Below are 54,693 nucleotides of genomic sequence, written 5' to 3'. Positions count from 1 at the left end.
ATAGAAAGTAGCCCAGAGCCTAGGGTTGTGACCAGCAACAAGGAATTGAATCGCGTCTTAGGCGGAGGTATTGTGCCTGGATCTTTGATTCTCGTAGGTGGAGATCCGGGAATCGGGAAATCAACGTTACTGCTCCAAACTTCTTTCGAGCTGACGCAAGCACATCAGAAGGTGCTTTATATATCGGGGGAAGAGTCCGTTAAACAGACGAAGCTTCGTGCGGATCGCTTGAATGCCTCATCTCCGCTGCTTTATGTTCTTTGTGAAACGAACCTTGAGCTTATTGAGGAAGCCATTCAAGAAATTGAACCCGATTTTCTGGTGATTGACTCTATTCAGACTGTCTACCACCCTGCCATCACATCGGCCCCGGGCACCGTTTCGCAAGTTCGGGAATGCACGGGTCACTTTATGAGAATAGCTAAGGGGAAAGGGATTGCAACGGTCCTTGTCGGCCATGTGACGAAGGAAGGCGCCATTGCGGGACCTAGGATGCTGGAGCACATGGTCGATTGTGTTCTTTACTTCGAAGGGGAGCGGCATCATTCCTACCGTGTACTCCGCGCAGTCAAGAATCGATTCGGGTCTACGAATGAAATCGGAATTTTTGAGATGCAGGAAGCAGGACTTGTCGAAGTGAGCAATCCCTCCGAGCTGTTCCTGTCCGAGAGACCGCTCGGTGTTGCCGGTTCTACCGTGGTTGCGAGTATGGAAGGAACACGTCCCGTATTGGTAGAGATTCAGGCGTTGGTTTCTTCGACGAATTTCCCATCTCCAAGAAGGATGGCGACTGGTGTCGATCACAACCGACTTTCTTTGATCATCGCCGTTTTAGAGAAACGCATGGGCATGTTCCTTCAGAATCAGGATGCTTATTTGAACGTGGCTGGCGGCGTCAAGCTTGATGAGCCTGCCGTTGATTTAGCCATTGCGATTAGTATCGCATCCAGCTTCCGGGATCATGCAACGAGACCTTTTGATGTCGTGTTCGGTGAGATCGGGTTGACCGGTGAAGTCCGTGGGGTGTCACGGATTGATCAAAGGGTGAAGGAAGCGGAGAAATTAGGATTCCGCAGAGTCATTATGCCAGAGAAAAGTTTGAAGGGGTGGACGCATCCGCCCGGTATGGAGATTATTGGGGTGAATACAGTGTCCGAAGCATTGAAAGCGGCACTGGATTAGCTCTGAATCATTCAACCTGCAAGCCTTCAGGAGGAAACTATGAGTAAAGAAGAGACAAAGCGAGACGTCATGAGCCAATTGCTGCAAATGGTAGCGCCTGGCACATCGTTCCGTGACGGTTTGGAGAATGTATTACGCGCCAAAACGGGCGGACTTATTGTTGTTGGATACAGCGCGGAAGTAAGGGAAATTGTCGACGGCGGCTTTTCGATCGATTGTGATTTTTCACCTAATTATTTATATGAACTTGCCAAAATGGATGGAGCGATCATCCTCAGCGAAGATATCAAACGTATTCTCTATGCAAATACGCAATTAATCCCGGATTCCTCCATTTCCTCATCGGAGACTGGAATCCGCCATCGGACTGCTGAACGTGTTGCGAAGCAAACCAATAAGCTGGTTGTTTCGATTTCGCAACGTCGCAATGTCATCACCCTTTATCAAGGAAACTTGCGCTATGCGCTCAAAGATATAGGCGTTATCTTAACGAAAGCCAATCAAGCCATCCAAACGTTGGAGCGGTACAAAGTGGTTTTGGATCAGTCGCTGACGAACCTGAGTGCGTCGGAGTTTGAAGAGCTGGTTACGCTCCACGATGTCACCAATGTCATTGCCCGATTTGAAATGGTGTTGCGCATTAAGGCGGAAATCAATCGCTATATTAACGAGTTGGGGAATGAAGGCCGTTTAATAAGCATGCAGTTGGAAGAACTTGTTGGCAATGCGGAACTTGAAGCGCGTTTGCTCGTAAAAGATTATGTAAGGGAATTATCCGAAGACCGAGTCAAAGAAATGCAAGCTGGCTTGAAGCGATTATCTTCGGATGAGTTGCTGGAACCGCACCAAATCATTCGATTACTCGGCTATCCGCATACAAATTCTATTGTTGAAGAACCGGTTTCCCCACGTGGGTTCAGGGTTCTTGGGAAAATACCGCGGCTTCCCTCGATCATTATTGCGAATCTTGTAGAGAAATTTGGCTACCTGCCGCACATGATGATGGCAACGATTGAAGAACTGGATGAAGTTGATGGTATCGGTGAAGTGAGGGCGCGCGCTATTAAAGAGGGCCTCAAAAGAATTCAAGAACAAGTGTTCATTGACAGACATATTTAAAGTGGATACAATCATAAAGTATCTAATGTTGAGGTTTTATAAAGTCAAGTTTAGGGCATAGTAAATCCAGAGGTGGACAAAAACATATGTTAACGAAATCAATTCCCAGTCTTTTTACAGTAGGGAACTTATTCCTAGGTGTTCTGTCGATTATTCTTGCTTTCAGTGGTGAGCATGGAGTCGCAGCTGTACTTGTCATCGTTGCCATGCTGCTTGATGGTCTTGACGGCCGTGTAGCAAGGGCATTGAATGCACAGAGTGAATTTGGTAAAGAGCTAGACTCGCTGTCAGACGTTATTTCTTTCGGTGTAGCACCTGCCTTTATCATGTATGTAGTGGCTTTTAATGATCCGAGTGTGATCAGTCCTGCATTTGCTTGGATCGTCACGGCGATCTTCCCCATTTGTGGAGCACTTCGTTTGGCTCGTTTCAACGTTGTTGCTGGTACACCTGGTTATTTTATCGGTTTGCCGATTCCTGCTGCTGGTGGTGTACTTTGTACATTAGCGTTGTTCGTGAACGAAATTAATGTCTACGTGCTTTTGGTAAGTACGATTATGTTGTCATACTTAATGGTAAGTACAGTGAAGTACCCGAACTTCAAGAAAGCGGGTATTCCTAAAGCGGCAATCTGGATTACACCCGTTATCGTTGCCGTAGCTGTCCTGATTGCAATCAAATGGCCTGAGTCCATTTCCAAAATGATCTTCGTACCGCTCCTGTTGTACGCGCTTTATGGCTTAAAAAAAAACGTTGATGGGTTTTTCATCCGAATCCGCAGAAAGAACAAGCGACGCGGTGTAGACGATTCAAACTCCGTTAAGTCCGACGTTTAATCGGCAAATGGCAAAAATAAAAAGCATTTATTTTCTTCTGATCATCTCAGAGAAAATAAATGCTTTTTTGTTTGTTCATCTTCATGTTCATGACATGTTGAAAAGTCCTAGTGTTGTGCATTTCTTGGATTCATTCTCAACGACTTGTTCCAGGTTAACATCAAGAATGTTGCTTAGTGCGGACATATAGAACAAATTCCTGCCCAGTTCACTACTGACAACCTCGATGCATTGTTCACACAAGTGACCGGATACATGAGTGCCCAGCACATCCTTAGCCTCATTCAAGGTCATCTCTGGATGGTATTCTTGCTTCGCTGCGTTGACCTGAATACATCCACATTCTGTAATGGATTTCACCACGGAACGGTTAGCAGCTGCACCGGACTGTTGAAATTTGGATAAGACATCAAGCAGACTTCGGTGACGGAGCAACAATTCGGATACTTGATCTTGAAACTGCTTTAAAGTCAAGGAGCTCATTCCATCCACCTCGGGTGTGTTGGTAACTTCCAATTTCATTATAATGGAAGCCCCTTAATATTTCAATTTTACATCTGAATAAGTGATTAACGATGGATAAATTGGAACATAATTGTAATGAAGCTTTATCAATATGTTGATGCAGGAGGTGAATCTATGATGAGGAAATGGGTACAGTTCATTTTGGCCATCATGGGTGCTAGTTTAGGATTTGGATGGAGTGATGCCATCCTTCGAACGACAGGTTTCATGAATGAGTCAGGAAAAGCAATAGTCATCAATAGTTTATGCGCGCTAGTTATGTTCATTCTTTCAGCATGGGTTGCAGGCAAGGGGATGAAGCTGCTTGTCAAAGGGGAAAGAAACGTTGCGGACATCCCTGTGTCCGATCTGCTCTCAGGTACATTAGGACTAGTAATTGGACTGCTTATATCGGTATTGATGTTCCCTGTGCTCGATCAGGTGAAGTGGGCAAGTCCTATTTTACCCTTCGTCGTCTCGGGGGTTCTAGCAGTTATGGGGTTTCGCATTGGTTACAGCAAGCGGGAAGAGCTGGTTCAGATTATTGCGATGAGCCGGGTGGTCGCTCCAGAGAAGCAGACACACCGTCCTTACGAGGAACATAAGATTCTCGATACAAGTGTCATTATTGACGGGCGTATTGCGGATATTTGCAAAACAGGATTCATCGAAGGGACCCTCGTTATACCTGAGTTTGTACTTGAAGAGCTGCAGCATATTGCGGACTCATCGGACTTGCTCAAGCGGAATCGCGGGCGGCGCGGACTTGATATTTTGAACAAAATTCAAAAGGAACTCGAAGTGAAAGTGCTGATTTATGAAGGCGATTTCGAAGAGATTTCCGAAGTAGACAGCAAGTTGGTTCGTCTGGCGAAGGTGCTGCAAGGCAAAGTGATTACGAACGATTTTAACCTGAATAAAGTCTGTGAATTGCAAGGTGTTTCCGTGCTAAATATCAACGATTTGGCGAATGCCGTGAAGCCTGTTGTGCTGCCGGGTGAAGAAATTATTGTTCAAGTCATTAAAGATGGCAAAGAGCATGGACAAGGTGTCGCTTATCTTGACGATGGCACGATGATTGTCGTAGAAGGCGGTCGTGAGTTCATTGGCATGACGCTCGAAGTGATGGTCACTAGTGTGCTGCAAACATCGGCGGGCCGAATGATTTTCGCGAAACCGAAATTATTGGAAAAAGCGCAATAAAACCAGTATGATAAGGAGATGTAACATAGCACTTACTAGTTGATAGGAAAGCTTTCGAATAGAAAGCGCTCAGTTGGAGTTGGAGGGCTTAGGACTTATGGGGAAGCTAGGGGTTATCCTCGTGGCGGCGGGCAAGGGCTCGCGCATGGGAACGGCGGAAAGCAAACAATATTTACAACTGGGACAGAAGCCAATTCTGGTACATACGTTGCAATTATTTCAAAACATACATGAAGTGAATGAAATCATTTTAGTTGTAGGCGGAAATGACGTAGAGCGCTGTACAGGCTATGTGCAGAGCTATGCGCTTTCCAAGGTCACTCATGTGCTAGCAGGCGGGGCGGAGCGTCAGGACTCCGTCAGACGGGGCCTAGAAGCCCTAGAGCAGGATACCGCTTGGGTACTCGTACATGACGGTGTTCGTCCTTTCGTCAAAAAAGAACATGTGTTCGATTGTCTATTAAAGGCGAAAGAACAGGACGCGGCTGTGCTGGCGGTACCCGTGAAGGATACGATCAAAATCGTAGATTCCGAAAAGCGAATACAATCTACACCGGATAGACGAAGCTTGTGGGCCATCCAAACCCCGCAAGCTTTTCGGCTTTCTCTTTTACAGGAGGCGCACCAGCGTGCACTTCAGGAAAACTTCCTGGGGACAGACGATGCTATGTTGGTAGAGCGTATAGGAACAACGGTGCATGTTGTTGAAGGGGACTATTACAATATCAAGATAACTACACCGGAAGATTTGCCATGGGCAGAATGGATACTACAAAACGTAAGGGGAGAGGAACAACAATGATTCGCGTAGGACAAGGATTTGATGTTCATCAGTTGGTGGAAGGCCGTAAATGTATTATTGGAGGCGTGACGATTCCTTATGAAAAGGGGCTGCTCGGCCACTCCGATGCGGATGTGCTCCTGCATGCGGTTAGCGATGCGATTCTAGGCGCGCTGGGCTTAGGAGATATCGGGAAGCACTTCCCGGATACGGCGGCGGAATTCAAGGATGCGGACAGCCTGGTCCTTTTGAAACACGTATGGCAGCTTGCCAAAGATAGAGGATATCGTCTGGGGAACACAGATTCCACGATTATTGCCCAGAAGCCGAAGATGGCACCATATATCCCGCGAATGGTTGAAATTATTGCCGATGCTTTAGAAGCGAAACCGGAGCAAGTCAATGTGAAAGCTACGACGACGGAGCAGCTAGGTTTCACGGGACGAGGCGAAGGGATTGCGGCGCAATCGGTTGTTTGTTTAATTCGAGATGTGCTAGAATAGCAGGTATTATTGGGGAGAGAGGGTATAGTCATGAACCAACCTTTACGTGTGCGCTATGCACCAAGTCCAACGGGACATTTACATATAGGCGGTGCTCGTACAGCACTTTTTGATTATTTATTGGCGCGTCGCCATGGCGGTGCCTTTGTTGTGCGGTTTGAAGATACGGATCAAACCCGTCACAAAGAATCCGGCATTGAGGATCAATTGAATGGTCTAAGATGGCTTGGATTAGAGTGGGATGAGAGCGTAGATATCGGGGGGCCGTATGGTCCTTATCGTCAGATGGAAAGACTTGATATTTATCAAACCCACCTCAACCAGCTTCTTCAAAGTGGTCATGCGTATCCTTGCTACTGTTCGGAAGCCGATTTAGAGCAGGAGCGAGCAGAACAGGAAGCGCGCGGCGAGATGGGCGGTTACTCCGGGAAATGCCGTCACTTGACGCCTGAGCAAATTGCCGCTTTTGAAGCGGAGGGCCGCAAGCCTTCGACTCGATTCCTTGTACCTGCGGACCGCATCATCGGCTTCGAAGACAAGGTTCGCGAGCATGTTGAGTTTGAATCCAATGGCATCGGCGATTTTATTATCGCGCGCCCTGACGGGATTCCTACGTATAACTTTGCTGTTATCGTGGATGACCACATGATGAAAATTAATTTGGTTATTCGCGGAGAAGAGCATCTGTCCAATACGCCTAGACAAATTCTGATGTATGAAGCTCTCGGCATGCCTGTTCCGGAATTCGCGCACTTGGCGCTGATTCTCAATCAGGACCGGAAGAAGATGAGCAAGCGGGATGAGTCTATTATCCAGTTCATCGAGCAGTACCGGGAGTTAGGTTATTTGCCGGAAGCCGTTGTGAACTTTATCGCTCTGTTGGGATGGTCTCCTGGTGGCGAAGAAGAGATGTTTACGAAGGAAGAATTGATCGCCCAGTTTGACCTCGACCGTGTGTCGAAGAGTCCAGCTGTGTTTGATATGGATAAATTGAACTGGATGAACAATGCCTATTTGAAAAAAGCTCCGCTCTCGCGCGTTGTTGAGCTGTGTGTACCTCATCTGCAAAAGGCCGGATACATCGAGCCGCAGTTGGATGAAGCGGGCCAGGCGTGGGTGACGGCTCTAATCGGCCTCAATCAAGAGAGAATGCGCTTCGCGGCGGAAATTGTCGAACTATCGAGCATCTTCTTCAAGGAAGAGCTTGTTATCGATGAGGAAGCGGCAGCTGTTTTGAAAGAAGAGCATGTGCCTGTCGTATTGACCAGCTTCTTGGGGCAAGTCGAGCAAGCTGAGTCTTTCACGGTAGAAGCAATCCCTGCTTTGTTGAAGCAAGTTCAGAAGGATACGGGTTATAAAGGGAAGCAATTGTTTATGTCGATCCGTTCTGCGCTGACAGGGCAAGTGCATGGACCTGATCTAAATGTGTCGCTTTACCTGCTTGGAAAAGAAAAAGTCGCTTCGCGTCTACGGAACTTGTTGTAATACAGGGTTCTTTTCGCTATACTTAATTCAATAAGGAACGCAATGATCAGGAGAGTACGTTTATTTAGGGATTTATCAGAGAGGATAATCGAAGCCGTCAGGCTTTGGCTGTGAGTTATCCATTCCCTGTAACCGGAAATGCACCTGGGAGCTGCCGCGCCGAATACTCGGATTCAGAGTAAGGTAGGCGCAGCCGAAATGCCCACGTTACGGGTTATTGAGTTGGGAGACTTCCGAGTCACCAAGCAGAGTGGAACCGCGATTAATTACGCCTCTGCAGCCATATGGCTGCGGGGGCTTTTTATTATACGCAGGAGTATGATTTCCTACAAAAGAAGGTGAGAGCATGTGGCGAACGATCAAATCTGATATTTCCGCCGTATTCGATAACGACCCGGCTGCACGCAGCTGGTTTGAGGTTGTGTTTACTTACTCTGGCCTGCACGCCATATGGGCCCATCGAGTCGGTCATTGGTTTTATAAAAGGAAGATGTTCACTATTGCCCGTATTGTTTCCCAGTGGAGCCGTTTCATGACAGGTATCGAGATTCATCCAGGTGCTACGATCGGCCAAAGATTGTTTATTGACCATGGGATGGGTGTCGTCATTGGGGAAACCTGTGAAATTGGCGACGATGTGATTTTGTATCAAGGGGTAACACTGGGGGGAACTGGGAAAGAAAAGGGTAAGAGACACCCAACTATTGGCAATAATGTAGTTATTGGATCAGGTGCCAAAATTTTGGGCTCCTTCCTTGTTGGCGAGAATTCACGAATTGGCTCCAATGCGGTCGTTATCCAAGAGGTTCCTTCGAACAGTACCGTTGTAACGATGCCTGCTAAGCTTGTGAAGCGGGATGGTGTGCGTGTGAACCGGTTGGACCATGGCAATTTGCCGGATCCGATTATTGATATATTCCAGGAAATGCAGCAGCAAATTAATGAATTACGAAGACAGTTAGAACTAGAACGGGTTAAGAATGGAGGAGCGAGAGAACATGACGCTCAGAATGTATAATACGCTAACACGCAAGAAGGAAGAGTTTGTGCCTTTAGAACCAGGTAAGGTAAAGATGTATGTGTGCGGCCCGACCGTATACAATTATATCCATATTGGCAATGGCAGACCGGTCATTTTCTTCGATGTTGTACGCCGCTTTTTAGAGTCTCAGAACTATGAAGTCACTTATATTACAAACTTTACCGATGTGGATGATAAAATGATTCGTAAAGCCGAGGAAATGGCTGTTACCGTTCCGGAGCTGGCAGAAACTTTCATTGCCGCCTTCTTGGAGGATATCCAAACGCTTGGGGTACATGACGCTACTTTGAATCCCCGCGTAACGGAAAATATTCAAGAAATCATTGAATTTATCGCTGCTTTAGTTGAGAAAGGCTTCGCTTATGAAGCACGCGGCGACGTCTATTACCGGACGACCAAATTCGCTGAATACGGCAAGCTTTCACATCAAAATCTGGAAGAACTCCAATACGGAATTCGCATTGAAGTGGATGACCGCAAAGAGAATCCGCAGGATTTTGTTCTTTGGAAAGCGGCCAAACCGGGAGAGATCTATTGGGATAGCCCTTGGGGCCAAGGTCGTCCGGGCTGGCATATCGAGTGCTCTGCGATGGTGCGCAAATATCTGGGCGAAACGATTGATATTCACGGCGGCGGTCAAGATCTGACGTTCCCGCATCATGAGTGCGAAATTGCCCAAACCGAAGCGGTGACTGGTCATCCAATGGCCAATTACTGGTTGCACAATGCGTTCCTTAACATTGATAATGAAAAAATGTCCAAATCGCTGGGGAATGGCATTCTCATCCGCGATCTTGTGAAGCAAATCAAACCGGAAGTTTTCCGTTTCTTTATGTTATCCGCTCACTACCGCAATCCGTTGAACTTCAGCGATGAGAGCCTCAAACAAGCGGCTAATGCGTTGGAGCGCATTCAAAATGCAAATGATAACCTGAAGCATCGTCTGGCCACAGCCTCAATAACAGGCGAGATCGAGGCTGCTCATACGGAGCGTGTAGCGGCGATTGCCAGTCAGTTCGTCGAGAAGATGAACGACGACTTTAATACCCCGGATGCGATCACGGCGGTGTTCGACCTCGTTGCAGAAGCGAATCTGTACCTGCAGCAGGAGCGGGTGAATGCTGCCGCTTTGCGAATGTTCCTGGATCAGCTGCAGGTATTTGATCAGACGTTGGGGATTTTATCGAAACAGGCTGACGAATTGTTGGACGAAGAAATTGAGCAGTTGATTGTCGATCGGACGGAAGCGAGGAAGTCGAAGAACTGGGCACGTGCGGACGAAATCCGCGATCTGCTCACAGAGAAAGGGATATTCCTTGAGGATACACCGCAGGGAATTCGTTGGCGCCGCAAATGAGTGAAACTTTTACTGATGCTGCGAATCTGTTCGTTTTTCCGCCGTCCAAGAGCCCTCATTTGCTGAATCCTCTTGTGCTTGCCTATATTGGCGATGCCGTCTATGAGGTCTATATTCGGCAATATGTGATTTCTGGCGGGAACCATCGGCCCAATCATTTGCACAAAGCAGCGACCGGCTATGTATCGGCTAAGGCGCAATCCAAGGTGTTGGATGCGTTGATGCCGATGCTGACGGAAGAAGAGATTGACATGGTGAAGCGCGGACGCAATGCCAAATCAGGAACGACAGCCAAAAACGCGGATGTGCTTGAATATCGGCATAGCACCGCGTTTGAGTGCTTAGTTGGATATTTGTATTACAAGCAATCTTTTGAGCGGTTGAAGGAAATATTGGATTTTGTTCTGGCACATAAGAATCAAGCTTAGTCCATTTTGGATGTAAGTTTTGTTAAACGAGGAGTTTTTAGGAGGAAGCAAGAGATGGATGAGGAATATATTGGCGGGAAGCACTCCGTAATGGAGGCGATCCGTGCCGGTCGAACAATTAACAAAATTTGGATTGCTGAGAATGCACAGAAGCAATTCGCTGGCCCGATTGTAGCGGAGGCCAAAAATTTAGGGATTCTTGTACAATTTACAGATAAACGCAAGCTTGATCAAATGGTAGAAGGGCTTCAGCACCAAGGAGTTATAGCGCAAGTAGCAGCCTATGAATACGTAGAAGTAGAAGATATTCTTGCTATAGCTAAAGCGCTTGGCCAGGATCCTTTTATCCTCATTCTTGATGAGATTGAAGATCCGCATAATCTGGGTTCGATCCTGCGAACAGCGGATTGCACGGGAGTTCACGGTGTCATTATTCCCAAAAGACGTTCCGTAGGGCTGACAGCTACGGTTTCCAAGACATCGGCGGGAGCGGTAGAGTATGTTCCTGTTGCTCGAGTAACCAATATCTCGCAGACTATCGAGCAGCTCAAAGAGCAGGGAGTTTGGGTCGCGGGAACGGATGTGACTGCAGCGCAAGATGTATATAAAGCGAATTTCAGTATGCCCATAGCTCTTGTCATTGGCAACGAGGGGAAGGGTGTTGGAAGGTTGATTAAAGAGAGATGTGACTTCTTAGTTAAACTGCCGATGGCGGGACATGTGAACTCTCTGAATGCTTCTGTTGCCGCGGGTGTTTTGATGTATGAAGTGGTTCGCCAACGAAATAAGAGTTAAAGCAGATGGAAGAGTTTCTAATCGTAGACGGCTACAATATCATAGGCGCATGGCCTGAACTGAGTAAGCTGAAGGATACCGACCTGGAAGGGGCCCGCGATAAGTTAATTCATATGCTGGCGGAATACCAATCGTACTCGGGTATGAAGGTATACCTGGTTTTTGACGCTTACATGGTACCGGGGCTTGGGAAGAAGTATGTACAGAGCAAGTTGAACGTCCTCTACACCAAAGAGAAGGAAACCGCGGATGAACGGATCGAACGATTGGTTACGAATCTGATGGGAAGACGTAAACAAATCTATGTGGCCACCTCCGATATGATTGAGCAGCATGTTATTTTCGGTAAAGGAGCTCTTCGATTGCCGGCTGGTGAACTTCTCATCAAAATCAAACAGAATCGCAAAGAAGTTCGAGACCGCATTCAACCAGAAACGACAGCGAAACGCAATCCGTTTGAAGGCAAATTGAGCAACGAGTTGAAGGCGCAGTTCGAACGATGGCGAAGAGGGGAGTAATCCTCCAAATGCTAGAAATGGTGGGGGTCCCCGTTGACGGTGTGAGATTTCATCATGTATACTTAACCTAAACTTTTAATGTGAATCTGGGTAGTCCTGCAGGCCGGAGGGATTGTTGGTGAGTGTCGACCTCAAAGAACTGAGAATGTATGATTATGACCTCAAGCCAGATGAAGACATTGTCGAGGCAGTCCGTGAAGGCAGTAGCGAAGCGTTGGAATATCTTATCAACAAATATAAGAATTTCGTGCGTGCCAAAGCACGTTCTTATTTTTTGATAGGTGCAGACCGAGAAGATATTGTGCAGGAAGGAATGATAGGTTTATATAAATCTATCCGCGACTTCCGAGGAGACAAGCTTGCTTCTTTTAAAGCCTTTGCTGAACTGTGCATTACCCGACAGATCATCACGGCGATTAAGACAGCAACACGTCAGAAGCACATTCCTCTTAATTCCTACGTGTCACTGGACAAGCCTATCTATGATGAAGATTCTGATCGTACGCTGCTTGACGTCATCAGCGGTTCCAGGGTCACAGATCCTGAGGAGCTTGTGATTAATCAAGAAGAATTTACGGGACTTGAAGATAAAATGGGAGAGATATTGAGTGAATTAGAGCGTAGGGTTCTTATGCTCTATCTCGATGGGAGATCCTACCAAGAAATTGCGGTGGACCTTGATCGTCATGTCAAGTCGATTGACAATGCTCTTCAACGTGTGAAACGCAAGCTTGAACGCTATTTGGAAGTTAGAGATTTATAGAATGTGCCCGCGCTGCCTTGCTTGGTCTTGGCTGCGCGGGCCTTTTATTTGTACGAGGTTTATTATCATACCGGAGCGTCTATACTGATATTACTCTTGCGATTGTGAGACTTCTTCCTTGACACTCTGTAACCGGTTGTGATAAAGTATTTCAGGTAGCCCTAAAAGTCGCTTTCTTTTTGACGCGCTTCGAAGGGCTTTAATTAGAACGTGTCTGTAGGAGGTGTACATCATGCGGGTCATCATCACATTAGCGTGCACAAATTGCAAACAAAGAAACTATGCATCCACTAAAAATAAGCGCAACAATCCCGACCGTATTGAGTTGAAGAAATATTGCAAATTTTGCAATGAACATACTGCTCATCGCGAGACTAGGTAGTTCTTTGGAGGTGTAGTTTGTGGGGTTCTTGGCTAGAATGAGACAAAGCTTCGGATCCACTTTTTCCTTCTTCACCGACAGTTGGACAGAACTCAAAAAGGTCAAGTGGCCAAGTCGCAAAGAGATGATCACCTATACGCTTGTTGTGTTGGGTACTGTAGCTTTTGTTGCTATTTATTTTTTTGTGCTGGATCTTGGAATTTCTGAGTTGCTGCGCCTTGTTTTTAAATAAACAGGACTATAGGTGAATTTATTCATGGAAAAAAGATGGTACGTCGTACATACCTATTCAGGGTATGAGAACAAAGTGAAAGCCAACCTGGAGAAACGTGTTGAATCCATGGAAATGACGGACAAGATCTTCCGTGTGCTTGTGCCTATGGAAGAGGAACTGGTAAATAAAGACGGCAAGAAAAAAGTCGTCATGCGTAAAGTTTATCCAGGTTATGTTCTCGTAGAAATGATTCAGACGGACGACTCTTGGTACGTAGTTCGTAATACGCCAGGAGTCACTGGATTCGTAGGCTCTACGGGATCCGGCTCTAAACCGACTGCATTATTACCTGAGGAAGTTGAATCTATTTTGAAGCATATGGGAATGGAAGAGCCGAAGGCGAAGATCGACTTCGAACTCAAAGAGACCGTACGCGTCAAGGTGGGACCTTTCGCAAACTTTGTCGGATCTGTTGAGGAAATTGTGGCTGACAAGGGTAAACTTAAGGTGCATGTCAACATGTTTGGTAGGGAAACCCCGCTTGAGCTCGATTTCGACCAAGTGGAAAAGCTATAACACAAGACAACCAAGGGTTTCTACCAGGTCTATTCCTCGGGATAGACCTTCGTTAGTGGGATCTATATTATAAACAGGAGGTGTCTAACATGGCAAAAAAGGTTATTAAAATCGTGAAGCTTCAAGTTCAAGCTGCGAAAGCAAATCCAGCACCACCGATCGGTCCAGCATTGGGTCAAGCAGGTGTGAACATTATGGCTTTCTGTAAAGAGTTTAACGCTCGTACTGCTGATCAAGTAGGCCTTATCATTCCGGTTGAGATTACAGTATTCGAGGATCGTTCCTTTACATTCATCACTAAAACGCCTCCGGCTGCAGTTCTTCTTCGCGTCGTTGCTGGTATCGAAAAAGGATCCGGTGAACCAAACAAAAAGAAAGTTGCAACTGTGAAACGTGCAAAAGTTCGCGAAATCGCAGAACAAAAAATGCCTGACCTGAATGCTGCATCCGTTGAGGCTGCAATGCGTATGGTTGAAGGTACAGCTCGCAGCATGGGAATCACTATCGAAGATTAATTCCGCAAGGAATGCGGCTGTGTAAACCGCGGTTTACGTAGAAGTTTTCTTGGAAAACTTTGAGGTCGCTCGGTGGGAGGATTATCCGCTAATACCACTAAGGAGGATATACATTATGCCTAAACACGGTAAGAAATACCGCGAAGTATCTCAGCTTGTTAATGCTGAAACTTTGTACGATCCGTCAGAAGCAATCGAGCTTGTTAAGAAAACAGCTCCTGCTAAATTTGATGAAACTGTAGATGTTGCAGTTCGTCTGGGTGTAGACCCAAGAAAACAAGACCAGGCTGTTCGTGGTGTCGTAGTACTTCCACACGGTACTGGTAAAACGAAACGTGTACTTGTATTTGCTAAAGGCGAGAAAGCGAAAGAAGCTGAAGCAGCTGGTGCAGATTTTGTTGGTGATGCTGACATGATCAACAAAATTCAACAAGGTTGGTTCGAGTTCGACGTTTGCGTAGCTACTCCAGACATGATGAGCGAAGTTGGTAAACTGGGTCGTATCCTCGGGGGTAAAGGTTTAATGCCGAACCCTAAAGCAGGAACAGTTACTTTCGACGTTACGAAAGCTGTTCAGGAGATCAAAGCTGGTAAAATCGAGTACCGTCTTGACAAAGCAGGACAAATTCATGCTCCACTTGGTAAAGTATCTTTCGATGCAGACAAGTTGAACGAAAACTTCAAAGCATTGGTTGATGCGCTTGTAAGAGCGAAACCAGCAGCTGCTAAAGGTGTTTACCTGAAAAACATTGCTGTATCCTCCACAATGGGACCAAGTGTTCGAGTGAACGTAAGCTCCTTCAGATAAGTAATAGCTTCCAGTTGACTTCGGTTGCTGGGCGTGATACTCTATCAAAGGTCATAAAAATGAATATGCAAACCGTAGACAGTAGGTGCCTCGTGCTTAATTTCCTACCGAGGTGTTATGATATATATAGCGATTTCTTTGTACATCAGGGAAAAAGTGAACACATCATGCCTTCGTAGCGTCTACGAAGGCATTTCTTATTGTTATAAGGAATGCTGATGCTCCTACAGTTTGTGATATTGAATCATAAATGCATAAGAAGTGAGGTGTACTATGGCAAACGCGAAAATTCTTGCAGAGAAACAACAAGCGGTAGCTGAAGTAACTGAAAAGTTCAAAGCTAGTGCTTCTACAATCATCGCTGACTACCGCGGTTTGAACGTAGCTCAAGTAACTCAGCTGCGTAAAACCCTGCGCGAAGCTGGTATTGAATTCGTAGTTCTCAAGAACTCGTTGGCTAGACGCGCATCGGCAAATGCTGAACTAAGTGAATTGGATGAGTACCTAACAGGTCCTACTGCCATTGCTTTCAGCAAAGACGATCTAGTTGCTCCAGCGAAAATCTTGACTGAATTTGCGAAAAAGAATGATCAATTGAGCGTAAAAGGTGGCGTGGTCGAAGGCCGCGTAGTTGGATACGATCAAATTAAAGCACTTGCTGAACTTCCATCCAGAGATGGTCTTCTCTCCATGTTGCTTAGCGTTCTTCAAGCTCCTGTTCGTAACTTTGCACTTGCTGTTAAAGCAGTTGCTGAGAAAAAAGAAGCTGAAGGTCAAGCTTAATTTCAGTTTACGAAGTGTTTTACAACAACAAACTAATTTATTAATGATAATGGAGGTTTAACCATGAGCACAAATGCAACGATCCTAGAAGCAATCAAAGGCATGACAATCTTGGAATTGAACGACCTGGTTAAAGCAATTGAAGAAGAGTTTGGCGTAACAGCAGCAGCTCCAGTAGCAGCTGGCGGTGGCGCAGCAGTAGCAGTAGAAGAAGCTCAAACTGAGTTTGATGTTATCTTGACTAGCGCTGGTGCTTCCAAAATCAACGTAATTAAAGTAGTTCGCGAAATCACAGGTCTTGGCCTGAAAGAAGCGAAAGACCTAGTTGACGGCGCTCCAAAACCAGTAAAAGAAAAAGTTAGCTCCGAAGAAGCAGAAGCTGTTAAAGCTAAGCTTACAGAAGCTGGCGCATCTGTAGAAGTTAAGTAATTTCTTTTCAGGAAACCTCTTGAAGCTTGCCTTCAAGAGGTTTTTTTACCTAAGCTTTTACCCTTAGGAAAGCCTTAGGAACGCTCGCAGTTATTTGATTTTCCTATTGGTAAAAATGAGGAGGGAATCTTAACGTGTCAGAGCATTATTATACGCAGCGTCCTACAGTTAAGCATGATGTCAATGTAGCGCAAGAGGAACTGCGTGGCAGAAAGTACACATTCCTGACGGATGCTGGCGTCTTTTCGAAAAAAGGTGTGGATTTTGGAAGCAAACACTTAATTGAAACGATGCAGTTGAAAGAGGATGCTAAGGTGCTTGATGTTGGTTGTGGTTATGGACCGATTGGCTTATCAGCAGCGGTGATGTGTCCGAAGGGGCATGTGACAATGGTCGACATTAATGAACGGGCTATTGAGCTAAGTACTGAAAATGCGCGGCGCAATGGAATTACTAATGTGTCGATCCTACAGAGCGATCTTCTGGAGCAGGTAAAAGAGCAGCGTTTTGACGTCGTGCTCACCAATCCTCCGATTCGTGCCGGCAAGGAAGTTGTGCACCGCATTTTTACAGATGCCTATGATTGTTTGGTTGATGGCGGATCGATATGGGTTGTCATTCAGAAAAAACAAGGTGCGCCTTCAGCGATGAAGAAACTTGAGTCTGTCTACAGCGAAGTTGTCGAAGTGTCCAAGGACAAAGGGTATAAAATACTCAAGGCCACAAAGTAAGGCTTCAGTATTATGTAAGCTGAAGTCTTATCTGACAATCGTGGAAATTAGTTTGACTTGATTTTTCATATGTGGTATTATTAAAAAATGTCAGTATTAAGATGGGACACATGTCTTTAGTTAACAAAAATGTCAAGTCTTTTTTTCCTCCAGGATGAATAAAATTTGAACTCGTAACGTATAATGTTTGAATTTTAGGAAACTCTAACAGGATGGGAAGAAATATTTGGAAAGTCTTATTGATTACAGGGAAAAATCTTCATCCATACAGTCGCTTAATTCGGACGGGCTCCAATAACGGAGGCGTCCTGAGTGTACGTCGGTCGAAGTTTTTCTTCTTCTTTTTATTTATTGAGTAGAGTTGAGGGGTGAATGAAAGTTGGCGGGACATCTTGTTCAATTTGGACGACGTAAACGCAGGACTTATGCACGAATTAATGAGGTGCTGGGCATTCCAAACCTGATTGAAATCCAGCAAAAATCGTATGAGTGGTTTTTGGAAGAGGGATTACGTGAGATGTTTCAGGATATCTCTCCGATTCAAGATTTCACAGGTAACCTAGTACTGGAGTTTATTGACTATAGCTTAGGCGATCCTAAGTATTCGGTTGATGAATCCAAAGAACGCGACGTAACCTATGCGGCGCCGTTAAGAGTCAAAGTCCGTTTGATTAATAAGGAAACCGGCGAGGTCAAGGAACAGGAAGTGTTCATGGGGGATTTCCCTATTATGACCGATACGGGAACGTTCATTATTAACGGTGCGGAGCGTGTAATCGTCTCCCAGCTCGTTCGTTCCCCCAGTGTTTATTATAGCACGAAAGTGGATAAAAACGGCAAAAAAACTTACACGGCAACGGTTATTCCGAACCGTGGGGCTTGGTTGGAGCTTGAGACGGATGCGAAGGATATTATCTATGTTCGTATCGATCGCACGCGCAAAATTCCAGTTACGGTATTGCTTCGTTCTTTAGGATTTGGCACAGATGCAGAGATTTTGGATTTGCTCGGTGACAACGAATATATCCGTAATACGCTCGATAAAGATAACACGGATTCTACGGAAAAAGCGTTAATCGAAATCTATGAGCGTCTTCGTCCGGGTGAGCCGCCTACGCTTGATAATGCAAGAAGCTTGATCGTTGCTCGTTTCTTTGATCCGAAGCGTTATGATTTGGCTAACGTAGGTCGTTACAAAATCAATAAAAAATTACACATCAAAAATAGATTGTTCAACCAACGTTTAGCTGAAACTTTGGTAGATTCCGAAACGGGAGAAATCATCGCCGAAGCAGGACAATTGCTGGATCGTCGTGTATTAGACGAAATCCTTCCTTTTATCGAAAAAGGAGCAGGCTACAAAGAGTTCTCCATTCCAAAAGGTGTAACTGGCGCGGATACAATCCCTGTTCAGTGCATTAATGTGTACTCACCTACAGAAGAAGGCAAGGTTGTTAAAGTAATCTCTAACGGGGTTATCGACAAACAAGTTAAAAACATCACGCCTGCCGATATCATTTCATCCATTAACTATTTCATCAACTTGCTGCATGGCATCGGGAATACGGATGATATTGACCACTTAGGTAACCGTAGACTTCGTTCCGTTGGTGAGTTGCTGCAAAACCAATTCCGTATCGGTTTATCCCGTATGGAACGTGTTGTTCGTGAACGTATGTCCATTCAAGACGCGAATGTCATTACCCCACAAGCATTGATCAACATTCGACCTGTTATTGCGTCGATTAAAGAGTTCTTTGGTAGCTCTCAGCTTTCTCAATTTATGGACCAAACGAACCCGCTTGCTGAGTTGACGCACAAAAGACGTCTATCTGCACTCGGACCGGGCGGTTTGACGAGAGAGCGCGCAGGGATGGAAGTTCGTGACGTGCATCACTCTCACTATGGCCGTATGTGTCCAATTGAGACTCCAGAGGGACCGAACATTGGTTTGATCAACTCTTTGTCTACGTTTGCCCGTATTAATGAGTATGGCTTCATTGAAGCTCCATACCGTTGGGTAGATCCGAAGACGGGAACTGTTACTGACCAAATCGCTTACCTGACTGCTGACGAAGAAGATAACTACGTTATCGCGCAAGCGAACGCGCAGTTAACGGAAGATAACAAGTTTGTTGATTCAGCGATTATCGTACGTTACAAGGATGATAACTTAACGCTGCCGGTTGAACGTGTCGACTATATGGACGTTTCTCCGAAGCAAGTTGTTTCCGTTGCGACTGCGTTAATTCCGTTCCTTGAAAACGATGACTCCAACCGTGCGTTGATGGGATCCAACATGCAGCGTCAAGCGGTACCGCTTTTGATTCCAAAAGCACCTCTTGTTGGTACAGGTATGGAGCACAAAGTCGCTAAGGACTCGGGAGTATGTATTGTCTCCAAATTTGATGGAATTATTGAGAAAGCTGCTGCAAATGAAATTTGGCTGCGCCGCCAGGAAATGGTAGACGGCAAATTGGTTAGCGGTAATATCGTCAAATATAAGCTTCACAAATTCATGCGTTCCAACCAAGGTACGTGCATTAATCAACGCCCGATCGTGAAGAAGGGTCAATTGATTAAAGCTGGAGATATTCTTGCTGATGGACCATCGACCGAGCAAGGCGAATTGGCTTTGGGTCGTAACGTTGTCGTTGCCTTCATGACTTGGGAAGGTTACAACTACGAGGATGCGATCTTGTTAAGCCAGAAGCTTGTGAAAGAAGATGTCTACACATCCATTCACATTGAGGAATATGAGTCAGAAGCACGTGACACGAAGCTGGGACCTGAAGAGATTACACGCGATATCCCGAACGTTGGGGAAGATGCGTTGAAGAATCTTGACGAGCGCGGAATTATCCGTGTCGGTGCTGAGATCGGCGCAGGCGATATCCTTGTTGGTAAAGTAACACCTAAGGGTGTAACTGAACTTACTGCGGAAGAAAGATTGCTGCATGCGATCTTCGGAGAGAAAGCTCGTGAAGTTCGTGATACGTCCCTTCGCGTACCGCATGGTACAGATGGTATCGTTGTTGATGTGAAAGTATTTACTCGTGAGAACGGCGATGAGCTGCCTCCAGGCGTGAACCAACTCGTACGTGTCTACATTGCGCAAAAACGGAAAATTTCCGAAGGCGACAAAATGGCGGGACGTCATGGTAACAAAGGGGTAGTAGCACGTATTCTCCCTGAAGAAGATATGCCTTTCCTTCCGGATGGTACGCCGGTTGAAGTTGTACTGAATCCACTAGGGGTTCCTTCTCGGATGAACATCGGTCAAGTGCTTGAAGTCCACTTAGGTATGGCTTCCAAGTACCTTGGTATCCACGCAGCTACGCCTGTATTCGACGGAGCGCGTGAGTACGACGTATTTGATGCAATGGAAGAAGCCGGCATGCAACGCAGCGGTAAAACGATTCTGTACGATGGTCGTACAGGGGAGTCGTTCGAACGTGAAGTTACGGTTGGCGTCATGTACATGATCAAATTGGCACACATGGTTGATGATAAAATCCATGCCCGTTCCACAGGACCTTACTCCCTTGTTACTCAGCAGCCGCTGGGTGGTAAAGCACAGTTTGGTGGACAACGTTTCGGGGAGATGGAGGTGTGGGCGCTTGAAGCATACGGTGCTGCCTATACGCTGCAAGAAATTCTTACTGTGAAGTCCGATGACGTCGTGGGACGTGTGAAAACATATGAGTCCATTGTCAAAGGTGAGAATGTTCCAGAACCGGGTGTTCCGGAATCATTCAAAGTTTTGATCAAAGAACTTCAAAGCTTAGGTATGGATGTCAAAATCCTTTCCGGCGACGAAGAAGAGATCGAAATGCGAGAAGCCGATGATGACGATGAAGTCACTAGCGATAAATTAAACCTAAATTTAGAGGGCTCTGAATTAGGAGTCAACGAATAAAGAACGCCACAATAGATCGAGATCGATTCACTGCATAGTGGGTTTAAATTCTTAAAGGAGGGTTGCTCCTTGATGGACGTTAACAACTTCGAGTTTATGAAAATCGGTTTGGCATCACCCGATAAAATTCGCTCTTGGTCCCGTGGGGAAGTAAAGAAGCCGGAAACCATTAACTACAGAACTTTAAAGCCTGAGAAAGAAGGTCTTTTCTGTGAAAAGATCTTCGGGCCAACCAAAGATTGGGAATGTCATTGCGGTAAATACAAACGCGTCCGTTACAAGGGCGTCGTTTGTGACCGTTGTGGTGTTGAAGTAACCCGCCAAAAAGTGCGCCGCGAGCGTATGGGTCACATCGAGCTTGCAGCTCCTGTATCCCATATCTGGTACTTTAAAGGTATCCCAAGCCGCATGGGGCTTGCGTTAGATATGTCTCCAAGATCTTTGGAGGAAATCATCTACTTCGCTTCCTACGTGGTAACTGATCCAGGGGATACACCTTTGGAGAAAAAGCAGTTGCTTTCCGAAAAAGAGTACCGTAGCTACCGTGAGAAGTATGGCTATGCGTTCCAGGCTGGTATGGGTGCTGAAGCCGTTAAAAAGCTTCTGATCGATATCGACATCGAACGTGAAGTAGATACACTCAAAGAAGAATTGAAAACAGCGCAAGGTCAACGACGTAATCGTGCGATCAAGCGCTTGGAAGTTATGGAAGCTTTCCGTAACTCGAAGAACCTTCCAGGTTGGATGATTCTAGATGTACTTCCTGTCATCCCGCCGGAGCTTCGTCCGATGGTACAGCTTGACGGAGGACGCTTCGCGACTTCCGACTTGAATGATCTCTATCGCCGAGTTATCAATCGTAACAACCGTCTCAAAAGATTGCTCGACCTAGGGGCACCGGACATCATCGTTCAAAATGAGAAGCGCATGCTGCAAGAAGCAGTAGATGCTCTTATCGACAACGGTCGTCGCGGCCGTCCGGTAACGGGTCCAGGTAACCGTCCATTGAAATCCCTCAGCCACATGCTGAAAGGTAAACAAGGGCGTTTCCGTCAAAACTTGCTCGGTAAACGTGTTGACTACTCCGGTCGTTCCGTTATCGTAGTAGGTCCTAACCTGAAGATGTACCAATGTGGTCTTCCGAAGGAAATGGCGCTTGAATTATTCAAGCCTTTCGTAATGAAGGAGCTTGTGAATAAAGGGTTGGCCCATAACATTAAGAGTGCGAAACGTAAAGTCGAGCGCGTAAGTCCAGATGTATGGGATGTTCTTGAAGAAGTCATTAAGGAGCACCCGGTTCTTCTGAACCGTGCCCCCACACTGCACAGACTCGGGATTCAGGCGTTCGAGCCGATTCTCGTTGAAGGTCGTGCCATCAAGCTGCATCCGCTCGTATGTACAGCGTATAACGCTGACTTCGACGGTGACCAAATGGCGGTCCACGTTCCATTGTCATCTGAAGCTCAAGCTGAAGCTCGTCTGCTAATGCTGGCATCAGGTAACATTTTGAACCCGAAAGACGGTAAACCGGTTGTTACGCCTTCACAGGATATGGTTCTTGGAAGCTTCTATTTAACAACGGATAACAAATTTGCTAAAGGTGCTGGTTCTATCATTAGAACTGTACATGAAGCAATCTCGTCCTACCAATCGGGCAAAATGGCGTTGCATGCACGTGTTGCGATTCCGGCTAAAGCGTTGAACAAAACTAGCTTTACCGAAAAACAACAAAATGCGATGTTGATTACGACAATCGGTAAAATCATTATGAACGAAATCTATCCAAGTGATTTCCCGTTCATCAATGAGCCTACCAAAACGAACTTGCTGAATGGTATTCCGGATTCTCACTTTGTATTTGACAAAGGTGCTAATCTAAGAGCCATCATGCTTGAGCGTCCTGAGAATAAAGCGGTTGGTAAGGAATACCTTGGCTCCATCATTGCTGAGTGTTTCCGTAAATACCACACGACGCAAACATCGATGATCCTTGATAAAATTAAAGAGCTTGGATTCACGTATTCCACTAAAGCGGGTATTACCGTAGCTGTCTCTGACGTAGTTGTTCCGACTGAAAAAGAAGGAATTCTTAAAGATTGTGAAGAGAAAGTACGCGTAGTAACGAACCAATACCGCCGCGGTTTGATTACGGATGAAGAGCGTTATGACCGTGTTATCGCGATCTGGAGTAAAGCGAAGGATGAAATCACAGATATTCTGATGAAATCCCTTGATAAATACAACTCCATTTCTATGATGGTTGAGTCCAAAGCACGGGGTAACAAATCACAGATTACACAGCTTGGCGGTATGCGTGGTTTGATGGCGAATCCATCCGGTAAAATTATGGAGTTGCCGATTAAATCGAACTTCCGTGAAGGTCTGACAATCTTGGAGTACTTTATCTCCACGCACGGTGCGCGTAAAGGTCTTGCCGATACAGCGCTTCGTACAGCTGACTCCGGTTACTTGACTCGTCGTCTCGTAGACGTAGCGCAGGACGTTATCGTTCGTGAGGACGATTGCGGTACGGATAAAGGTTTCATGGTTAGCAAAATCCAAGACGGTAAAGAGGTTATTGAGGATCTCTACGACCGTATTGAAGGTCGCTATGCATTTGAAACGGTTCGTAATCCACAAACAGGCGAAGTTATCGTTCAACGCAACGAATTGATCGAGTCTGAAATTGCGGATGCGATTATCGATGCTGGCATTGAAAGACTTCAAATTCGTTCCGTTCTTAGCTGCCGTACGAACCACGGCGTTTGTAAGAAATGTTATGGACGCAACTTGGCGACTGGCCAATTCGTTGAGATCGGTGAGGCTGTAGGTATTATTGCCGCTCAATCCATCGGTGAGCCAGGAACACAGTTGACAATGCGTACGTTCCATACCGGTGGTGTTGCCGGAGACGATATTACGCAAGGTTTGCCGCGTATTCAAGAGCTTTTCGAAGCTCGGAATCCGAAAGGTCAAGCGATCATTTCCGAGATCGACGGTGTCGTCAAAGAAATCCGCGAAGCCAAAGATCGTCGTGAAATTGAAGTCCAAGGTGAAGCGGAATCCAAGGTATATGCAGTTCCTTACGGTTCCCGCGTACGTGTATCCCTGAACCAACAAGTGGAAGCCGGAGACGAGCTGACAGACGGATCTATCGATCCGAAAGAAATGCTTCGCATCAAAGGTATCCGCGGCGTGCAGAACTACATTCTGCAAGAGGTTCAACGTGTTTACCGTAACCAAGGGGTAGAAATTAACGATAAGCATATTGAAGTTATGGTTCGTCAAATGTTGCGGAAAATCCGCATCGTTGATGCTGGAGACACAACTCTGCTTCCAGGTTCCTTCGTAGACATTCATGAATATGAAGCAGCCAACAAAGTAGCCTTGTTCGCCGGCAATGAGCCAGCCGTTGCAAGACCTATCTTGCTCGGTATCACCAAAGCGTCTCTTGAAACTGATTCCTTCTTGTCTGCGGCGTCCTTCCAAGAAACAACTCGTGTCTTGACGGATGCAGCTATCAAAGGTAAGGTCGACCAATTGCTTGGTCTGAAAGAGAACGTTATTATCGGTAAACTCATTCCTGCAGGAACGGGTATGCCTCGTTACCGGAACATCCGTATTACGGATCCTAACGAAGTGCTCGTGCAAGATGAGGATCTCGAAAAAGAAACAGTAGCCGTTGAATAACGACTATTCATCTGAGAGGGATGGCCACATGTGCTGTCCCTCTTGGTTTTTCTTGGGAATCTATGATTATGTCAAAAGATAAGAAGTTCTTCCTTGACACTGGAACACCAAAATGCTAATATATCGTAGTGTGCCTAAGTTGATATTCTTTCCTTTCTCTGGAGGGGGTGCCTTATGTCTTATGATAAAGTCAAACAGGCGAAGAATATAAGTGTAGGGACGAAGAAAGTCACTAAGACGGTCGAGCAAGACAGGGCTGTTGAAGTTTTTGTTTCTAAAGATGCAGATCCGCGATTGACGATAAAGCTGGTAGCTCTCTGTAATCAAAAGGGTGTGCCAATAACCTACGTAGATTCTATGAAGATGCTAGGTAAAGCATGTGGAATTGAAGTTGGAGCTGCGGTAGCAGCTGTTGTAAATGAATAAACGCTCAAGACGTTTTTGTTAGTGGGATAGCGTACATAAGTTTTCGTGACTTTTTGCTGCTGCCCTTGGCAAAGACTTTCTCTTTGCTCATTTATGACTCGCCTGGATCTGTGGGCTTGCAAGAAGTTTATCATGTTATGAATGTAGGGAGGAGGTGGCGATATGCCAACAATTAACCAACTAGTACGTAAAGGTCGTCAAGCGAAGGTGGATAAGTCTAAATCACCAGCTTTGCAAAAAGGTTTTAACGCTTTGAAAAGAGAAGCAACGGATTTGAGTGCACCTCAAAAACGTGGTGTCTGCACGCGTGTAGGTACTATGACTCCTAAGAAGCCTAACTCCGCACTTCGTAAATATGCTCGTGTTCGTTTAACGAACCGTGTAGAGGTGACAGCATACATTCCAGGTATCGGTCACAACCTGCAAGAGCACAGTGTTGTATTGATCCGTGGAGGTAGAATTAAAGATCTTCCAGGGGTACGTTATCACATCGTGCGTGGCGCGCTGGATACTTCCGGTGTTAACAACCGTAAGCAATCCCGTTCCAAATACGGTACTAAACGTCCGAAAGTAAAAAAATAAGAAATAATAATCAGGGATGATTCTTATAAGAAAGGGGGATAACTATGCCTCGTAAAGGTCCAGTTACTCGCAGAGACGTATTGCCAGATCCGATTTATAATAGCAAACTTGTTACTCGTCTTATCAATCGTATTATGATCGATGGAAAAAGAGGGGTAGCACAGTCCATTCTATATAACGCTTTTAACCTCGTGAAAGATCGTACAGGTAAAGAGCCGATGGAAGTGTTCGAAGCTGCTATCAAAAACATCATGCCAGTTCTTGAAGTTAAAGCTCGCCGCGTAGGTGGAGCGAACTATCAAGTGCCGATCGAAGTTAAACCAGAGCGTCGTACGACACTTGGTTTGCGTTGGTTGGTCAACTATTCCCGTCTTCGCGGTGAGAAGACGATGGAAGAAAGATTGGCTTATGAAATTATCGATGCTAGCAATAGCACAGGTTCTTCCGTTAAGAAACGTGAAGATACACACAAGATGGCTGAAGCTAACAAAGCGTTCGCTCACTATCGTTGGTAGAATATTAAAACAGATTATAGAAAGGAGACATAACGACCTATGGCTAGAGAGTTCTCCTTAAAAAACACACGTAATATCGGGATCATGGCTCATATTGATGCTGGTAAGACAACTACTACAGAGCGCATTCTGTACTACACTGGTAAAGTTCACAAAATCGGAGAGGTGCACGAAGGTGCTGCTACGATGGACTGGATGGAGCAAGAACAAGAGCGCGGAATCACGATTACTTCCGCCGCTACAACTGCGCAATGGGAAGGTCACCGCATCAATATTATCGATACCCCGGGGCACGTTGACTTTACCGTTGAGGTAGAGCGTTCCCTTCGTGTGTTGGATGGAGCAGTTGGTGTATTTAGTGCGAAAGAGGGCGTTGAGCCTCAATCGGAAACAGTTTGGAGACAAGCTGATAAATACAACGTTCCTCGTATTGCTTACGTAAACAAAATGGATATCATCGGTGCAGACTTCCTGCAAGTAGTTGATTCCATGCGTCAAAAACTTGGTGCAAATGCTGTTGCTATTCAACTTCCAATCGGTGCTGAGAGTGATTTCAAAGGTATCATTGATTTGGTTGAAGAAGTGGCGTATATGTACAAAGACGATCTTGGCAAGGATATCGAGAAAGTTGAAATTCCTGCTGAGTTCAAAGATCAAGTTGCAGAACTTCGTTTGGAACTAATCGAGAAAGTTGCTGAGCTTGATGAAGAGCTTACAATGAAATATCTCGAAGGTGAAGAACTGACTATCGACGAGATCAAAGCAGCTCTACGTAAAGGTGTCTGCGAAGTGAAAATCTTCCCAGTTATCGTAGGGTCTTCTTACAGAAACAAGGGTGTTCAATTGATGTTGGATGCAGTTATTAACTACCTGCCATCCCCACTTGATGTACCTGACATTAAAGGTGTACTTGACGATGGTACTGAAGTGACTCGTAAGTCTGCTGACGATCAACCGTTCTCAGCGCTTGCATTCAAAATCATGACAGATCCTTTCGTTGGTCGTCTTACATTCTTCCGTGTATACTCTGGTACCTTGAACTCCGGTTCCTATGTCGTTAACGCGACTAAAGGCAAACGTGAGCGTGTTGGCCGTATCCTGCAAATGCATGCGAACAGCCGTCAAGAGATCAGCATTGTATACGCTGGTGACATCGCCGCAGCCGTTGGATTGAAAGATACAACGACTGGTGATACACTATGTGATGAGAAAAACCCAGTTATTCTTGAGAAAATGGTCTTCCCTGAACCGGTTATCCAGCTTGCTGTTGAACCGAAGACGAAAGCCGATCAAGATAAAATGGGTATCGCATTGCAAAAGCTTGCTGAAGAAGATCCGACTTTCCGTGCTTCCACAGACGAAGAAACAGGACAAACGATCATCGCAGGTATGGGTGAGCTTCACCTTGAGATCCTCGTTGACCGTATGCTTCGCGAGTTCAAAGTAGAAACCAACGTAGGTAAACCACAAGTTGCTTATCGTGAAACATTCCGCGCTGCGGCTAAAGTTGAAGGTAAATTCGTTCGTCAATCCGGTGGTCGTGGTCAATACGGACATTGTTGGGTTGAGTTCGAACCTCAAGAAGCGGGTGCAGGTTTCATTTTCGAAAGCAAAGTAGTGGGCGGATCTATTCCAAGAGAATACATCGCACCTATTCAAGCTGGTATCGAAGAGTCCATGAAAAACGGTGTAATCGCAGGATTCCCGCTTGTGGACATCAAAGCTACAGTTGTTGATGGATCTTACCATGATGTTGACTCCAATGAAATGGCGTTCAAAATCGCGGGTTCCATGGCACTTAAAGCTGCGAAAGAAAAATGTAAACCGGTTCTTCTTGAACCAATCATGAAGGTTGAAGTTACTGTGCCAGAAGAGTACATGGGCGATGTTATGGGTGACCTTAACTCCCGTCGTGGACGTATTGAAGGTATGGATAACCGTCATGGCGCTCAAATCATCCGTGCTAAGGTACCTCTTTCCGAAATGTTTGGATATTCCACAACACTTCGTTCGAGAACACAAGGCCGTGGTGTTTACTCCATGGAACTTTCACATTATGAAGAAGTACCTAAGTCCATTGCAGAAGAAATCATTGCAAAAGGCAAAGGCGCTTAATATAAAACTAATAGTTACTCTAAGGAGGAATCGTTTAAAATGGCAAAGGCTAAATTTGAACGTAATAAACCGCATGTTAACATCGGTACTATCGGTCACGTTGACCATGGTAAAACAACTTTGACAGCTGCTATCACAACTGTATTGTCCAAAAGATACGGTGGAGCTGCAGTAGCTTTCGACCAAATCGATAAAGCACCAGAAGAGCGCGAGCGCGGTATCACAATCTCCACAGCTCACGTTGAGTACGAAACTCCTAACCGTCACTACGCACACGTTGACTGCCCAGGACATGCTGACTATGTTAAAAACATGATCACTGGTGCTGCTCAAATGGACGGAGCGATCTTGGTTGTATCCGCAGCTGACGGCCCTATGCCGCAAACTCGTGAGCACATCCTTCTTTCCCGTCAAGTAGGCGTACCTTACATCGTAGTATTCCTTAACAAATGTGACATGGTTGAAGACGAAGAGTTGCTTGAATTGGTTGAGATGGAAGTTCGCGACCTTCTTAACGAATACGAGTTCCCAGGCGATGATACTCCAATCATCCGCGGTGCTGCTCGTGAAGCTCTTCAAAACCCAGATGGCGCATGGGCTGATAAAATTGTTGAGTTGTTTGAACAAGTTGACACTTATATCCCAACTCCAGAGCGTCAAACTGACAAACCGTTCCTTATGCCTGTTGAGGATGTATTCTCCATCACTGGTCGTGGAACAGTTGCTACTGGCCGTGTTGAGCGTGGAACTGTTAAAGTTCAAGAAGAAGTTGAAATCGTTGGTATCGCTGAAGAAACTCGCAAATGCGTAGTAACAGGCGTAGAGATGTTCCGCAAATTGCTTGACTCCGCTCAAGCTGGTGACAACATCGGTGCCCTTCTTCGTGGTGTTGACCGTAAAGATATCGAGCGTGGACAAGTACTTGCGAAACCAGGTTCTGTTAAACCACACACGAACTTCACAGCTCAAATCTACGTACTAACTAAAGAAGAGGGTGGCCGTCACAAGCCTTTCTTCACTGGTTACCGTCCACAGTTCTACTTCCGTACAACTGACGTAACAGGTATCATCAACCTTCCAGAAGGTACTGAAATGGTTATGCCAGGTGATAACATCACAGTTACAGTTGAACTGATCAACCCAATCGCTATCGAAGAAGGAACTCGTTTCGCGATTCGTGAAGGCGGACGTACTGTTGGTGCGGGCGCGGTTGCTACAATTCAAAAGTAATTCCTTTTTATAGAAGAAACACTCATCGTTTAGGCGATGAGTGTTTTTTTATGCGAATGCCTAAAGTTTTGCTTGCATTTCCTTTTTGAATTTTATATAATATAAAACGTTGGTCTGTGACGTTGCGATGATGCGAAAGGTTGCCGACACACCCGGACCCTTTGCCATGGGAAAGGTTGTTGGAGAATTTTCGCGGAGTATGTCCGATACTAAATTGGGCGATAGAAGGAGGGACTTATATGGCAAAGCAAAAAATTCGTATCCGTTTGAAAGCTTATGATCACAGGATCATTGATCAATCAGCTGAGAAAATCGTGGAAACTGCCAAGCGTTCCGGTGCAGGTGTATCCGGTCCGATTCCGCTTCCGACAGAGAAGCAAATCATCACGATTCTTCGTGCGGTACACAAGTACAAGGATTCGCGTGAGCAATTCGAAATGCGTACGCATAAGCGTCTAATCGATATTGTGAATCCAACACCACAAACAGTTGATGCTCTAATGCGTTTGGACTTACCGTCTGGCGTAGACATCGAGATCAAACTGTAAAACAACTATAGAATGAACGTTTAGGAAGGAAAAGAGGTGTCAACGATGAAAGGTATCTTAGGAAAAAAACTAGGGATGACTCAGTTGTTTACTCCGGAGGGTAATGTAGTTCCGGTAACTGTCATTCAAGCGGGACCATGTGTGGTTCTTCAAAAGAAAGATGTGGATAACGACGGATATGAGTCAATCCAAATCGGTTTTGATGATGTGAAAGCTAGCCGTATCATTAAACCAGAGCTTGGCCATGCGAAAAAAGCAGGGGCAACGCCTAAGCGCTACGTTAAAGAAATTCGCGGCATTCAATTGGGTGACTATGAAGTTGGCCAAGAATTGAAAGCAGATCTGTTCACAGAGGGCGAATTCGTTGATGTAACGGGTACTTCCAAAGGTAAAGGTTTCCAAGGTAATATCAAAAGACATAACCAGTCAACAGGCCCTATGGCTCACGGCTCCCGTTACCACCGCGGACCAGGTTCGATGGGTTCCATTCAAGCGAACCGCGTTCCAAAAGGTAAAAAGTTGCCAGGACACATGGGTAACGAGACTGTAACTTTACAAAATCTTCAAATCATTAAAGTAGATGCTGAGCGTAATGTATTGCTAGTTAAAGGTTCCATTCCGGGTCCTAAAAACAGCTACGTTAGCGTGAAGTCTGCTGTTAAAAAGTAAGAAAGGAGGAAGACAGATGCCAAAAGTAGCTTTATATAATGTAACAGGTGCTCAGGTAGGAGAAGTTGAACTGTCTGACGTTGTTTTCGGAATTGAGCCTCACGTTCATGCGATTCACGAAGCTGTTCTTTTGCAACAAGCAGCTGTGCGTCAAGGAACTCACAAAACAAAAGGTCGTTCGGAAGTTCGCGGCGGTGGTCGTAAACCTTGGAAACAAAAAGGAACAGGCCGTGCTCGTCAAGGTAGTATCCGCGCTCCACAGTGGAAAGGCGGCGGTACCGTATTCGGACCAACTCCTCGTAGCTATGGTTTCAAATTGCCAAGAAAAGTTCGTCGCTTAGCGATCAAATCCGCTTTGTCCTCGAAAGTTCTTGATAACAACTTGATCGTATTGGATCAACTTCAATTGAATGCTCCTAAAACGAAAGAATTTGTAGCAATCTTGAACAACCTGAAAGTTGATCGCAAAGTATTGGTTGTAGGCGTAGATAACGACTCCAACGTAGCTTTGTCTGCTCGTAACATCCCAGGTGTGAAATTCGTTGCTGCTAATGGCGTAAATGTTCGTGATGTCATGTTGTATGACAAATTGATCATTACGCAAGAAGCTGTACAGAAAGTTGAGGAGGTGCTTGCACAATGAAAAATCCACGCGACATTATCAAGCGCCCGATCATCACTGAGCGTACAAGCGACCTAATGGCTAACAAAAAGTATGTTTTCGAAGTGGATCTTCGCGCTAACAAAACAGAAATCAAACAAGCCATCGAAGCAATCTTCAAAGTGAAAGTTACAAATGTAAACACACTTAGAATGCCAGCTAAGCCAAAACGTTATGGTCGTCACTCTGGTTACACTTCCATCTGGAAGAAAGCTATCGTGTCCCTAAGCGCAGAAAGCAAAGAATTGGAATTCTTTGAATCGGTATAAACCATTTCTTAAAGTAAGGAGGAAATCAGAGTGCCAATTAAAAAATATAAACCAACCTCACCAGCTCGTCGTGCGATGTCGGTTTCTACTTTTGAAGAAATCACAACATCAACACCGGAGAAATCATTGCTTGCTCCTTTGTTCAAGCATGCTGGTCGTAATAACCAAGGTAAAATTACAGTTCGTCACCATGGCGGCGGACACAAACGTAAATACCGTATTATCGATTTCAAACGTACTAAAGATGGAATACCAGGACGCGTTGCTACAATTGAGTACGATCCTAACCGTTCCGCTAACATCGCATTGATCCATTATGCTGATGGTGAGAAAAGATACATCATCGCTCCTAAAGGTCTTAAAGTGGACGATCGTATCGTATCCGGACCACAATCCGACATCAAAATCGGTAACGCTCTTCCTTTGGAAAACATTCCAGTAGGTACAGTTATCCACAACATCGAGTTGAAGCCTGGTAAAGGTGCACAACTAGTGCGCGCTGCTGGTACGGAAGCTCAACTTCTTGGTAAAGAAGAAACTTATGTAACAATTCGCCTATCCTCTGGTGAAGTTCGTAAAGTTCTTAAAGTTTGCCGCGCAACTGTAGGTTCTGTTGGTAACGAAGATCACGAACTCGTGAAAATCGGTAAAGCAGGACGTAATCGTTGGAAAGGCAATCGTCCTCAAGTTCGTGGGGTTGTAATGAACCCGAATGATCACCCACACGGTGGTGGTGAAGGACGCGCACCAATCGGACGTAAATCACCTATGTCTCCATGGGGTAAACCGACGCTTGGTTTCAAAACTCGTAAAAAAGGTAAAGCATCCGATAAATACATTGTACGTCGTCGTACGAAGTAATCTAGGATATATGAATTTTCTTGAGGTTCAAGGAAGGGAGGAACACCCATGGGTCGCAGCTTAAAGAAAGGTCCATTTATCGATGGATACTTACTGAAAAAAGTAGAAGACTTGAACACATCCAGCAAAAAGTTGGTTATCAAAACGTGGTCCCGTCGTTCTACGATTTACCCGCAATTCGTTGGTCACACTTTCGGAGTGTACGATGGAAGAAAACACGTGCCTGTATACGTAACAGAAGATATGGTTGGACATAAGCTTGGTGAATTTGCTCCAACACGTACTTACAAAGGTCACGATGACGATAAGAAAACCGGTAAACGTTAATTTCAATTTTTAACCGAGAGGAGGTACTACCATGCAAGCTAAAGCAATATTGAACCACGCTCGGATTGCTCCTCGTAAAGCAAAGCTAGTTGTTGACTTGATTCGGGGAAAAGCGGTAGGTGAAGCGATCGCGATTCTGCGTCATACACCTAAAGCAGCTTCTCCAATCCTGGAGAAACTTCTAAACTCCGCAATTGCCAATGCAGAGCATAACTACTCATTAGATCCTAATAAGCTAGTGGTTTCTGAGACGTTTGTTAACCAAGGACCAACAATGAAAAGGTTCCAACAACGTGCAATGGGCCGCGCTAGCGCGATCAAAAAACGTACCAGCCACATTACAATCGTGGTATCTGAGAAATAAGGAGGGATAACGTGTGGGTCAGAAAGTCAACCCGGTAGGCCTAAGAATTGGTATTATTCGTGATTGGGAGTCCAAATGGTTTGCAGAGAAAGATTTCGGAACTCTGTTGCTTGAAGACGTCAAAATCCGCGAATACTTAAAAAATAAACTTAAAGATTCTGCAGTTTCCCACATCGACATCGAGCGCGCGGCTAACCGTGTGAACGTAACGATTCATACTGCAAAACCAGGAATGGTTATTGGTAAAGGCGGAGCTGAAGTTGAAGTTATTCGCAACTACATCGCTGGCTTGTCCAATAAAAAAGTTCACATCAACATTTCTGAAATCAAAAGCCCTGACCTTGATGCTATCCTAGTAGCTGAAGCAGTTGCACTTCAATTGGAGCGTCGTGTTTCTTTCCGTCGTGCAATGAAACAAGCTATGCAAAGAACAATGAGATCCGGAGCAAAAGGTATCAAAGTAGCAACTAGCGGACGTCTTGGCGGCGCTGAGATCGCTCGTACGGAAGGATATAGCGAAGGAACTGTTCCACTTCATACGCTTCGTGCTGATATCGACTACGGTACTGCAGAAGCGCACACTACTTACGGACGTATTGGTGTAAAAGTATGGATCTATCGTGGAGAAGTGCTTCCGACAGCTAAGAAAAAGGCTCAGCCGGAAGGAGGAAATTAAATCATGTTAGTACCTAAACGTGTAAAACACCGTAAAGAACACCGCGGTAGCATGAAAGGTCGCGCTAAAGGCGGAACGGAAGTAGCTTTTGGCGAATATGGTCTGCAAGCAGTTGAACCGGCTTGGGTAACCAACCGTCAAATCGAAGCAGCTCGTATTGCCATGACACGTTATATCAAACGTGGCGGTAAAGTTTGGATTAAAATTTTCCCAGCTAAACCAGTTACACAAAAACCGCTTGAAGTTCGTATGGGTAGCGGTAAAGGTAACGTGGAGAAATGGGTTTCCGTAGTAAAACCGGGCAAAATTTTGTTTGAACTTGCTGGTGTTAGTGAAGAGGTCGCTCGCGAAGCGATGCGTCTTGCTGCTCACAAGCTTCCAATCAAAACGAAGTTCGTGAAAAGAGAAGAAGTAGGCGGTGAAGCAAATGAAGGGTAGTGAATTCCGGAACTTAACCACTGCTGAAATCGAGCAAAAAGTTAATGGTTTTAAAGAAGAACTCTTTAACCTCCGTTTTCAACTAGCTACTGGTCAATTGGACAATCCGACTCAAATTCGTGATTTGCGTAAAGAGATCGCTCGTGCCAAGACTATTTTGCGTGAAAGAGAATTGGGTATTGGGTAACCAAATCTAGAAGGGAGGCTTCCTTAGATGGCTGAACGTAACGATCGTAAAGTTCTGATCGGTAAAGTTGTCAGCGATAAAATGGATAAAACCATTGTTGTTGCTGTTGAAACTTACAAAAAACATGATCTCTACCACAAGAGAATCAAATATACGAAGAAATTCAAAGCTCATGATGAAAACAATCAAGCTAAAATCGGTGACACTGTGAAAATTTCCGAAACTAGACCATTGTCCAAAGATAAATCTTGGAGACTTGTTGAAGTTCTTGAAGTTGCAGTTGTTATCTAATAATCTAGATATGAACCCCGAAAGGAGGGAATACGATGATTCAACCATTTACTCGTTTGGCTGTCGCTGACAACTCCGGTGCTAAGCAATTGATGTGTATCCGTGTTTTGGGTGGTACTGGTCGTCGCGTTGGTCACATTGGTGATTTGATCGTATGTTCAGTAAAAGAAGCAACACCTGGTGGCGTTGTCAAAAAAGGTGACGTTGTTAAAGCAGTTATCGTTCGTACGAAGAGCGGTGCTCGCCGTAAAGACGGATCATATATCTCATTTGATGAGAATGCGGCTGTTATCGTGAAAGAAGATAAAAGTCCACGTGGTACACGTATCTTTGGACCAGTTGCACGCGAACTTCGTGACAGAGACTTCATGAAGATCGTATCCTTGGCTCCAGAAGTTATCTAAGAACAGTTAGTCTGTTTTCCTTACGGGAAACCTCAGGAGGTGTAGAAGCTAATGCCAAGAACTAAAAAGAGATTAGAATCTCATAACAATAAACTGCACGTGAAAAAAGACGATACGGTTTTTGTAATCACTGGTAAAGACAAAGGTAAGAAGGGCCGTGTAATCGCTGCTTATCCTCGTCAAAACCGTGTACTGGTTGAAGGTGTAAACATGGTTAAGAAACATGCGAAACCATCCCAACAAAACCCACAAGGCGGTATCTTGAATCAAGAAGCTGCAATCCACGTTTCTAACGTGATGCTGATTGATCCTAAGAGCGGCAAACCTACTCGCGTAGGATACAAAGTATTGGATAACGGAACGAAAGTTCGTATCGCGAAAAAATCCGGCGAAGTTATCGACTAATACAAACAAGCATGGAAAGGAGGCAATTGAGTCATGGCAGTAAGAATGAAAGATCGTTATTTGAACGAAATTACTCCAGCGTTAATTCAAAAGTTTAACTACTCAACAGTTATGCAAGTTCCTAAAATCGAGAAAATCGTTATCAACATGGGTGTTGGTGAGGCTGTATCGAATTCCAAAGTGCTTGATACTGCAGTAGAAGATCTTCAAAAAATCGCTGGTCAAAAACCAGTTGTAACTAAATCCAAAAAAGCAATCGCGGGTTTCAAACTTCGTGAGAACATGCCAATCGGTGTGAAGGTTACACTTCGCGGCGAGCGCATGTATCATTTCTTGGATAAACTTTTCAACGTATCACTTCCACGTGTACGTGACTTCCGCGGTATTTCCAACAAGGCTTTTGATGGCCGTGGGAACTACACGCTTGGTTTGAAAGAACAACTCATTTTCCCTGAAATTGAGTATGATAAGGTTGATAAAGTTCGTGGTATGGATATCGTTATCGTAACAACGGCTAAGTCCGACGAGGAAGCTCGCGAGCTTTTAACACAACTCGGAGCGCCTTTCGTTAAATAGGTTCCAGGTCGTACCTATCAGGAGGTGTTATATTAAGTGGCAAAAACTTCGATGAAAGTCAAACAACAACGTACCCCGAAGTTTAAAGTGCAAGCATACACACGTTGTGAGCGCTGCGGACGTCCGCATTCAGTGCTTCGCAAGTTCAAAATTTGTCGGATTTGTTTCCGCGAATTAGCACACAAAGGTCAGATTCCAGGCGTGAAAAAAGCAAGCTGGTAATCACCCTATTTTCGGGAAGGAGGTTTACACAAATGGTCATGTCAGATCCAATTGCAGATATGCTAACTCGCATTCGTAATGCGAATATCGTACGTCATGAGACAGTTGAAATCCCTGCATCAAAAGTGAAAAGGGAAATCGCTGAAATCCTTAAAAAAGAAGGATTTATCCGTGATGCTGAGTACGTTGAAGATAGCAAACAAGGTATCATTCGTTTGTTCCTGAAATACGGTTCAAACAATGAGCGTGTTATCTCCGGTTTGAAGAGAATCTCCAAACCAGGACTACGCGTTTACACAAAATCACAAGAAATCCCTCGTGTATTGGGCGGATTAGGGATTGCCATCATCTCCACATCTAAAGGAGTTATGACGGATAAAGATGCTCGTCAATCCAAAGCTGGCGGAGAGGTTATCTGCTACGTTTGGTAATACAATTGTAATTGAATGGAGGTGCAAACATGTCTCGTATTGGTCGCAAACCAATCACCATTCCAAGTGGTGTAAATGTAACACTAGAGAATACTCAAATCACGGTTAAAGGTCCTAAAGGTTCTTTGTCCCGTGAACTTCATAAAGATATGAAAGTAAGTGTTCTAGAAAACGAGATTTCCGTTGAGCGCCCTTCCGACAATAAGCTCCACCGTGCTTTGCATGGTACAACACGCAGTGTTGTTGCCAACATGGTAAGTGGTGTAACGGAAGGTTTCGCGAAATCTTTGGATCTAGTAGGCGTTGGTTACCGTGCTAACAAAAGCGGTGACAAACTGGTTCTTAACGTAGGGTACTCTCACCCAGTTGAAATCACTCCAGAGGGCGGTATTGAGTTTGAAGTTCCTTCAAACACTAAAATTATCGTTCGCGGAATTGATAAAGAACTCGTTGGTGCTATGGCAGCTAAAGTTCGTGCAGTACGTGAGCCTGAGCCGTATAAAGGTAAAGGTATCAAGTATGAAGGCGAGCGTATTCTTCGTAAAGAAGGTAAAGCTGGTAAGAAGAAATAAGATCGTAAGATCGCGGGTAATAGCTAAGAGCTTTCGTGAGAAAGCTTGCTATCTAAGCATAAGCCTCGCATCATAAGTGATGAAAGGAGTGTAAGTATAGATGATTACTAAAGGCGATAAAAACAAAGCACGTTTGAAAAGACACCTTCGCGTTCGTAAGAAAATTGAAGGTACTACTGCTCGCCCACGTTTGAACATTTTCCGTTCTTCCAAACACATGTATGCACAACTGATTGATGACACTACTGGTGTTACAATTGCTGCAGCATCCACTCAAGATAAAGATCTGAAAAGTGATATCGGTAACGGTGGTAACGTAGAAGCTGCTCGTAAAGTTGGCGCATTGATCGCAGCACGTGCGAAAGAAAAAGGTGTAAACCAAGTGGTATTTGACCGCGGTGGATACCTTTATCATGGACGTGTGCAAGCATTGGCTGACGCAGCTCGTGAAGCTGGACTAGAATTCTAGGAAATAGATATATAAGGAGGTAAAAGACTTGCGTGTAGATCCTAATACTTTAGAGCTAACAGAAAAAGTTGTTAATATTAATCGCGTAGCTAAAGTAGTAAAAGGCGGACGTCGTTTCAGCTTCAGCGCACTTGTTGTCGTTGGCGATGGCAATGGCTGGGTTGGCGCAGGAATCGGTAAAGCTTCCGAAGTTCCTGATGCAATCCGCAAAGGAATTGAAGATGCGAAAAAGAACTTGATTCATGTTCCAATCGTAGGCACTTCTATTCCTCACCTTGTAACTGGTAAGTTTGGAGCAGGACGCGTTCTGCTTAAACCAGCTTCCCAAGGTACAGGAGTTATCGCAGGCGGACCAGTTCGTGCAGTACTTGAACTTGCTGGTATCGGCGATATTTTGACAAAATCCCTGGGTTCATCGAACTCTATGAACATGGTTAACGCAACGCTTGAAGGCTTAAGCCGTTTGAAAAAAGCGGAAGAAGTTGCAAAGCTTCGTGGCAAAACTGTTCAAGAGTTACTAGGTTAGGAGGGGTAAACATGGCGAAACAATTACAAATTACCCTAAAACGCAGCCTGATTGGCCGCCCTGAAACGCAACGTGTTACAGTGAAAACTCTTGGTCTGCGCAAGCTGCACCAAACGGTTCTTCACCAAGACAACGCAGCAATCAGAGGAATGGTTAATCAAGTGAGCCATTTGGTAGAAGTTAAAGAAATCGAAGCATAATTGCACGATATTAAGATCTAGAGGAGGTGTACAACGATGAAGTTACATGAACTAAGTTCTGCTACAGGCGCTCGTCAAACTCGCAAACGTGTTGGACGTGGAACAAGTAGTGGTATGGGTAAAACATCAACTCGCGGACACAAAGGTCAAAACGCACGTTCCGGTGGTGGCGTTCGTCCTGGATTCGAGGGTGGACAAAATCCATTATACCGTCGTTTACCTAAACGTGGTTTCACGAACCGTTTCCGTACGGAGTACGCAATCGTGAACCTTGAAGATTTGAACAATTTCGCAGCTGGTACCGAAGTTACTCCAGAAGTTTTGATGGAGTCTGGTATTGTTAAAGCTCCTAAAGACGGCATCAAGATTTTAGGAAACGGTGAAATCACAGTAAAATTAACCGTTAAAGCGAATAAGTTCTCTCAATCAGCGATTGAGAAAATCCAAGCTGCCGGCGGTCAAACCGAGGTGATTTAATGTTCAGTACCATAGCCAACATCTTCAAGGTAGAGGATTTGCGTAGAAGGATTGTATTTACACTCATCTTGTTAATCGTCTACCGCTTAGGTGCGTTCATTCCGGTGCCTAATATAAATACAGATGTTCTTAAACTTCAAGACCAAGCGAATCAGAGCGATGTCTTTGGTTTGCTTAACACGTTTTCCGGCGGTGCGCTCTTCCAATTCTCCATCTTCGCGATGGGAATTATGCCTTACATCACAGCTTCTATCATCGTTCAGCTTTTGTCCATGGATGTAGTCCCGCGCTTTGCGCAATGGGCGAAGGAAGGCGATGTTGGTAGAAAGAAGATGACGCAAGTTACTCGGTACGGTACGATCATCCTAGGTATTGTGCAAGCATTTGGTCTTTCAATCGGGTTCAACCGCTTATACAGTGGACTCGTTATTGATCCAGGTTTCGCAACATTTGCTTTGATCGCTATCGTTCTGACTGCTGGTACAGCTTTCTTGATGTGGCTCGGGGAGCAAATCACTGAATTTGGGATTGGCAACGGTATTTCCATTATCATCTTTGCAGGTATCGTCGCGGCGATTCCTACAAGCATACAGCAAATCTACAAATCACTGTTTGCGACCGAAGGAGCTTTGTTCCTGAATATCGTAAAACTGATCATTATTGCTATCGTTGTTGTGCTGATTATTGCTGGTGTCATCTTTGTACAACAAGGGGTTCGTAAGATTCCTGTACAATATGCTAAGCGTGTAGTTGGTCGTAAAATGTATGGTGGTCAAACTACGCACATTCCACTTAAAGTGAATGCTGCTGGTGTAATCCCAGTTATCTTCGCACTTTCGTTATTAATGTTCCCTCCAACGATCGCAAGTTATTGGAGAGGTAATGTTGTTGCAGAATGGATTATTAACAACTTGAGTATTAACCAGACTGCTCCATTGGCGATTGTTCTGTATGTACTGTTGATTATCGGTTTCACATACTTCTACACTTTCGTACAAATTAATCCAGTTCAAATGGCTGATCAGATGAAGAAAAATGGTGGCTACATACCGGGGATCAGACCTGGTAAAACAACTTCTGTTTATCTGACTCGTGTAATGACTAGAATTACTCTTTCTGGAGCTCTGTTTCTCTCAGCAATCTCGATTCTTCCAATGCTTTTTGGAGGTCTTGCAGGCTTGCCAAGTTCGGTTCGGATTGGTGGTACATCTTTACTTATCGTAGTAGGCGTTGGTCTTGAAACGATGAAACAAATCGAGAGCCAATTGATTAAACGGCATTACAAAGGGTTTATCAATAAATAGCAAATAGGTTCTGATGGGGCAAATTATGCGACATCGGCACCTATTGTGCTGTTCGTAATGCCGAGTGCGATGGGAGGATTTAAAGTTGAACGTAATTTTTATGGGGCCTCCTGGTGCAGGCAAAGGTACGCAAGCTGAAAAGATCGTAACTGAATTTCAAATTCCTCATATTTCAACTGGTGATGCGTTTCGCTTGGCGATGAGCCAGGGAACACCACTTGGTGTTGAAGCCAAAGGTTATGTGGATAAGGGTCTTCTTGTTCCTGATGAAATCACGAACGGTATTGTAAGAGAGCGTCTTGCTCAACCGGACTGCGATAAAGGTTTCCTGCTTGACGGGTTCCCGAGAACTGTTGCTCAGGCAGATGCTTTGGCTGAAATTGTAGATTCCTTAGGCAAGAAGATTGAATTAGTAATCAATCTTTCCGTTGATCGCAGCTTTTTGCTCGCACGACTAACCGGCCGAAGAATTTGTAAATCCTGTGGTGCTACGTATCATGTAATCTTCAACCCACCAAAGCAAGAAGGCGTATGCGATAAGTGTTCAGGTGAGTTGTACCAACGATCTGATGATACGGAAGAGAAAGTCGGAACGCGTTTGGATGAGTACATCAACAAAACCGCTCCGCTACTGGATTACTACCAAAAGAGGGAATTATTGCGTGAGGTTAACGGGGAACAAGACATTCATGCGGTAACCGAACAAATTAGTTCACTACTACGAGGTCTAGCGTAATGATCATTTGTAAGTCCGAGGTTGAACTAGACCTTATGCGAGAAGCAGGTCGTATCGTAGCAGAAACGCACCGCTTATTGGCAAGGGCAATTCGTCCGAACATTACAACGAAAGAACTTGATCAGATCGCAGAGGATTACATTCGCAGTCAGGGAGCAATTCCATCTTTCAAAGGCTATAACGGTTTTCCTGGAAGCATTTGTGCTTCAGTCAACGAAGAATTAGTTCATGGTATTCCTGGTCCAAGAAAGCTGGTTGAGGGCGATATTATCTCTGTTGATATTGGCGCTCAGTATAAAGGTTATCATGGAGATTCTGCTTGGACGTATCCTGTCGGTGAGATATCTGAAACAGCCAAACGTTTGTTAGCCGTGACAGAAGAATCGCTGTATCGAGGCATAGCAGAAGCTAAACCGGATGCTAGACTCTACACGTTGTCGCATGCAATCCAAACTTGTATTGAAGACGCAGGCTTCTCCGTGGTTATAGAGTATGTCGGTCACGGTATCGGAACGGATCTTCACGAAGAACCACAAATTCCGAATTACGGTGTACCTGACAAAGGTCCCCGTCTCAAACCAGGCATGGTCCTAGCCATTGAACCCATGGTGGTCGTTGGCGAAAGATTCGTCCAAACACTCGAAGACGATTGGACTGTTGTCACCGCGGATCGTACATTATGCGCTCATTTTGAACATACGGTTGCTATAACGGCTGCTGGTTACGAAATATTAACCTTGCCTAGATCGTAGGTGATGATGAATGGATAGGTTGATGCCGAAGGTGGGTCAAATCGTAAAGGTGCTTCGCGGTAGAGACCCCGGAGAATATGCGGTCGTGATTGCCATTGTCGATGATCGCTTTGTCTGGCTTGCAGACGGCGTACATCGGAAATTCGATCAGCCGAAGAAGAAGAACCTGAATCATCTTCAAATACAAGAAACGATTAGTAGTGAAGTGGAGTCAAGCATTAGGGAAACAGGTCGTGTTACTAATGGAAAGTTGCGCTTCGCAATTGCCAAATTCGTTGAACTCAAGCAAGTTGAAGCACAAGAGAAAGGAGAATGACTGTGGCCAAAGAAGATGTAATTGAAGTAGAAGGTACAGTGATTGAACCTCTTCCGAATGCAATGTTTAAGGTTGAATTGGAAAATGGTCATAAAATCCTAGCCCATGTATCTGGTAAAATCAGAATGCACTTTATCCGCATTTTACCTGGAGACAAGGTTACCGTAGAATTATCGCCTTATGATTTAACGAGAGGCCGTATAACCTACCGCTTTAAATAAATGTTCGGCTTACATGTAAGTTACTCTCTCAAGGCGTATGCTTACGAAGCAAGTTTTCTAACAGAAAACGCAACATGGTTGCTTACGATGATAAGGAGGGCTTAGAAATGAAAGTTAGACCATCGGTTAAACCGATTTGCGAGAAATGCAAAGTTATTCGCCGTAAAGGTAACATTATGGTAATTTGCGAAAATCCAAAGCACAAACAAAAACAAGGTTAAAAGGAGGTGCAATCTGTAGATGGCACGTTTAGCTGGAGTTGACTTACCTCGTGACAAACGAGTAGTAATCGCGTTGACTTACATTTTCGGAATCGGCACTACAACTGCTCAGAAAATCATCGCTAGAACAGGTATTGACGGCAGCACTCGCGTTCGCGACCTGACGGAAGATGAAGTGAGCAAAATCCGTGATGTAATTGACAAAACCCTTAAAGTAGAAGGCGACCTTCGCCGTGAGATTTCCCTAAACATCAAACGTCTAATCGAAATCGGATCCTACCGTGGTCTTCGTCACCGCCGTGGTCTTCCTGTTCGTGGTCAACGTACTAAAACTAATGCTCGTACACGTAAAGGTCCTCGTCGTACAGTAGCTAATAAGAAGAAATAATAAAGGGGGTTAGAGCTAATGGCAAAACCTAAAAAAGTAGTCCGTACAAAACGTCGTGACCGTAAAAATATTGAGTCCGGAGTTGCACACATCCGTTCAACATTTAACAATACGATCGTAACGATCACGGATCCTCATGGCAACGCAATTTCCTGGGCATCCTCAGGAAACCTTGGATTCAAAGGTTCCCGTAAAAGTACTCCTTTTGCGGCACAAATGGCAGCTGAAAAAGCAGCTAAAGCAGCTATGGAGCACGGCTTGAAAACTGTTGAAGTTATGGTTAAAGGTCCAGGCGCTGGCCGCGAAGCAGCAATCCGCTCTTTGCAAGCAGCAGGTCTTGAAGTAAACCTGATTAAAGACGTGACTCCGGTTCCTCACAATGGCTGCCGTCCTCCAAAACGTCGTCGCGTATAATTCAGGATTACTTTGTAGTATAATTATCTTAAAAACGTGAATAATGGTTTGAAGGATAGGCATACTATGAAATTTTGAAGCGAAGTATCCAGAGGGAAACGACGTATTGAATGGAGGGTACATTTCATGATCGAAATCGAAAAGCCAAAAATAGAAACCGTAGCATTAAGTGAAGACGGCGCTTATGGAAGATTTATCATAGAGCCTTTGGAGCGTGGCTATGGTACAACATTAGGTAACTCACTACGTCGTATTTTACTGTCCTCTTTACCCGGGGCTGCAGTAACCTCTGTCCAAATCGATGGCGTTTTGCATGAGTTTTCAACGATTCCTGGCGTGCTTGAGGATGTAACGGAAATTATCCTTAATCTTAAAGGACTTTCGTTGAAAATTCACTCCGATGAGGAGAAAGTGCTTGAAATTGATGCAGAAGGAGAAGGTAATATTACTGCGGCAGATATTCGCGGTGATAGCGATGTGGAGATTCTTAACCCGGATCTGCATATTGCAACCTTATCTCCGGATGCGCGTCTTCACATGAGGATTCATGCGGGCAGAGGACGCGGTTACGTCCAATCGGACAAAAATAAGCATGAAGAACAACCAATTGGTGTCATTCCAATTGATTCGATCTACACGCCTATTACCCGAGTAAATTACAGTATCGAGAATACTCGCGTCGGCCAAGTGACGAACTATGATAAGTTGACCCTCGAAGTGTGGACCGATGGAAGTATCAGACCAGAAGAAGCAGTAAGCTTGGGCGCCAAAATCTTAACTGAACATCTGAACTTGTTCGTCGGTTTGACGGACGAAGCCAAAGATGCTGAGATTATGGTGGAGAAAGAAGAAGATAAGAAAGAGAAAGTTCTGGAGATGACTATCGAAGAGCTGGATCTATCTGTTCGTTCTTACAACTGCCTCAAGCGTGCAGGGATTAACACCGTACAAGAGCTAATTACCAAAACAGAAGAAGACATGATGAAAGTTCGGAACTTAGGTCGCAAATCGCTTGAAGAAGTTCAAGAAAAGCTCGAAGAGCTTGGTTTGGGTCTTCGTACCGAGGAATAGTCTTGTCAGAAGGAGGTTAATTCAATGAACTACAGGAAGTTGAACCGCGATTCCAGTAATCGTAAAGCATTGTTCCGTGATCTGGTTACAGATTTGTTCATACATGAACGCATTCAAACTACAGAAGCAAAAGCAAAAGAAATTCGTTCCATCGCTGAGAAGTTAATCACTCTTGCGAAACGCGGAGATCTTCATGCACGCCGTCAGGTTGCTGCTTTTGTTCGTAGAGAGGCTGCAAACGAAAACCAAGATGCGATTCAAAAACTTTTCTCCGATTTGGCTACTCGTTACTCCGAGCGTCCAGGTGGATACACTCGTATCCTTAAACTGGGACCACGCCGCGGTGACGCAGCACCAATGGTATACCTAGAGCTAGTAGATCGCGCATAAGACGGATGGGAAAGGGTGGACGGAATCATAGATTCTGGTGAAGCCCTTTTTTTGCAGTCTTTTACCTGACCTATAAGGTAGGAAGGATGACTCATGGAGGAACAAGCCTTGAGAAATCTACGGTTTACCATAAGCTATGATGGCACAGCATACTCAGGCTTTCAGATTCAACCCAATGCGGATACCATCCAGCAGCGGTTAGAACAGGCTGTTTATCTGTTGACTGGTGAGCAAGTGAAAGTGGCCTCCTCGGGGCGCACTGACGCTGGTGTTCACGCCAAAGCGCAAGTTATTAATTTTACCACGAATTCCAAGATACCTGTGGAACGTTGGTGTTTAGCCCTAAACGCTAGACTACCCAAGGACATCGTCGCTCATACGGCGGAGGAGGTCCCCCCATCTTTTCACTCCCGCAAAGCCGCGAAACGCAAGACTTACTGTTACACGATTCGTTCGGTGCGCTTCCCTGATGTCTTTCACCGCAATTATGAATACCATCACCCTACGCATTTAAACGTGGAAGCCATGAGAGAGGCGCTCCCTTGTTTGCTAGGAGAGCATGATTTCACTTCGTTTTGCACGGTGAGAACGGATAAGGAAGTAAAGGTGAGAACCCTCTACGAGGCTCGTATGGTGCTTGAAACCGATGAGTTAACCGGCGGGGGTCAGGTTGAAAGGATTCGTATCATTGTGACGGGGAACGGCTTCCTTTATAACATGGTTAGGATCATTGTAGGCACGTTAATTCAGATTGGCGAAGGTAAGAGACCTAGCAGCGATATGCAGCGCATTCTTGAGGCCAGAAACCGGGCTGAAGCAGGGCCTACTGCCGAAGCGATGGGGTTAATGTTGTGGAAAGTAGAGTATTAAAAAACTTGAAACTTTTCTTGCTTCTTCACTAGGTTTCGTGTAAAATATAACTTGGCGTTTCGTGATCGGCTATCCCACAGCCCCTGATCCGCAGCTGCCACAACCATCCATCGTTTATGTAAGTTAACTATAATAAATATGTATTTGAGATATATTTTTAGGAGGATTCAGCATGCGCACGACATATATGGCGAAGCCAAATGAAGTAGAGCGTAAATGGTACATTGTTGACGCTGCAGGCCAAACACTTGGCCGTCTTGCAAGTGAAGTTGCTAGCATTATCCGCGGTAAGCACAAACCGGAGTTTACTCCACACGTAGATACTGGTGATTTCGTAGTTGTTATCAATGCTTCCCAAATTAAGCTTACTGGTAAAAAAATGCAAAACAAAATGTACTACCGTCACTCTTTATACCAAGGTGGTTTGAAAGTGACTTCCGCTCAGGACTTGCTTAACAGCAAACCTGACCGTATGATCGAATTTGCCGTACACGGTATGCTTCCTAAGAACCGTCTTGGCGACAGCATGAAAACAAAGCTTAAAGTATACGGTGGAGCAGAACACCCACATCTAGCACAACAACCAGAAGTTTGGAATCTTCGCGGTTAATATAAGGAGGAACGTTTCGTGGCACAAGTTCAATATTATGGAACGGGTCGTCGTAAACATTCGGTAGCGCGTGTGCGCCTAGTACCGGGTGAAGGACGCATCATTATCAACAAACGTGATCTAGATGAGTATTTCGGTCTAGAAACTTTGAAACTTATCGTTAAACAACCTTTGGCTTTGACAGAAACTGTCGGTAAATACGACGTTTTGGTTCTTGCTAATGGTGGTGGAATCAGCGGACAAGCTGGAGCAATCCGTCACGGTATCTCCCGCGCTTTGTTGAAAGCTGATCCTGAATACCGTGGATCCTTGAAAAAAGCTGGATTCCTAACACGTGATTCCCGTATGAAAGAGCGTAAAAAATATGGATTGAAAGCCGCTCGTCGCGCTCCTCAATTCTCCAAACGTTAAAATCTTGCGCTTCGGCGCTCGAAAGAAACCTTCCTGGCAGCTTGCTGGGGAGGTTTTTTCTGTCTTTACGCAGGTTTTTATCTTTTTCGCTGAAAAGTATTCTCAATTCATGTCGTTTTTTATCGTCATTTTCATCAAAGTATTTAAAACAGGTAAAGTTAATACCAAAATGATGAAAAGTCATTGACAGCAAGAAGAACTCAGCTATAATTAAATATAAATCATACAATATCACTCGGAATTAAAAATGGAGGTAATGTACCAATGAATCTTTTCGAAAAAGAAGCCTTTGTTAATAAAGCCGCTGAAGAATTTGAAAATCAGCCTGCTGAAGCTGTTTTGAGATTAGCTGTTGAAAAATTCCCCAGTTTAACGCTTGCATGTAGTTTTGGTGCGGAAGATGTTGTGCTTGTTGATATGCTGCAAAAGATTAATCCGAACGTAGATATTTTTTACTTGGATACGAACGTTCATTTTCCAGAAACATATGAGACTCGGGATCGTCTTGAGCAGCATTATGGAACGAAATTCGTTCAAGTACTGCCTAAGCTTACGCTTGAAGAACAAGCAGAGAAATTTGGCGATGAGCTTTGGAAAAGCGATGCAAACCAATGCTGCAACATTCGTAAGGTGGATCCGCTCACAGATATTCTAAAAAACTACGATGCATGGATTACCGGGATCCGCCGCGACCAAGCTCCGACTCGTGCGAATGCTAAAAAAGTAGAATATGATGTGAAATTTGGGCTGATTAAATTCAATCCGTTGGCTAACTGGACGTCAGAAGATGTATGGAATTACATTCGTGAGAATAATGTAATTTATAACCCGTTGCATGATCGTAACTATCCAAGCATCGGCTGCTCGCATTGCACGCGTCAAGTAGCAGAAGGAGAAGATCCACGCGCAGGCCGATGGGCGAATACGGAAAAAACGGAGTGCGGACTCCACAAATAAGAATAGCGGAATGATGGGGGGACTACGTCAATGACGAGGATCAAACCACATGGTGGCGAATTAATCAATCGCTTGGTACCGGCAGAGCATAGAGAAGAATTGCTCAAAATCGCGGCATCCTTGAAACAAATTCGTGTAAACTCATGGACCATTTCTGACCTTGATCTTATTGCAGTAGGTGCTTTTTCCCCTCTAATCGGTTTTCTTGATGAAGCAAATTACAATACGGTTGTAGAAACTATGCGCTTAACAGATGGGACGGTTTGGAGTATTCCAATTACGTTGTCCATTCCTCCGGACGTTGCTGCTTCCATTACCATTGGTGAGCAGGTTGCGCTTGTCGGCGAAGAAGATGGCGTACCCTATGCTATTTTAGACACGACTAGCATCTACAAAGTCGACCAAGTGAATGAAGCTGTTAAAGTTTTCAAAACGGATGATTCGGAACATCCAGGTGTTAATAAGCTGTTTTCTCGATCCTCTACTAATATCGGTGGACCGATCCAGATGCTGAACCGTCCTAAGCCGAAGAAGTTTGAAGAGTTCTACTATGATCCATCGGAGACACGTCGTATTTTTGCGGAAAAGGGTTGGAAGACCGTTGTTGGTTTCCAAACACGTAATCCAGTCCATCGTGCGCATGAATACATCCAGAAATCTGCGATGGAGATCGTGGATGCTTTATTTCTCAACCCGCTTGTTGGTGAAACAAAGTCCGACGATATTTCCGCTGATGTTCGGATGAAAAGCTATCTTGTTCTCCTCGAGAACTACTATCCAAAGAATCGCACGCATCTAGGCGTTTATCCGGCCGCTATGCGCTATGCAGGGCCCCGTGAGGCGATTCTTCACGCTATAGTTCGTAGAAACTATGGTTGCACTCATTTTATCGTAGGACGCGACCACGCGGGCGTAGGTGACTACTACGGTACGTATGAAGCTCAAGAGATTTTTAGCAGTTTTACAGCAGATGAATTGGGGATCACACCTCTATTTTTTGAGCACAGCTTCTTCTGCACGAAATGCGGTAACATGGCATCTAGTAAAACTTGTCCACATGATAAGTCACACCACATGCACCTCTCCGGTACTAAGGTACGCGGCCTTCTTAGAGATGGACAGTGCCCACCGCCGGAGTTTACACGTCAAGAGGTTGCTCAAGTTTTAATTGAAGGGCTTCGTGACCCTGATTATCACGTGTAAGCAAGGTATATTTGTCCACCCTGTCCCATATAGATGATACAGAGTCTATGGGGAACAGAGGTGGATTTTTTATGCGTAAAAGGAAGAAGCGGTTGGTCGTCTGGCTGACTTTTCACAGTAGCCTCAAGCTGGCACTTTCGACTTTATTGGTAGCGCTCGTGGTTTTTATCTATGCCTATGAGCTTCCGGCGACGAAAACATGGTCAGACTGGACATTACCGTTATCGGGTAAAACCATAGCGCTGGATGCGGGGCATGGTGGTCCGGACGGCGGGGCTTCGAGCAAAGAAGGTGTGATTGAGAAAGATATCAATCTTGCCATTACTTTGCAATTGCGTGATTATTTACAGCAAGCAGGGGCGCTCGTTGTGATGACCAGAGAAACCGATACAGATCTAGCGGACCCAGGTACCAAAGGGTACAGCAAAAGAAAAACCGAAGATCTCCACAATCGCGCGGATATGATAAATGAGAAAAATGCAGATATGTTCTTGAGCGTACATTTGAACAGTATTCCATCACCGAAATGGAAAGGCGCACAAACGTTCTACTACACGAATAATCCCAACAACTCCAACCTTGCTGCGCTAATTCAACTCGAATTAAAAAGAAATTTGGAAAATACGGATCGTATCGCCAAGCCTGCAGATAAAACGGTCTATTTGTTAAAAACATTAAAAATTCCAAGTGCACTCGTAGAAGTAGGGTTCCTTTCTAATCCGGATGAAGCAAGACTTCTTGCTGACGAGAAATATCAGAAAATGGTCGCGGCAGCCATTTATCAGGGTGTTCTTAGATTTTATGCCGGTGAGAAAGTGGGTTCTGAATCATAATGTGTTATAATAAAGGCCACTAATATAATTACGATCTCTTAATAAAGGTGAGTGGCTATGATAAATAAAGAGCAGCTATTAGAAGCTTTAAAACCTCTGCAAGAGCCTCGATATAACCAAAGTGTTGTCGAGCTGAATTTGGTTCGGGATATCCTAATAAAAGAAGAAAGTGTCTCGCTGAGTTTGATTGTTGCAACGGAAGATGAAGCTTATAAAGAAACAGCGAAGAACTTTATTCGTGAGGCTATAGAACAACTAGGAGCAGATCAGGTTCATATTCGATTTAGATTGATGACTGACTATGAACGTAATCAGATTGAAGAGCTGAATAAACCAACCTCAACTGCTTCAGATAAGCCTAAGGATAGCAAACCGGTACAACCTCCTATCGATCAGCCCATCTTAGGTGAAGCATCCAAGGTACAATTTATTGCTGTGGCCAGTGGTAAAGGGGGCGTCGGGAAATCGACGGTGACGGTTAATCTAGCTGTTGCTCTGGCACGCCAAGGGAAAAAAGTAGGCATCATCGATGCGGATATTTACGGCTTCAGCATTCCGGATATGATGGGCATTGAAGAACAGCCTAAGCTTGTCGATAATGTCATCATGCCGGTAGAGAAATTCGGTGTCAAAGTGATTTCCATGGGATTCTTTGTTCAAGATAATGCACCGGTTATCTGGCGCGGGCCGATGCTTGGTAAGATGCTGCGGAACTTTTTCAACGAAGTGAACTGGGGGGATGTTGAGTATATCCTTCTCGATCTTCCACCTGGTACAGGAGATGTTGCACTTGATGTGCATCAGCTAATTCCACAAAGCAAAGAAGTGATCGTTACTACGCCACATGCGACTGCGGCTTTTGTAGCGGCTAGAGCTGGTGCAATGGCAATTCAAACGAACCATGAAGTCTTAGGGATTGTTGAGAATATGTCCTACTATGAGTGCAAAGATTGCGGCAGCAAAGATTATGTCTTTGGAAAAGGTGGCGGAGCTAGACTGGCGGATGATCTGCACAGTGAACTATTAGCTCAAATTCCGCTAGGAGCTCCTGATAATCACATTTCAGAAATTGATTATTCACCGTCGGTGTATAAACAAGACTCCAAAACCGGTCAAATTTATCTGGATGTAGCCGCGAATATCATCGCCAAATTAGAAAAGTAATAGAAAAGGGCTGGCGGAAAACTTCTCCGTTAGCCCTTTTTCGTGTTCTATTGCGAATCGGATGAACCAGATTCCTTTTTCTTCTTTTCTGTATCTTGAGAGTCGCTTTTCTCATCTTTTTGCTGCTGGTCTCCACTACCTTTATCTTTACTATCCCCGCCACTTTCGTCTTTTTTCTGAGCGGCTTTTGCCGTAGGCATTTGATCTGGCTTGCTCTGCTGAGCAATAGCGGATTTAAGCAAATCCACCATATGTGCGCGGAAAAGAGGGCTTTGAATCGATTCTTCCATCACAGTCATCATTTGCTGGCGATAAGCCGCAGTTTTCATGACATCGAGCATCATTTTCTCGTAGTCAGGATTTTTCATCACATCAACAAGTGATTTCTGATATTCAGGATCTTTTAACAGTTCTTTAAACATTTGCTTCGTCTCTTTTTGAATGGCTTTTGCGAAATCTCCTGCAAATTTTGGATCCTTCATCATATCTGTGAGAAACATATTATTCTCTTTTGCCGTTAAAACATCTTTGACAGCCATTTGTAGCTGCAAGGATTCGTTGGCTGAGAGTAATTTGATCTGAGACTGACCAGCTACGCCTGTCGCACCAACATCACCATTCATGATGCTGCGATTGGCTGCGCTAATTGCTTTTTTACCGTCTTCTGACTTCAGAATATCAAGAATCATAGTCTTTTGTTCTTTATACGTACCCGCTTGTGATTGACCCTGAGATGATTTATCAGAACCGCACGAAGAAAGAAGTAATGCAATAGTAATGAGCGGCAGGACCATCATTGGGCTTAACCTTCTTATTCTCATGAGAAAAAGCTCCCTTCCCTAGCTTAGTAATGTTAGTATGCGTGGTTAGGGATAGATTATAAGGGCAAATCATTGGCTTTTTATCTCAATCGTTGGTACAATTAACAATTAGAGTCTATGATGGAGGGAATGCACGTGACGCTTCGCAAATGGTTTCATTTATTTTGGACAACACTATTACTAGGAATGATTGTCTCTATAGGAATCGGGTTAATTCTACAATTTTCCGATAAAGAATTTTCTGTGATGGGTTTGTCGGCTGTAGGCTTCAATGTATTTAATATGCTGCTTGGGGGAGCGACGATTAGCGTCCTAAGTCAAATGGGTTTTTTCGCTTATCTGATCGTCAGATTTATTGCCGCGGGGATTATTAAGTCCAAGACGGTGTGGGATCTGTTACAACTAACGATTGTCATCGTCGTACTGATTGATCTTGTGTATCTCAGAATGACCAATTTTGAAGGAAATGACTCCGTATTAAGTTACTCCATATTGCCCTTGATCATACTGATTATTTCATTGGGAGTTGCTTACTGGAAAGTCAAAATGACGAATAAAAACGCTTTTATCCCGACTTTATTCTTTATGTGCGCCGTATCCGTGCTTGAAGCTGTTCCCGCACTTAAATTAGACAATGCTGCCTCAAGTTTGTTTATGTTAGCTCCACTATTGGTTTGTAATGCATGGCAAATCCTGATTTTACATAAAATATTAGATAACAAAAAGAGCTAATTCAATTAGCTCTTTTTTTGTGGAAATCAATTAAGTTGTTTCATCGTTCTGTCTTCGACAGGTGTTGTTTGTACTTCAGTTTGCTTGATGAGTTCACTGACAGTGACGAATTCATATCCTTTGGATCTCAATTGATCAATAATAACGGGTAAGGCCTCATGAGTTTGTTGGGAAGAATCACTGGCATGCAGTAAAACAATATCTCCTGGATGAGCCTTCGTGATAACACGGTTTATAATCGTATCTACGCCTTTGTTGAGCCAGTCTTGCGAATCTGTATCCCATTGAATAACGGAATAACCAAGATCGTTAGCGATTCGGAGCACACGTTTGTCGAAATCCCCATTGGGTAATCGGATGAGATTGGGCTCTTTTCCGATTAATTCCGTCAATATACCATGTGCTGTCGTTATTTGTTTGCGTATTTCTTCATCGCTAAGTGTACTGTAATTATCGTGCTTGTTGCCATGACTACCGATTTCAAAGCCGTCTTTCTTAATTTGTTCGACAATTTCGGGGTGCGTTTTACTCCAAGGCGAGGAGAGGAAGAAAGTTGCGTCCTTTACCCCTTTATCCTTAAGAATATTCAGAATTGGCTCAGCTCGTTTCTCCCCCCAGGAAATATCGAAGGTTAATGCAATAACCTTTTTCTCTGTCTGGACACTATAAATCGCCGAAGGCTCAGCATTAGAAAAGACAGACACATTGCTTTGCTCCGAATAGACAATAGCTGCTGCAAATACGATGGCAAGAGCAATAAATACATATTGTTTGAATTTCTTGGCATTTAGTACAAAAAAATAGTTCATTTACAGCCTGTACCTCCTTATGCCTTACAAACGGTAAGGCTTGTATACTCTTTGATAAATAATGTATGCTCGTACACAGTACTTATGCTTCCGAAATTGGAGGAAAGAGAAATGACATTTAAACCCTTATTGCAGCATTTTAAAGAAATGAAGCACTATTTCATCGTCGTTGTTTTAGTGTTTGCCGTCAGTTTTTACTTAGGCTGGGCAAACTCGGATCAATTTTCACACTTTTTAAAAGATCAGCTAGAAGGAATTAAGGCGATAAGTCAATCGCTCAGTAATAAAGACAACCCGCAAATGTGGTTTTTCTTTATTATCTTCTTGAATAATGCCATCAAATCTGTAGCCATTATTTTTCTTGGGCTTCCTTTGGGTGTGCTGCCGCTCTTCATGTTGGTGGCAAACGGCATGATATTAGGGTATGTACTTTCGCTACAAACGCATGAGAGTACCTTAGCTATTGTGCTCAAAGGGATTCTTCCGCATGGTATCATCGAAATACCAGTTATACTACTTGCTTGTGCTTATGGACTTAAAATAGGCATGTTGGTCTGGAAAAGCGCAGCGCAAATATTTATTCCTGCTGCCAATAGAACGGCAGTTCCAGAACTTAAGAAAGTACTAAGCTTAACCAAACCTCTTAGCGTTGCAATTGTCGTTCTTTTGTTGCTCGCGGCAATCATTGAAAGTACACTCACCTACTGGTTGGTTCATCTGTAAAATATTTTCAGGAAGCTTGTCATAAAAATGGCAAAATCTGAGCATAACAGTAAAGCAGTAGGGTGGCGGGCAAATGAGGGTTTCAGTTGGCCGCTTATTTCGACTCTATTGTTAGTGCCATTAATCTCTACAGTCGAGAGGGGTTTGGATGGATGTATGCTCGGATTTTTGTTCAATGATCGGGAATGCAGAGAGTTAGATTACGTATTACGTAAAGAATTAGATGAAATGTTATTTGATTTGAACGACAAACGAATCGATCAAGAAATTAAAGGGGCCATAGAATCCAGATATAAAGTTATCTTCAGGATGTATGCTCGTTTAGCGACTCCCAAAGAAATTTCGAAATATGCAAGAAACCGCAACTATCAGGCTCAAAAAAAATAGGGGGTATGTTCTTGACTTACCCTCTCCTTATGTGTTACTTTATATCTCGCCCCTTGAAAAATAAGGACAAGCAAGCTGGCTTTAAATGACTTGAAAAGTTATTTCAAAAAAAGACTTGCAATGTTCCGGGCGAATGTGGTATATTTAAAAAGTCGCCGCTAAACAGTGGTGGTGATAAACGAAAGAAATTGATCTTTGAAAACTGAACAACGAGTGAGTAAGCACAGTCGAGCAATCGACTATAAATGAGATGAATAATCTCGCTAGCAAGTCAATGAGTACAATCAGCTTTTCTATTATGGAGAGTTTGATCCTGGCTCAGGACGAACGCTGGCGGCGTGCCTAATACATGCAAG

The 54,693-nt window shown here is 44.6% G+C and carries 72 protein-coding genes, 1 rRNA gene and 1 other annotated feature (1 of these 74 only partly in view); of the genes, 70 read left to right on the top strand and 3 right to left on the bottom strand.

Annotated features, from left to right (window positions below; all coding sequences use genetic code 11):
* The 3 genes from radA to pssA form a co-directional block, all read left to right on the top strand.
* Positions 1 to 1,182: the 3' portion of a DNA repair protein RadA gene (gene radA / locus RQP52_RS34575; RefSeq protein WP_315956007.1), read on the top strand. 186 nt of this gene lie to the left of the window's left edge; only the last 1,182 of its 1,368 coding nucleotides appear in the window; its start codon lies beyond the left edge, outside the window; its stop codon occupies positions 1,180 to 1,182.
* Positions 1,183 to 1,221: 39 nt separating this feature from the next.
* The gene (gene disA / locus RQP52_RS34570) at positions 1,222 to 2,301 is read left to right on the top strand and encodes a DNA integrity scanning diadenylate cyclase DisA (RefSeq protein WP_315956006.1); all 1,080 of its coding nucleotides are present in this window, start codon (positions 1,222 to 1,224) and stop codon (positions 2,299 to 2,301) included.
* A gap of 86 nt (positions 2,302 to 2,387) precedes the next feature.
* Positions 2,388 to 3,137 (top strand): CDP-diacylglycerol--serine O-phosphatidyltransferase, encoded by a 750-nt coding sequence (gene pssA / locus RQP52_RS34565; protein WP_127457562.1) that lies wholly within the window; start codon positions 2,388 to 2,390, stop codon positions 3,135 to 3,137.
* Between the two features lie 87 nt (positions 3,138 to 3,224).
* Here pssA and RQP52_RS34560 read toward each other — a convergent pair whose 3' ends face one another.
* Complete coding sequence (locus RQP52_RS34560) at positions 3,225 to 3,620, bottom strand: DUF1573 domain-containing protein (RefSeq protein WP_127457569.1); 396 nt, start codon at positions 3,618 to 3,620, stop codon at positions 3,225 to 3,227.
* Positions 3,621 to 3,776: 156 nt separating this feature from the next.
* On the opposite strand from RQP52_RS34560, the gene RQP52_RS34555 reads away from it, so the two are divergent.
* The 63 genes from RQP52_RS34555 (at position 3,777) to RQP52_RS34245 (ending at position 50,865) form a co-directional block, all read left to right on the top strand.
* Positions 3,777 to 4,844 (top strand): PIN/TRAM domain-containing protein, encoded by a 1,068-nt coding sequence (locus RQP52_RS34555; protein WP_315956005.1) that lies wholly within the window; start codon positions 3,777 to 3,779, stop codon positions 4,842 to 4,844.
* Between the two features lie 97 nt (positions 4,845 to 4,941).
* Entirely contained in the window at positions 4,942 to 5,646 is a 705-nt protein-coding gene (gene ispD, locus RQP52_RS34550; RefSeq protein ID WP_315956004.1) for a 2-C-methyl-D-erythritol 4-phosphate cytidylyltransferase, read from the top strand.
* The gene (gene ispF, locus RQP52_RS34545; RefSeq protein ID WP_315956003.1) at positions 5,643 to 6,128 is read left to right on the top strand and encodes a 2-C-methyl-D-erythritol 2,4-cyclodiphosphate synthase; all 486 of its coding nucleotides are present in this window, start codon (positions 5,643 to 5,645) and stop codon (positions 6,126 to 6,128) included. Before ispD ends, ispF begins: the two co-directional genes overlap by 4 nt.
* 30 nt (positions 6,129 to 6,158) lie before the next feature.
* Entirely contained in the window at positions 6,159 to 7,613 is a 1,455-nt protein-coding gene (gene gltX, locus RQP52_RS34540; RefSeq protein ID WP_315956002.1) for a glutamate--tRNA ligase, read from the top strand.
* A 346-nt stretch (positions 7,614 to 7,959) separates the two neighbouring features.
* Entirely contained in the window at positions 7,960 to 8,631 is a 672-nt protein-coding gene (gene cysE, locus RQP52_RS34535) for a serine O-acetyltransferase (RefSeq protein WP_315956001.1), read from the top strand.
* Positions 8,612 to 10,012: a cysteine--tRNA ligase gene (gene cysS, locus RQP52_RS34530; RefSeq protein ID WP_315956000.1), complete on the top strand. Its 1,401-nt coding sequence runs from the start codon at positions 8,612 to 8,614 to the stop codon at positions 10,010 to 10,012. Before cysE ends, cysS begins: the two co-directional genes overlap by 20 nt.
* Positions 10,009 to 10,440: a Mini-ribonuclease 3 gene (locus RQP52_RS34525; protein WP_315955999.1), complete on the top strand. Its 432-nt coding sequence runs from the start codon at positions 10,009 to 10,011 to the stop codon at positions 10,438 to 10,440. Before cysS ends, RQP52_RS34525 begins: the two co-directional genes overlap by 4 nt.
* Before the next feature lie 54 nt (positions 10,441 to 10,494).
* Complete coding sequence (rlmB, locus tag RQP52_RS34520; RefSeq protein WP_315955998.1) at positions 10,495 to 11,235, top strand: 23S rRNA (guanosine(2251)-2'-O)-methyltransferase RlmB; 741 nt, start codon at positions 10,495 to 10,497, stop codon at positions 11,233 to 11,235.
* A 5-nt stretch (positions 11,236 to 11,240) separates the two neighbouring features.
* Positions 11,241 to 11,753: an NYN domain-containing protein gene (locus RQP52_RS34515; RefSeq protein ID WP_315955997.1), complete on the top strand. Its 513-nt coding sequence runs from the start codon at positions 11,241 to 11,243 to the stop codon at positions 11,751 to 11,753.
* Between the two features lie 118 nt (positions 11,754 to 11,871).
* Positions 11,872 to 12,516 carry an RNA polymerase sporulation sigma factor SigH gene (sigH, locus tag RQP52_RS34510; protein WP_315955996.1) on the top strand — a complete coding sequence of 215 codons (645 nt, stop codon included), beginning with the start codon at positions 11,872 to 11,874 and terminating at the stop codon, positions 12,514 to 12,516.
* Between the two features lie 232 nt (positions 12,517 to 12,748).
* Positions 12,749 to 12,898, top strand: coding sequence for a 50S ribosomal protein L33 (gene rpmG / locus RQP52_RS34505; protein WP_079418041.1), 150 nt, complete (start codon positions 12,749 to 12,751; stop codon positions 12,896 to 12,898).
* Between the two features lie 19 nt (positions 12,899 to 12,917).
* Positions 12,918 to 13,130 (top strand): preprotein translocase subunit SecE, encoded by a 213-nt coding sequence (gene secE, locus RQP52_RS34500; RefSeq protein WP_127457552.1) that lies wholly within the window; start codon positions 12,918 to 12,920, stop codon positions 13,128 to 13,130.
* Between the two features lie 24 nt (positions 13,131 to 13,154).
* Positions 13,155 to 13,688 carry a transcription termination/antitermination protein NusG gene (gene nusG, locus RQP52_RS34495; protein WP_126144113.1) on the top strand — a complete coding sequence of 178 codons (534 nt, stop codon included), beginning with the start codon at positions 13,155 to 13,157 and terminating at the stop codon, positions 13,686 to 13,688.
* An 89-nt stretch (positions 13,689 to 13,777) separates the two neighbouring features.
* Positions 13,778 to 14,203, top strand: coding sequence for a 50S ribosomal protein L11 (rplK, locus tag RQP52_RS34490; RefSeq protein WP_029196472.1), 426 nt, complete (start codon positions 13,778 to 13,780; stop codon positions 14,201 to 14,203).
* A 115-nt stretch (positions 14,204 to 14,318) separates the two neighbouring features.
* Positions 14,319 to 15,011 (top strand): 50S ribosomal protein L1, encoded by a 693-nt coding sequence (gene rplA, locus RQP52_RS34485; protein ID WP_127457551.1) that lies wholly within the window; start codon positions 14,319 to 14,321, stop codon positions 15,009 to 15,011.
* A gap of 54 nt (positions 15,012 to 15,065) precedes the next feature.
* Positions 15,066 to 15,219 (top strand) — a sequence feature (ribosomal protein L10 leader region).
* Positions 15,220 to 15,284: 65 nt separating this feature from the next.
* On the top strand, positions 15,285 to 15,794 hold the full coding sequence (rplJ, locus tag RQP52_RS34480) for a 50S ribosomal protein L10 (RefSeq protein ID WP_127457550.1): 510 nt from the start codon (positions 15,285 to 15,287) through the stop codon (positions 15,792 to 15,794).
* Positions 15,795 to 15,857: 63 nt separating this feature from the next.
* The gene (rplL, locus tag RQP52_RS34475) at positions 15,858 to 16,223 is read left to right on the top strand and encodes a 50S ribosomal protein L7/L12 (RefSeq protein WP_127457549.1); all 366 of its coding nucleotides are present in this window, start codon (positions 15,858 to 15,860) and stop codon (positions 16,221 to 16,223) included.
* Between the two features lie 134 nt (positions 16,224 to 16,357).
* Positions 16,358 to 16,954, top strand: coding sequence for a class I SAM-dependent methyltransferase (locus RQP52_RS34470; RefSeq protein ID WP_315955995.1), 597 nt, complete (start codon positions 16,358 to 16,360; stop codon positions 16,952 to 16,954).
* Between the two features lie 379 nt (positions 16,955 to 17,333).
* Positions 17,334 to 20,873 carry a DNA-directed RNA polymerase subunit beta gene (rpoB, locus tag RQP52_RS34465; RefSeq protein ID WP_315955994.1) on the top strand — a complete coding sequence of 1,180 codons (3,540 nt, stop codon included), beginning with the start codon at positions 17,334 to 17,336 and terminating at the stop codon, positions 20,871 to 20,873.
* Between the two features lie 69 nt (positions 20,874 to 20,942).
* Entirely contained in the window at positions 20,943 to 24,563 is a 3,621-nt protein-coding gene (gene rpoC / locus RQP52_RS34460) for a DNA-directed RNA polymerase subunit beta' (RefSeq protein WP_315955993.1), read from the top strand.
* A gap of 174 nt (positions 24,564 to 24,737) precedes the next feature.
* Complete coding sequence (locus RQP52_RS34455) at positions 24,738 to 24,989, top strand: ribosomal L7Ae/L30e/S12e/Gadd45 family protein (RefSeq protein ID WP_145669483.1); 252 nt, start codon at positions 24,738 to 24,740, stop codon at positions 24,987 to 24,989.
* A gap of 162 nt (positions 24,990 to 25,151) precedes the next feature.
* Entirely contained in the window at positions 25,152 to 25,571 is a 420-nt protein-coding gene (rpsL, locus tag RQP52_RS34450) for a 30S ribosomal protein S12 (protein ID WP_028557500.1), read from the top strand.
* Between the two features lie 44 nt (positions 25,572 to 25,615).
* Positions 25,616 to 26,086 (top strand): 30S ribosomal protein S7, encoded by a 471-nt coding sequence (gene rpsG / locus RQP52_RS34445; protein ID WP_127457544.1) that lies wholly within the window; start codon positions 25,616 to 25,618, stop codon positions 26,084 to 26,086.
* 39 nt (positions 26,087 to 26,125) lie between these two features.
* Positions 26,126 to 28,201, top strand: coding sequence for an elongation factor G (gene fusA / locus RQP52_RS34440; RefSeq protein WP_315955992.1), 2,076 nt, complete (start codon positions 26,126 to 26,128; stop codon positions 28,199 to 28,201).
* Positions 28,202 to 28,240: 39 nt separating this feature from the next.
* Positions 28,241 to 29,431, top strand: coding sequence for an elongation factor Tu (gene tuf / locus RQP52_RS34435; protein WP_145669490.1), 1,191 nt, complete (start codon positions 28,241 to 28,243; stop codon positions 29,429 to 29,431).
* Positions 29,432 to 29,670: 239 nt separating this feature from the next.
* The gene (gene rpsJ / locus RQP52_RS34430) at positions 29,671 to 29,979 is read left to right on the top strand and encodes a 30S ribosomal protein S10 (RefSeq protein ID WP_028557496.1); all 309 of its coding nucleotides are present in this window, start codon (positions 29,671 to 29,673) and stop codon (positions 29,977 to 29,979) included.
* Between the two features lie 45 nt (positions 29,980 to 30,024).
* The gene (gene rplC, locus RQP52_RS34425; RefSeq protein WP_029196463.1) at positions 30,025 to 30,648 is read left to right on the top strand and encodes a 50S ribosomal protein L3; all 624 of its coding nucleotides are present in this window, start codon (positions 30,025 to 30,027) and stop codon (positions 30,646 to 30,648) included.
* Between the two features lie 16 nt (positions 30,649 to 30,664).
* Positions 30,665 to 31,291 carry a 50S ribosomal protein L4 gene (gene rplD / locus RQP52_RS34420; protein ID WP_127457541.1) on the top strand — a complete coding sequence of 209 codons (627 nt, stop codon included), beginning with the start codon at positions 30,665 to 30,667 and terminating at the stop codon, positions 31,289 to 31,291.
* Positions 31,288 to 31,578 carry a 50S ribosomal protein L23 gene (gene rplW / locus RQP52_RS34415; protein ID WP_127457540.1) on the top strand — a complete coding sequence of 97 codons (291 nt, stop codon included), beginning with the start codon at positions 31,288 to 31,290 and terminating at the stop codon, positions 31,576 to 31,578. The genes rplD and rplW overlap by 4 nt, the downstream gene beginning before the upstream one ends.
* A 30-nt stretch (positions 31,579 to 31,608) precedes the next feature.
* On the top strand, positions 31,609 to 32,439 hold the full coding sequence (rplB, locus tag RQP52_RS34410) for a 50S ribosomal protein L2 (protein WP_315955991.1): 831 nt from the start codon (positions 31,609 to 31,611) through the stop codon (positions 32,437 to 32,439).
* A 48-nt stretch (positions 32,440 to 32,487) separates the two neighbouring features.
* The gene (rpsS, locus tag RQP52_RS34405) at positions 32,488 to 32,766 is read left to right on the top strand and encodes a 30S ribosomal protein S19 (protein ID WP_029196461.1); all 279 of its coding nucleotides are present in this window, start codon (positions 32,488 to 32,490) and stop codon (positions 32,764 to 32,766) included.
* Positions 32,767 to 32,797: 31 nt separating this feature from the next.
* Entirely contained in the window at positions 32,798 to 33,130 is a 333-nt protein-coding gene (gene rplV / locus RQP52_RS34400; protein WP_028557490.1) for a 50S ribosomal protein L22, read from the top strand.
* A 13-nt stretch (positions 33,131 to 33,143) separates the two neighbouring features.
* Positions 33,144 to 33,806, top strand: a complete 663-nt coding sequence (rpsC, locus tag RQP52_RS34395; RefSeq protein ID WP_167067701.1) for a 30S ribosomal protein S3 — start codon at positions 33,144 to 33,146, stop codon at positions 33,804 to 33,806.
* 3 nt (positions 33,807 to 33,809) lie between these two features.
* Positions 33,810 to 34,244: a 50S ribosomal protein L16 gene (gene rplP / locus RQP52_RS34390; protein ID WP_157326751.1), complete on the top strand. Its 435-nt coding sequence runs from the start codon at positions 33,810 to 33,812 to the stop codon at positions 34,242 to 34,244.
* Positions 34,234 to 34,431, top strand: coding sequence for a 50S ribosomal protein L29 (gene rpmC / locus RQP52_RS34385; RefSeq protein WP_028557487.1), 198 nt, complete (start codon positions 34,234 to 34,236; stop codon positions 34,429 to 34,431). The genes rplP and rpmC overlap by 11 nt, the downstream gene beginning before the upstream one ends.
* 27 nt (positions 34,432 to 34,458) lie before the next feature.
* Positions 34,459 to 34,722 carry a 30S ribosomal protein S17 gene (gene rpsQ, locus RQP52_RS34380; protein WP_157326750.1) on the top strand — a complete coding sequence of 88 codons (264 nt, stop codon included), beginning with the start codon at positions 34,459 to 34,461 and terminating at the stop codon, positions 34,720 to 34,722.
* A 35-nt stretch (positions 34,723 to 34,757) separates the two neighbouring features.
* The gene (gene rplN, locus RQP52_RS34375) at positions 34,758 to 35,126 is read left to right on the top strand and encodes a 50S ribosomal protein L14 (RefSeq protein ID WP_028557485.1); all 369 of its coding nucleotides are present in this window, start codon (positions 34,758 to 34,760) and stop codon (positions 35,124 to 35,126) included.
* Positions 35,127 to 35,177: 51 nt separating this feature from the next.
* Positions 35,178 to 35,531 carry a 50S ribosomal protein L24 gene (rplX, locus tag RQP52_RS34370; RefSeq protein ID WP_209856245.1) on the top strand — a complete coding sequence of 118 codons (354 nt, stop codon included), beginning with the start codon at positions 35,178 to 35,180 and terminating at the stop codon, positions 35,529 to 35,531.
* Positions 35,532 to 35,564: 33 nt separating this feature from the next.
* Positions 35,565 to 36,107, top strand: a complete 543-nt coding sequence (rplE, locus tag RQP52_RS34365; protein WP_157326749.1) for a 50S ribosomal protein L5 — start codon at positions 35,565 to 35,567, stop codon at positions 36,105 to 36,107.
* Between the two features lie 36 nt (positions 36,108 to 36,143).
* The gene (locus RQP52_RS34360) at positions 36,144 to 36,329 is read left to right on the top strand and encodes a type Z 30S ribosomal protein S14 (RefSeq protein ID WP_029196455.1); all 186 of its coding nucleotides are present in this window, start codon (positions 36,144 to 36,146) and stop codon (positions 36,327 to 36,329) included.
* A 32-nt stretch (positions 36,330 to 36,361) separates the two neighbouring features.
* Positions 36,362 to 36,760, top strand: coding sequence for a 30S ribosomal protein S8 (gene rpsH, locus RQP52_RS34355; RefSeq protein ID WP_029196454.1), 399 nt, complete (start codon positions 36,362 to 36,364; stop codon positions 36,758 to 36,760).
* 29 nt (positions 36,761 to 36,789) lie between these two features.
* The gene (gene rplF / locus RQP52_RS34350; RefSeq protein ID WP_315955990.1) at positions 36,790 to 37,332 is read left to right on the top strand and encodes a 50S ribosomal protein L6; all 543 of its coding nucleotides are present in this window, start codon (positions 36,790 to 36,792) and stop codon (positions 37,330 to 37,332) included.
* A gap of 100 nt (positions 37,333 to 37,432) precedes the next feature.
* Positions 37,433 to 37,801 carry a 50S ribosomal protein L18 gene (gene rplR, locus RQP52_RS34345; protein ID WP_157326747.1) on the top strand — a complete coding sequence of 123 codons (369 nt, stop codon included), beginning with the start codon at positions 37,433 to 37,435 and terminating at the stop codon, positions 37,799 to 37,801.
* Between the two features lie 28 nt (positions 37,802 to 37,829).
* Entirely contained in the window at positions 37,830 to 38,327 is a 498-nt protein-coding gene (gene rpsE, locus RQP52_RS34340; protein ID WP_029196451.1) for a 30S ribosomal protein S5, read from the top strand.
* A gap of 11 nt (positions 38,328 to 38,338) precedes the next feature.
* A complete protein-coding gene (rpmD, locus tag RQP52_RS34335) occupies positions 38,339 to 38,527 on the top strand; it encodes a 50S ribosomal protein L30 (RefSeq protein WP_079417994.1) in 189 nt (62 codons plus the stop codon).
* 36 nt (positions 38,528 to 38,563) lie between these two features.
* On the top strand, positions 38,564 to 39,004 hold the full coding sequence (gene rplO, locus RQP52_RS34330; protein ID WP_127457532.1) for a 50S ribosomal protein L15: 441 nt from the start codon (positions 38,564 to 38,566) through the stop codon (positions 39,002 to 39,004).
* On the top strand, positions 39,004 to 40,308 hold the full coding sequence (gene secY / locus RQP52_RS34325) for a preprotein translocase subunit SecY (protein WP_157326746.1): 1,305 nt from the start codon (positions 39,004 to 39,006) through the stop codon (positions 40,306 to 40,308). The genes rplO and secY overlap by 1 nt, the downstream gene beginning before the upstream one ends.
* A gap of 85 nt (positions 40,309 to 40,393) precedes the next feature.
* Entirely contained in the window at positions 40,394 to 41,044 is a 651-nt protein-coding gene (locus RQP52_RS34320) for an adenylate kinase (RefSeq protein WP_315955989.1), read from the top strand.
* Positions 41,044 to 41,796, top strand: coding sequence for a type I methionyl aminopeptidase (gene map, locus RQP52_RS34315; protein ID WP_315955988.1), 753 nt, complete (start codon positions 41,044 to 41,046; stop codon positions 41,794 to 41,796). Before RQP52_RS34320 ends, map begins: the two co-directional genes overlap by 1 nt.
* 10 nt (positions 41,797 to 41,806) lie before the next feature.
* Entirely contained in the window at positions 41,807 to 42,112 is a 306-nt protein-coding gene (locus tag RQP52_RS34310; protein ID WP_315955987.1) for a KOW domain-containing RNA-binding protein, read from the top strand.
* A gap of 2 nt (positions 42,113 to 42,114) precedes the next feature.
* The gene (infA, locus tag RQP52_RS34305; protein WP_009676800.1) at positions 42,115 to 42,333 is read left to right on the top strand and encodes a translation initiation factor IF-1; all 219 of its coding nucleotides are present in this window, start codon (positions 42,115 to 42,117) and stop codon (positions 42,331 to 42,333) included.
* Positions 42,334 to 42,440: 107 nt separating this feature from the next.
* Entirely contained in the window at positions 42,441 to 42,554 is a 114-nt protein-coding gene (gene rpmJ, locus RQP52_RS34300) for a 50S ribosomal protein L36 (RefSeq protein WP_029196444.1), read from the top strand.
* Positions 42,555 to 42,573: 19 nt separating this feature from the next.
* Complete coding sequence (rpsM, locus tag RQP52_RS34295) at positions 42,574 to 42,942, top strand: 30S ribosomal protein S13 (protein ID WP_315955986.1); 369 nt, start codon at positions 42,574 to 42,576, stop codon at positions 42,940 to 42,942.
* 18 nt (positions 42,943 to 42,960) lie between these two features.
* Positions 42,961 to 43,356 carry a 30S ribosomal protein S11 gene (gene rpsK / locus RQP52_RS34290; protein ID WP_028557470.1) on the top strand — a complete coding sequence of 132 codons (396 nt, stop codon included), beginning with the start codon at positions 42,961 to 42,963 and terminating at the stop codon, positions 43,354 to 43,356.
* 126 nt (positions 43,357 to 43,482) lie between these two features.
* Positions 43,483 to 44,427 (top strand): DNA-directed RNA polymerase subunit alpha, encoded by a 945-nt coding sequence (locus RQP52_RS34285; protein ID WP_029196443.1) that lies wholly within the window; start codon positions 43,483 to 43,485, stop codon positions 44,425 to 44,427.
* Between the two features lie 24 nt (positions 44,428 to 44,451).
* Positions 44,452 to 44,817, top strand: a complete 366-nt coding sequence (gene rplQ, locus RQP52_RS34280; RefSeq protein ID WP_057304263.1) for a 50S ribosomal protein L17 — start codon at positions 44,452 to 44,454, stop codon at positions 44,815 to 44,817.
* Positions 44,818 to 44,925: 108 nt separating this feature from the next.
* Positions 44,926 to 45,687 carry a tRNA pseudouridine(38-40) synthase TruA gene (truA, locus tag RQP52_RS34275; protein ID WP_315956009.1) on the top strand — a complete coding sequence of 254 codons (762 nt, stop codon included), beginning with the start codon at positions 44,926 to 44,928 and terminating at the stop codon, positions 45,685 to 45,687.
* Positions 45,688 to 45,859: 172 nt separating this feature from the next.
* Entirely contained in the window at positions 45,860 to 46,297 is a 438-nt protein-coding gene (rplM, locus tag RQP52_RS34270) for a 50S ribosomal protein L13 (protein ID WP_315955985.1), read from the top strand.
* Between the two features lie 18 nt (positions 46,298 to 46,315).
* Positions 46,316 to 46,708 carry a 30S ribosomal protein S9 gene (rpsI, locus tag RQP52_RS34265; RefSeq protein WP_090826682.1) on the top strand — a complete coding sequence of 131 codons (393 nt, stop codon included), beginning with the start codon at positions 46,316 to 46,318 and terminating at the stop codon, positions 46,706 to 46,708.
* 264 nt (positions 46,709 to 46,972) lie between these two features.
* Positions 46,973 to 47,665: a phosphoadenylyl-sulfate reductase gene (locus tag RQP52_RS34260; protein ID WP_315955984.1), complete on the top strand. Its 693-nt coding sequence runs from the start codon at positions 46,973 to 46,975 to the stop codon at positions 47,663 to 47,665.
* Between the two features lie 30 nt (positions 47,666 to 47,695).
* On the top strand, positions 47,696 to 48,868 hold the full coding sequence (gene sat / locus RQP52_RS34255) for a sulfate adenylyltransferase (RefSeq protein ID WP_315955983.1): 1,173 nt from the start codon (positions 47,696 to 47,698) through the stop codon (positions 48,866 to 48,868).
* Between the two features lie 71 nt (positions 48,869 to 48,939).
* Positions 48,940 to 49,701, top strand: a complete 762-nt coding sequence (gene cwlD / locus RQP52_RS34250; RefSeq protein WP_315955982.1) for an N-acetylmuramoyl-L-alanine amidase CwlD — start codon at positions 48,940 to 48,942, stop codon at positions 49,699 to 49,701.
* A gap of 57 nt (positions 49,702 to 49,758) precedes the next feature.
* Positions 49,759 to 50,865 (top strand): Mrp/NBP35 family ATP-binding protein, encoded by a 1,107-nt coding sequence (locus RQP52_RS34245; RefSeq protein ID WP_315955981.1) that lies wholly within the window; start codon positions 49,759 to 49,761, stop codon positions 50,863 to 50,865.
* A gap of 47 nt (positions 50,866 to 50,912) precedes the next feature.
* Here the strand turns inward: RQP52_RS34245 and gerD are convergent, their stop codons facing one another.
* The gene (gene gerD / locus RQP52_RS34240; protein WP_315955980.1) at positions 50,913 to 51,686 is read right to left on the bottom strand and encodes a spore germination lipoprotein GerD; all 774 of its coding nucleotides are present in this window, start codon (positions 51,684 to 51,686) and stop codon (positions 50,913 to 50,915) included.
* 135 nt (positions 51,687 to 51,821) lie between these two features.
* Between gerD and RQP52_RS34235 the strand changes: the two genes are divergently transcribed.
* Positions 51,822 to 52,418 (top strand): KinB-signaling pathway activation protein, encoded by a 597-nt coding sequence (locus tag RQP52_RS34235; RefSeq protein ID WP_315955979.1) that lies wholly within the window; start codon positions 51,822 to 51,824, stop codon positions 52,416 to 52,418.
* Positions 52,419 to 52,444: 26 nt separating this feature from the next.
* Here RQP52_RS34235 and pdaB read toward each other — a convergent pair whose 3' ends face one another.
* Positions 52,445 to 53,227 carry a polysaccharide deacetylase family sporulation protein PdaB gene (gene pdaB / locus RQP52_RS34230; protein WP_315955978.1) on the bottom strand — a complete coding sequence of 261 codons (783 nt, stop codon included), beginning with the start codon at positions 53,225 to 53,227 and terminating at the stop codon, positions 52,445 to 52,447.
* A gap of 111 nt (positions 53,228 to 53,338) precedes the next feature.
* On the opposite strand from pdaB, the gene RQP52_RS34225 reads away from it, so the two are divergent.
* From RQP52_RS34225 to RQP52_RS34215, 3 genes are all read left to right on the top strand, one after another.
* Positions 53,339 to 53,950, top strand: coding sequence for a stage II sporulation protein M (locus RQP52_RS34225; protein ID WP_315955977.1), 612 nt, complete (start codon positions 53,339 to 53,341; stop codon positions 53,948 to 53,950).
* Positions 53,951 to 54,106: 156 nt separating this feature from the next.
* A complete protein-coding gene (locus tag RQP52_RS34220) occupies positions 54,107 to 54,337 on the top strand; it encodes a hypothetical protein (RefSeq protein ID WP_090826664.1) in 231 nt (76 codons plus the stop codon).
* 295 nt (positions 54,338 to 54,632) lie between these two features.
* Positions 54,633 to 54,693 (top strand): 16S ribosomal RNA (locus RQP52_RS34215); the annotation flags it as partial.

Origin of the sequence: Paenibacillus violae (assembly GCF_032461945.1) — a bacterium.
Lineage (GTDB): Bacteria > Bacillota > Bacilli > Paenibacillales > NBRC-103111 > Paenibacillus_E > Paenibacillus_E violae.
The sequence above is the reverse complement of the archived record's forward strand: the minus strand, read 5'-3'. Positions and strand labels throughout refer to the sequence as shown.

Excerpts from the sequence above, each read along its gene's own strand:
- disA (WP_315956006.1), top strand. The coding sequence starts at position 1,222 with ATGAGTAAAGAAGAGACAAAGCGAGACGTCATGAGCCAATTGCTGCAA.
- pssA (WP_127457562.1), top strand. The coding sequence starts at position 2,388 with ATGTTAACGAAATCAATTCCCAGTCTTTTTACAGTAGGGAACTTATTC.
- RQP52_RS34560 (WP_127457569.1), bottom strand. The coding sequence starts at position 3,620 with ATGAGCTCCTTGACTTTAAAGCAGTTTCAAGATCAAGTATCCGAATTG.
- RQP52_RS34555 (WP_315956005.1), top strand. The coding sequence starts at position 3,777 with ATGATGAGGAAATGGGTACAGTTCATTTTGGCCATCATGGGTGCTAGT.
- ispD (WP_315956004.1), top strand. The coding sequence starts at position 4,942 with ATGGGGAAGCTAGGGGTTATCCTCGTGGCGGCGGGCAAGGGCTCGCGC.
- ispF (WP_315956003.1), top strand. The coding sequence starts at position 5,643 with ATGATTCGCGTAGGACAAGGATTTGATGTTCATCAGTTGGTGGAAGGC.
- gltX (WP_315956002.1), top strand. The coding sequence starts at position 6,159 with ATGAACCAACCTTTACGTGTGCGCTATGCACCAAGTCCAACGGGACAT.
- cysE (WP_315956001.1), top strand. The coding sequence starts at position 7,960 with ATGTGGCGAACGATCAAATCTGATATTTCCGCCGTATTCGATAACGAC.
- cysS (WP_315956000.1), top strand. The coding sequence starts at position 8,612 with ATGACGCTCAGAATGTATAATACGCTAACACGCAAGAAGGAAGAGTTT.
- RQP52_RS34525 (WP_315955999.1), top strand. The coding sequence starts at position 10,009 with ATGAGTGAAACTTTTACTGATGCTGCGAATCTGTTCGTTTTTCCGCCG.
- rlmB (WP_315955998.1), top strand. The coding sequence starts at position 10,495 with ATGGATGAGGAATATATTGGCGGGAAGCACTCCGTAATGGAGGCGATC.
- RQP52_RS34515 (WP_315955997.1), top strand. The coding sequence starts at position 11,241 with ATGGAAGAGTTTCTAATCGTAGACGGCTACAATATCATAGGCGCATGG.
- rpmG (WP_079418041.1), top strand. The coding sequence starts at position 12,749 with ATGCGGGTCATCATCACATTAGCGTGCACAAATTGCAAACAAAGAAAC.
- nusG (WP_126144113.1), top strand. The coding sequence starts at position 13,155 with ATGGAAAAAAGATGGTACGTCGTACATACCTATTCAGGGTATGAGAAC.
- rplK (WP_029196472.1), top strand. The coding sequence starts at position 13,778 with ATGGCAAAAAAGGTTATTAAAATCGTGAAGCTTCAAGTTCAAGCTGCG.
- rplA (WP_127457551.1), top strand. The coding sequence starts at position 14,319 with ATGCCTAAACACGGTAAGAAATACCGCGAAGTATCTCAGCTTGTTAAT.
- rplJ (WP_127457550.1), top strand. The coding sequence starts at position 15,285 with ATGGCAAACGCGAAAATTCTTGCAGAGAAACAACAAGCGGTAGCTGAA.
- rplL (WP_127457549.1), top strand. The coding sequence starts at position 15,858 with ATGAGCACAAATGCAACGATCCTAGAAGCAATCAAAGGCATGACAATC.
- RQP52_RS34455 (WP_145669483.1), top strand. The coding sequence starts at position 24,738 with ATGTCTTATGATAAAGTCAAACAGGCGAAGAATATAAGTGTAGGGACG.
- rpsL (WP_028557500.1), top strand. The coding sequence starts at position 25,152 with ATGCCAACAATTAACCAACTAGTACGTAAAGGTCGTCAAGCGAAGGTG.
- rpsG (WP_127457544.1), top strand. The coding sequence starts at position 25,616 with ATGCCTCGTAAAGGTCCAGTTACTCGCAGAGACGTATTGCCAGATCCG.
- fusA (WP_315955992.1), top strand. The coding sequence starts at position 26,126 with ATGGCTAGAGAGTTCTCCTTAAAAAACACACGTAATATCGGGATCATG.
- tuf (WP_145669490.1), top strand. The coding sequence starts at position 28,241 with ATGGCAAAGGCTAAATTTGAACGTAATAAACCGCATGTTAACATCGGT.
- rpsJ (WP_028557496.1), top strand. The coding sequence starts at position 29,671 with ATGGCAAAGCAAAAAATTCGTATCCGTTTGAAAGCTTATGATCACAGG.
- rplC (WP_029196463.1), top strand. The coding sequence starts at position 30,025 with ATGAAAGGTATCTTAGGAAAAAAACTAGGGATGACTCAGTTGTTTACT.
- rplD (WP_127457541.1), top strand. The coding sequence starts at position 30,665 with ATGCCAAAAGTAGCTTTATATAATGTAACAGGTGCTCAGGTAGGAGAA.
- rplW (WP_127457540.1), top strand. The coding sequence starts at position 31,288 with ATGAAAAATCCACGCGACATTATCAAGCGCCCGATCATCACTGAGCGT.
- rpsS (WP_029196461.1), top strand. The coding sequence starts at position 32,488 with ATGGGTCGCAGCTTAAAGAAAGGTCCATTTATCGATGGATACTTACTG.
- rplV (WP_028557490.1), top strand. The coding sequence starts at position 32,798 with ATGCAAGCTAAAGCAATATTGAACCACGCTCGGATTGCTCCTCGTAAA.
- rplP (WP_157326751.1), top strand. The coding sequence starts at position 33,810 with ATGTTAGTACCTAAACGTGTAAAACACCGTAAAGAACACCGCGGTAGC.
- rpmC (WP_028557487.1), top strand. The coding sequence starts at position 34,234 with ATGAAGGGTAGTGAATTCCGGAACTTAACCACTGCTGAAATCGAGCAA.
- rpsQ (WP_157326750.1), top strand. The coding sequence starts at position 34,459 with ATGGCTGAACGTAACGATCGTAAAGTTCTGATCGGTAAAGTTGTCAGC.
- rplN (WP_028557485.1), top strand. The coding sequence starts at position 34,758 with ATGATTCAACCATTTACTCGTTTGGCTGTCGCTGACAACTCCGGTGCT.
- rplX (WP_209856245.1), top strand. The coding sequence starts at position 35,178 with ATGCCAAGAACTAAAAAGAGATTAGAATCTCATAACAATAAACTGCAC.
- rplE (WP_157326749.1), top strand. The coding sequence starts at position 35,565 with ATGGCAGTAAGAATGAAAGATCGTTATTTGAACGAAATTACTCCAGCG.
- rpsH (WP_029196454.1), top strand. The coding sequence starts at position 36,362 with ATGGTCATGTCAGATCCAATTGCAGATATGCTAACTCGCATTCGTAAT.
- rplF (WP_315955990.1), top strand. The coding sequence starts at position 36,790 with ATGTCTCGTATTGGTCGCAAACCAATCACCATTCCAAGTGGTGTAAAT.
- rplR (WP_157326747.1), top strand. The coding sequence starts at position 37,433 with ATGATTACTAAAGGCGATAAAAACAAAGCACGTTTGAAAAGACACCTT.
- rpmD (WP_079417994.1), top strand. The coding sequence starts at position 38,339 with ATGGCGAAACAATTACAAATTACCCTAAAACGCAGCCTGATTGGCCGC.
- rplO (WP_127457532.1), top strand. The coding sequence starts at position 38,564 with ATGAAGTTACATGAACTAAGTTCTGCTACAGGCGCTCGTCAAACTCGC.
- secY (WP_157326746.1), top strand. The coding sequence starts at position 39,004 with ATGTTCAGTACCATAGCCAACATCTTCAAGGTAGAGGATTTGCGTAGA.
- map (WP_315955988.1), top strand. The coding sequence starts at position 41,044 with ATGATCATTTGTAAGTCCGAGGTTGAACTAGACCTTATGCGAGAAGCA.
- RQP52_RS34310 (WP_315955987.1), top strand. The coding sequence starts at position 41,807 with ATGGATAGGTTGATGCCGAAGGTGGGTCAAATCGTAAAGGTGCTTCGC.
- rpmJ (WP_029196444.1), top strand. The coding sequence starts at position 42,441 with ATGAAAGTTAGACCATCGGTTAAACCGATTTGCGAGAAATGCAAAGTT.
- rpsM (WP_315955986.1), top strand. The coding sequence starts at position 42,574 with ATGGCACGTTTAGCTGGAGTTGACTTACCTCGTGACAAACGAGTAGTA.
- rpsK (WP_028557470.1), top strand. The coding sequence starts at position 42,961 with ATGGCAAAACCTAAAAAAGTAGTCCGTACAAAACGTCGTGACCGTAAA.
- RQP52_RS34285 (WP_029196443.1), top strand. The coding sequence starts at position 43,483 with ATGATCGAAATCGAAAAGCCAAAAATAGAAACCGTAGCATTAAGTGAA.
- rplQ (WP_057304263.1), top strand. The coding sequence starts at position 44,452 with ATGAACTACAGGAAGTTGAACCGCGATTCCAGTAATCGTAAAGCATTG.
- rplM (WP_315955985.1), top strand. The coding sequence starts at position 45,860 with ATGCGCACGACATATATGGCGAAGCCAAATGAAGTAGAGCGTAAATGG.
- RQP52_RS34260 (WP_315955984.1), top strand. The coding sequence starts at position 46,973 with ATGAATCTTTTCGAAAAAGAAGCCTTTGTTAATAAAGCCGCTGAAGAA.
- sat (WP_315955983.1), top strand. The coding sequence starts at position 47,696 with ATGACGAGGATCAAACCACATGGTGGCGAATTAATCAATCGCTTGGTA.
- cwlD (WP_315955982.1), top strand. The coding sequence starts at position 48,940 with ATGCGTAAAAGGAAGAAGCGGTTGGTCGTCTGGCTGACTTTTCACAGT.
- RQP52_RS34245 (WP_315955981.1), top strand. The coding sequence starts at position 49,759 with ATGATAAATAAAGAGCAGCTATTAGAAGCTTTAAAACCTCTGCAAGAG.
- gerD (WP_315955980.1), bottom strand. The coding sequence starts at position 51,686 with ATGAGAATAAGAAGGTTAAGCCCAATGATGGTCCTGCCGCTCATTACT.
- pdaB (WP_315955978.1), bottom strand. The coding sequence starts at position 53,227 with ATGAACTATTTTTTTGTACTAAATGCCAAGAAATTCAAACAATATGTA.
- RQP52_RS34225 (WP_315955977.1), top strand. The coding sequence starts at position 53,339 with ATGACATTTAAACCCTTATTGCAGCATTTTAAAGAAATGAAGCACTAT.
- RQP52_RS34220 (WP_090826664.1), top strand. The coding sequence starts at position 54,107 with ATGCTCGGATTTTTGTTCAATGATCGGGAATGCAGAGAGTTAGATTAC.